Source organism: Roseovarius sp. D0-M9, assembly GCF_037083805.1.
GTDB lineage: Bacteria > Pseudomonadota > Alphaproteobacteria > Rhodobacterales > Rhodobacteraceae > Roseovarius.
Map to the genome: position 1 here is coordinate 1 of NZ_JBAPKZ010000023.1, position 56,414 is coordinate 56,414.

The 56,414-nt window shown below is 63.7% G+C and carries 58 protein-coding genes and 1 tRNA gene (1 of these 59 running past the window's edge); 24 read left to right on the forward strand and 35 right to left on the reverse strand.

Translation table 11 applies throughout. The annotated features are described in order from the left end of the window. Positions 1–325: 325 nt before the first annotated feature. The 14 genes from V8352_RS14660 to V8352_RS14725 form a co-directional block, all read right to left on the reverse strand. Complete coding sequence (locus V8352_RS14660) at positions 326–1,087, reverse strand: TIGR02186 family protein (protein ID WP_336425043.1); 762 nt, start codon at positions 1,085–1,087, stop codon at positions 326–328. Beyond that, complete coding sequence (locus V8352_RS14665; RefSeq protein WP_336425044.1) at positions 1,084–2,001, reverse strand: sulfite exporter TauE/SafE family protein; 918 nt, start codon at positions 1,999–2,001, stop codon at positions 1,084–1,086. The genes V8352_RS14660 and V8352_RS14665 overlap by 4 nt, the downstream gene beginning before the upstream one ends. A gap of 71 nt (positions 2,002–2,072) precedes the next feature. Beyond that, entirely contained in the window at positions 2,073–2,705 is a 633-nt protein-coding gene (locus V8352_RS14670) for a LysE family translocator (RefSeq protein ID WP_336425045.1), read from the reverse strand. Continuing rightward, entirely contained in the window at positions 2,702–3,130 is a 429-nt protein-coding gene (locus tag V8352_RS14675; RefSeq protein ID WP_336425046.1) for a GNAT family N-acetyltransferase, read from the reverse strand. Before V8352_RS14675 ends, V8352_RS14670 begins: the two co-directional genes overlap by 4 nt. After that, positions 3,117–3,704 carry a tRNA (adenosine(37)-N6)-threonylcarbamoyltransferase complex dimerization subunit type 1 TsaB gene (gene tsaB / locus V8352_RS14680; RefSeq protein ID WP_336425047.1) on the reverse strand — a complete coding sequence of 196 codons (588 nt, stop codon included), beginning with the start codon at positions 3,702–3,704 and terminating at the stop codon, positions 3,117–3,119. Before tsaB ends, V8352_RS14675 begins: the two co-directional genes overlap by 14 nt. Continuing rightward, positions 3,697–4,260, reverse strand: a complete 564-nt coding sequence (locus V8352_RS14685; protein ID WP_336425048.1) for a NifU family protein — start codon at positions 4,258–4,260, stop codon at positions 3,697–3,699. The genes tsaB and V8352_RS14685 overlap by 8 nt, the downstream gene beginning before the upstream one ends. A 145-nt stretch (positions 4,261–4,405) precedes the next feature. After that, positions 4,406–4,861, reverse strand: a complete 456-nt coding sequence (locus tag V8352_RS14690; protein ID WP_336425049.1) for a universal stress protein — start codon at positions 4,859–4,861, stop codon at positions 4,406–4,408. A 56-nt stretch (positions 4,862–4,917) separates the two neighbouring features. Then, the gene (locus V8352_RS14695) at positions 4,918–6,930 is read right to left on the reverse strand and encodes a M3 family metallopeptidase (protein WP_336425050.1); all 2,013 of its coding nucleotides are present in this window, start codon (positions 6,928–6,930) and stop codon (positions 4,918–4,920) included. Then, a complete protein-coding gene (locus tag V8352_RS14700) occupies positions 6,927–7,982 on the reverse strand; it encodes a HesA/MoeB/ThiF family protein (RefSeq protein WP_336425051.1) in 1,056 nt (351 codons plus the stop codon). The genes V8352_RS14695 and V8352_RS14700 overlap by 4 nt, the downstream gene beginning before the upstream one ends. After that, on the reverse strand, positions 7,982–8,443 hold the full coding sequence (gene dut, locus V8352_RS14705; protein WP_336425052.1) for a dUTP diphosphatase: 462 nt from the start codon (positions 8,441–8,443) through the stop codon (positions 7,982–7,984). The genes V8352_RS14700 and dut overlap by 1 nt, the downstream gene beginning before the upstream one ends. A 91-nt stretch (positions 8,444–8,534) precedes the next feature. Next, complete coding sequence (locus tag V8352_RS14710) at positions 8,535–9,563, reverse strand: MaoC family dehydratase (RefSeq protein ID WP_336425053.1); 1,029 nt, start codon at positions 9,561–9,563, stop codon at positions 8,535–8,537. Further along, positions 9,560–9,763: a DUF1737 domain-containing protein gene (locus V8352_RS14715; RefSeq protein ID WP_336425054.1), complete on the reverse strand. Its 204-nt coding sequence runs from the start codon at positions 9,761–9,763 to the stop codon at positions 9,560–9,562. Before V8352_RS14715 ends, V8352_RS14710 begins: the two co-directional genes overlap by 4 nt. 24 nt (positions 9,764–9,787) lie before the next feature. Further along, positions 9,788–10,333, reverse strand: a complete 546-nt coding sequence (locus tag V8352_RS14720) for an NnrU family protein (RefSeq protein WP_336425102.1) — start codon at positions 10,331–10,333, stop codon at positions 9,788–9,790. Between the two features lie 6 nt (positions 10,334–10,339). After that, a complete protein-coding gene (locus tag V8352_RS14725) occupies positions 10,340–11,200 on the reverse strand; it encodes an HpcH/HpaI aldolase/citrate lyase family protein (RefSeq protein ID WP_336425055.1) in 861 nt (286 codons plus the stop codon). 220 nt (positions 11,201–11,420) lie between these two features. Here V8352_RS14725 and mdh point away from each other — a divergent pair, with 220 nt between their 5' ends. The 10 genes from mdh (at position 11,421) to lpdA (ending at position 22,473) form a co-directional block, all read left to right on the forward strand. Continuing rightward, positions 11,421–12,383 (forward strand): malate dehydrogenase, encoded by a 963-nt coding sequence (mdh, locus tag V8352_RS14730; RefSeq protein ID WP_336425056.1) that lies wholly within the window; start codon positions 11,421–11,423, stop codon positions 12,381–12,383. 256 nt (positions 12,384–12,639) lie between these two features. Next, complete coding sequence (gene sucC / locus V8352_RS14735) at positions 12,640–13,833, forward strand: ADP-forming succinate--CoA ligase subunit beta (protein ID WP_336425057.1); 1,194 nt, start codon at positions 12,640–12,642, stop codon at positions 13,831–13,833. Beyond that, positions 13,833–13,991: a hypothetical protein gene (locus V8352_RS14740; protein WP_336425058.1), complete on the forward strand. Its 159-nt coding sequence runs from the start codon at positions 13,833–13,835 to the stop codon at positions 13,989–13,991. The genes sucC and V8352_RS14740 overlap by 1 nt, the downstream gene beginning before the upstream one ends. Before the next feature lie 108 nt (positions 13,992–14,099). Beyond that, positions 14,100–14,981 carry a succinate--CoA ligase subunit alpha gene (sucD, locus tag V8352_RS14745; RefSeq protein ID WP_336425059.1) on the forward strand — a complete coding sequence of 294 codons (882 nt, stop codon included), beginning with the start codon at positions 14,100–14,102 and terminating at the stop codon, positions 14,979–14,981. Between the two features lie 40 nt (positions 14,982–15,021). Next, a complete protein-coding gene (locus V8352_RS14750; RefSeq protein ID WP_336425060.1) occupies positions 15,022–15,468 on the forward strand; it encodes a DUF805 domain-containing protein in 447 nt (148 codons plus the stop codon). Between the two features lie 79 nt (positions 15,469–15,547). After that, positions 15,548–18,508 (forward strand): 2-oxoglutarate dehydrogenase E1 component, encoded by a 2,961-nt coding sequence (locus tag V8352_RS14755; RefSeq protein ID WP_336425061.1) that lies wholly within the window; start codon positions 15,548–15,550, stop codon positions 18,506–18,508. A 3-nt stretch (positions 18,509–18,511) separates the two neighbouring features. Beyond that, a complete protein-coding gene (odhB, locus tag V8352_RS14760) occupies positions 18,512–20,107 on the forward strand; it encodes a 2-oxoglutarate dehydrogenase complex dihydrolipoyllysine-residue succinyltransferase (protein ID WP_336425062.1) in 1,596 nt (531 codons plus the stop codon). 78 nt (positions 20,108–20,185) lie between these two features. Then, positions 20,186–20,557, forward strand: coding sequence for a hypothetical protein (locus tag V8352_RS14765; RefSeq protein WP_336425063.1), 372 nt, complete (start codon positions 20,186–20,188; stop codon positions 20,555–20,557). After that, positions 20,554–20,964 carry an MAPEG family protein gene (locus tag V8352_RS14770; RefSeq protein WP_336425064.1) on the forward strand — a complete coding sequence of 137 codons (411 nt, stop codon included), beginning with the start codon at positions 20,554–20,556 and terminating at the stop codon, positions 20,962–20,964. The genes V8352_RS14765 and V8352_RS14770 overlap by 4 nt, the downstream gene beginning before the upstream one ends. 120 nt (positions 20,965–21,084) lie before the next feature. Next, positions 21,085–22,473 carry a dihydrolipoyl dehydrogenase gene (lpdA, locus tag V8352_RS14775; protein ID WP_336425065.1) on the forward strand — a complete coding sequence of 463 codons (1,389 nt, stop codon included), beginning with the start codon at positions 21,085–21,087 and terminating at the stop codon, positions 22,471–22,473. 58 nt (positions 22,474–22,531) lie between these two features. Here lpdA and V8352_RS14780 read toward each other — a convergent pair whose 3' ends face one another. From V8352_RS14780 to V8352_RS14795, 4 genes are read right to left on the reverse strand one after another with little or no spacing between them, the layout of a single operon-like run. Next, positions 22,532–23,137, reverse strand: coding sequence for an MSMEG_1061 family FMN-dependent PPOX-type flavoprotein (locus V8352_RS14780; protein ID WP_336425066.1), 606 nt, complete (start codon positions 23,135–23,137; stop codon positions 22,532–22,534). Next, positions 23,137–23,865 carry a lysophospholipid acyltransferase family protein gene (locus V8352_RS14785; RefSeq protein ID WP_336425067.1) on the reverse strand — a complete coding sequence of 243 codons (729 nt, stop codon included), beginning with the start codon at positions 23,863–23,865 and terminating at the stop codon, positions 23,137–23,139. Before V8352_RS14785 ends, V8352_RS14780 begins: the two co-directional genes overlap by 1 nt. Beyond that, positions 23,862–24,767 carry a cell division protein FtsX gene (locus V8352_RS14790; protein WP_336425068.1) on the reverse strand — a complete coding sequence of 302 codons (906 nt, stop codon included), beginning with the start codon at positions 24,765–24,767 and terminating at the stop codon, positions 23,862–23,864. The genes V8352_RS14785 and V8352_RS14790 overlap by 4 nt, the downstream gene beginning before the upstream one ends. Next, positions 24,764–25,441 carry a cell division ATP-binding protein FtsE gene (locus V8352_RS14795; protein WP_336425069.1) on the reverse strand — a complete coding sequence of 226 codons (678 nt, stop codon included), beginning with the start codon at positions 25,439–25,441 and terminating at the stop codon, positions 24,764–24,766. The genes V8352_RS14790 and V8352_RS14795 overlap by 4 nt, the downstream gene beginning before the upstream one ends. Positions 25,442–25,604: 163 nt before the next feature. On the opposite strand from V8352_RS14795, the gene V8352_RS14800 reads away from it, so the two are divergent. Together V8352_RS14800 and V8352_RS14805 are read left to right on the forward strand one after the other, a co-directional pair. Next, entirely contained in the window at positions 25,605–26,591 is a 987-nt protein-coding gene (locus V8352_RS14800; RefSeq protein ID WP_336425070.1) for a zinc-ribbon domain-containing protein, read from the forward strand. 42 nt (positions 26,592–26,633) lie between these two features. Then, on the forward strand, positions 26,634–27,506 hold the full coding sequence (locus tag V8352_RS14805) for a DMT family transporter (protein ID WP_336425071.1): 873 nt from the start codon (positions 26,634–26,636) through the stop codon (positions 27,504–27,506). Positions 27,507–27,556: 50 nt separating this feature from the next. On the opposite strand, the gene V8352_RS14810 is transcribed toward V8352_RS14805, so the two are convergent. Genes V8352_RS14810 through argH form a run of 5 tightly spaced genes read right to left on the reverse strand, consistent with a single transcriptional unit; the run spans position 27,557 to position 33,405 of the window. Further along, the gene (locus V8352_RS14810) at positions 27,557–30,187 is read right to left on the reverse strand and encodes a TIGR02302 family protein (protein WP_336425072.1); all 2,631 of its coding nucleotides are present in this window, start codon (positions 30,185–30,187) and stop codon (positions 27,557–27,559) included. A gap of 28 nt (positions 30,188–30,215) precedes the next feature. Then, positions 30,216–31,481 (reverse strand): diaminopimelate decarboxylase, encoded by a 1,266-nt coding sequence (lysA, locus tag V8352_RS14815; protein WP_336425073.1) that lies wholly within the window; start codon positions 31,479–31,481, stop codon positions 30,216–30,218. A 60-nt stretch (positions 31,482–31,541) separates the two neighbouring features. Continuing rightward, positions 31,542–31,847, reverse strand: coding sequence for a DUF2834 domain-containing protein (locus tag V8352_RS14820; RefSeq protein WP_336425074.1), 306 nt, complete (start codon positions 31,845–31,847; stop codon positions 31,542–31,544). Next, positions 31,844–32,017 (reverse strand): hypothetical protein, encoded by a 174-nt coding sequence (locus V8352_RS14825; protein ID WP_336425075.1) that lies wholly within the window; start codon positions 32,015–32,017, stop codon positions 31,844–31,846. The genes V8352_RS14820 and V8352_RS14825 overlap by 4 nt, the downstream gene beginning before the upstream one ends. Further along, a complete protein-coding gene (argH, locus tag V8352_RS14830) occupies positions 32,014–33,405 on the reverse strand; it encodes an argininosuccinate lyase (RefSeq protein WP_336425076.1) in 1,392 nt (463 codons plus the stop codon). Before argH ends, V8352_RS14825 begins: the two co-directional genes overlap by 4 nt. Before the next feature lie 21 nt (positions 33,406–33,426). Here argH and V8352_RS14835 point away from each other — a divergent pair, with 21 nt between their 5' ends. The 7 genes from V8352_RS14835 to V8352_RS14865 all read left to right on the forward strand — a co-directional run bounded on the left by V8352_RS14835 (position 33,427) and on the right by V8352_RS14865 (position 38,860). Then, positions 33,427–34,038: a TlpA family protein disulfide reductase gene (locus tag V8352_RS14835; RefSeq protein WP_336425077.1), complete on the forward strand. Its 612-nt coding sequence runs from the start codon at positions 33,427–33,429 to the stop codon at positions 34,036–34,038. A gap of 96 nt (positions 34,039–34,134) precedes the next feature. Further along, positions 34,135–35,298: an alpha-hydroxy acid oxidase gene (locus V8352_RS14840; RefSeq protein ID WP_336425078.1), complete on the forward strand. Its 1,164-nt coding sequence runs from the start codon at positions 34,135–34,137 to the stop codon at positions 35,296–35,298. Between the two features lie 90 nt (positions 35,299–35,388). Then, on the forward strand, positions 35,389–36,066 hold the full coding sequence (locus tag V8352_RS14845; protein ID WP_336425079.1) for a DUF998 domain-containing protein: 678 nt from the start codon (positions 35,389–35,391) through the stop codon (positions 36,064–36,066). A gap of 3 nt (positions 36,067–36,069) precedes the next feature. Beyond that, positions 36,070–36,582 (forward strand): DUF421 domain-containing protein, encoded by a 513-nt coding sequence (locus V8352_RS14850; RefSeq protein WP_336425080.1) that lies wholly within the window; start codon positions 36,070–36,072, stop codon positions 36,580–36,582. 150 nt (positions 36,583–36,732) lie between these two features. After that, the gene (locus V8352_RS14855) at positions 36,733–37,401 is read left to right on the forward strand and encodes a 50S ribosomal protein L25/general stress protein Ctc (RefSeq protein WP_336425081.1); all 669 of its coding nucleotides are present in this window, start codon (positions 36,733–36,735) and stop codon (positions 37,399–37,401) included. A gap of 292 nt (positions 37,402–37,693) precedes the next feature. Continuing rightward, positions 37,694–38,407, forward strand: a complete 714-nt coding sequence (gene pth / locus V8352_RS14860) for an aminoacyl-tRNA hydrolase (RefSeq protein ID WP_336425082.1) — start codon at positions 37,694–37,696, stop codon at positions 38,405–38,407. Between the two features lie 66 nt (positions 38,408–38,473). Beyond that, positions 38,474–38,860, forward strand: coding sequence for a DUF2237 family protein (locus tag V8352_RS14865; protein WP_336425083.1), 387 nt, complete (start codon positions 38,474–38,476; stop codon positions 38,858–38,860). Positions 38,861–38,930: 70 nt separating this feature from the next. Here V8352_RS14865 and V8352_RS14870 read toward each other — a convergent pair whose 3' ends face one another. The 8 genes from V8352_RS14870 to truA form a co-directional block, all read right to left on the reverse strand. Continuing rightward, on the reverse strand, positions 38,931–39,746 hold the full coding sequence (locus tag V8352_RS14870) for a phosphodiesterase (RefSeq protein ID WP_336425084.1): 816 nt from the start codon (positions 39,744–39,746) through the stop codon (positions 38,931–38,933). Continuing rightward, positions 39,747–40,895 carry an ABC transporter ATP-binding protein gene (locus V8352_RS14875; RefSeq protein ID WP_442971042.1) on the reverse strand — a complete coding sequence of 383 codons (1,149 nt, stop codon included), beginning with the start codon at positions 40,893–40,895 and terminating at the stop codon, positions 39,747–39,749. It lies immediately after the preceding gene. Continuing rightward, on the reverse strand, positions 40,859–41,647 hold the full coding sequence (locus tag V8352_RS14880; RefSeq protein WP_336425086.1) for an ABC transporter permease: 789 nt from the start codon (positions 41,645–41,647) through the stop codon (positions 40,859–40,861). Before V8352_RS14880 ends, V8352_RS14875 begins: the two co-directional genes overlap by 37 nt. Positions 41,648–41,651: 4 nt before the next feature. Further along, positions 41,652–42,455 carry an ABC transporter permease gene (locus V8352_RS14885; protein WP_336425087.1) on the reverse strand — a complete coding sequence of 268 codons (804 nt, stop codon included), beginning with the start codon at positions 42,453–42,455 and terminating at the stop codon, positions 41,652–41,654. Between the two features lie 90 nt (positions 42,456–42,545). Continuing rightward, positions 42,546–43,541, reverse strand: a complete 996-nt coding sequence (locus tag V8352_RS14890; protein ID WP_336425088.1) for an ABC transporter substrate-binding protein — start codon at positions 43,539–43,541, stop codon at positions 42,546–42,548. A gap of 4 nt (positions 43,542–43,545) precedes the next feature. Beyond that, positions 43,546–44,622, reverse strand: coding sequence for a LacI family DNA-binding transcriptional regulator (locus tag V8352_RS14895; RefSeq protein WP_336425089.1), 1,077 nt, complete (start codon positions 44,620–44,622; stop codon positions 43,546–43,548). A 292-nt stretch (positions 44,623–44,914) separates the two neighbouring features. Beyond that, positions 44,915–44,991 (reverse strand) — tRNA-Arg (locus V8352_RS14900). 42 nt (positions 44,992–45,033) lie between these two features. Further along, on the reverse strand, positions 45,034–45,807 hold the full coding sequence (gene truA, locus V8352_RS14905) for a tRNA pseudouridine(38-40) synthase TruA (protein WP_336425090.1): 774 nt from the start codon (positions 45,805–45,807) through the stop codon (positions 45,034–45,036). 171 nt (positions 45,808–45,978) lie between these two features. Between truA and V8352_RS14910 the strand changes: the two genes are divergently transcribed. The 3 genes from V8352_RS14910 to V8352_RS14920 are packed head-to-tail and all read left to right on the forward strand — an operon-like array spanning position 45,979 to position 48,880. Further along, positions 45,979–47,409, forward strand: a complete 1,431-nt coding sequence (locus V8352_RS14910; protein WP_336425091.1) for a YcjX family protein — start codon at positions 45,979–45,981, stop codon at positions 47,407–47,409. Beyond that, the gene (locus V8352_RS14915; protein WP_336425092.1) at positions 47,406–47,882 is read left to right on the forward strand and encodes a GNAT family N-acetyltransferase; all 477 of its coding nucleotides are present in this window, start codon (positions 47,406–47,408) and stop codon (positions 47,880–47,882) included. The genes V8352_RS14910 and V8352_RS14915 overlap by 4 nt, the downstream gene beginning before the upstream one ends. Then, the gene (locus V8352_RS14920; protein WP_336425093.1) at positions 47,879–48,880 is read left to right on the forward strand and encodes a YcjF family protein; all 1,002 of its coding nucleotides are present in this window, start codon (positions 47,879–47,881) and stop codon (positions 48,878–48,880) included. Before V8352_RS14915 ends, V8352_RS14920 begins: the two co-directional genes overlap by 4 nt. Positions 48,881–48,964: 84 nt before the next feature. Here V8352_RS14920 and V8352_RS14925 read toward each other — a convergent pair whose 3' ends face one another. Beyond that, a complete protein-coding gene (locus V8352_RS14925; protein ID WP_336425094.1) occupies positions 48,965–49,375 on the reverse strand; it encodes a group III truncated hemoglobin in 411 nt (136 codons plus the stop codon). Positions 49,376–49,569: 194 nt separating this feature from the next. Here V8352_RS14925 and ileS point away from each other — a divergent pair, with 194 nt between their 5' ends. Further along, entirely contained in the window at positions 49,570–52,539 is a 2,970-nt protein-coding gene (gene ileS, locus V8352_RS14930; protein ID WP_336425095.1) for an isoleucine--tRNA ligase, read from the forward strand. Between the two features lie 111 nt (positions 52,540–52,650). Then, positions 52,651–52,758 carry an AAA family ATPase gene (locus V8352_RS14935; RefSeq protein ID WP_336425096.1) on the forward strand — a complete coding sequence of 36 codons (108 nt, stop codon included), beginning with the start codon at positions 52,651–52,653 and terminating at the stop codon, positions 52,756–52,758. 104 nt (positions 52,759–52,862) lie between these two features. On the opposite strand, the gene V8352_RS14940 is transcribed toward V8352_RS14935, so the two are convergent. The 3 genes in view from V8352_RS14940 to V8352_RS14950 are tightly spaced (at most 25 nt apart) and all read right to left on the reverse strand, a layout consistent with a single transcriptional unit that may run on beyond the window. After that, positions 52,863–54,188, reverse strand: a complete 1,326-nt coding sequence (locus tag V8352_RS14940) for an HlyD family type I secretion periplasmic adaptor subunit (protein WP_336425097.1) — start codon at positions 54,186–54,188, stop codon at positions 52,863–52,865. 25 nt (positions 54,189–54,213) lie between these two features. Continuing rightward, positions 54,214–56,337, reverse strand: a complete 2,124-nt coding sequence (locus tag V8352_RS14945) for a calcium-binding protein (RefSeq protein WP_336425098.1) — start codon at positions 56,335–56,337, stop codon at positions 54,214–54,216. Beyond that, a protein-coding gene (locus tag V8352_RS14950; RefSeq protein WP_336425099.1) for a type I secretion system permease/ATPase crosses the window boundary here: on the reverse strand, positions 56,334–56,414 show its 3' end. The gene runs 1,734 nt beyond the window's last position; the window shows 81 of its 1,815 coding nt (coding positions 1,735–1,815); its start codon lies off the right edge, out of view — the gene reads right to left on this strand; its stop codon occupies positions 56,334–56,336. The genes V8352_RS14945 and V8352_RS14950 overlap by 4 nt, the downstream gene beginning before the upstream one ends.

The following is a 56,414-nucleotide window of genomic DNA, read 5'->3' on the forward strand; positions in this document are numbered from 1 at the left end:
GGCCTCCAAGGCACCGCCTCGTCGTCCCGCCAACTCCCCAACCGCGCCTCAGCGCCGCCGGTGAAGGGGGTTCTACGGCCACTTCCCAATACCCGCAACCCTTTTTTTCCAGACTTGGCGATTTTTTGGAAAAACCAAGAAATGTATAATATTTTCAAAATGTTACAGAAATGCATTTATCGTACTAAGCTACGCTGCACTGCACTGCATAAGGGAATCGGAGCTGCAAAGCTGCCATTGGGGCCGATTTTACCGCCTCTGACCTCCCGAATCCGCCCGCCGCCACCCTGATTCAAGGCCGGCACAGGCCGCCGCCGGTGCCCCACTACCCCTGCCGGAGCATCCGAAAGAAAGCAGACGCGCCCCAACCGGCGCCAATCGCGATGGCCAGTGACATCAACCCGTAGAGAATCGCATTCTCACGCGAGAGCGCGAACAGCCAACGCTCCAGCCCGACTTTGCGCACGTCAATGATCGTCTCATACTTCGAGACGACAGTGCCGTCGCGCGTCAGGAAGATTCGCGTGACGTAATCCCCCTCGGTCAGATTGGCCGGCAAGTCGATGGATGTTTGAAAGAGTGTCTGTTCGCTCAACTCGACCGCGCCCTCATGGACCTGATAGGCACCACTGCGCTCGCGGATACGGATCACCGCATCGACAAAGCTCTGCGCATTGGTCACCCCGCCCGAGGCACCAACCGAACGAATGGCGCGCGGGATGGAGATCTTGTGGCGCAAATCCTCGACCTGGCTCAGCACTTGAGACCAGGGGCCGGACGTTGCCACTGCATAGAAGCTGGGCGCCGCGTCGACCTCGACCGCATCCACATTGACCCAGATGCCAAAGCGCCGCTCCTTGCGGCGGACATCGAGGGTCTGACTGGGCCCGGCAATGGCGACCACAACCCCCAACGCGTCCGCCGGGATCGCAACCTCCCGCTTGATCGCGCCAAATAGCAGGATCTCGGAACCGTCGAACGTGGTATCGATCGAGATGCTGTTGCGGCTAAGCCCCAGCACCACTTCTTCGGCGCTCAAGGGCAGCGCCGACAAGGCCAACAACAGGACTGCGATCACACGCCTCATGACTGCCCCGCCTCACCGATCGAATAGACATCCGTTGGCGTCAGGAGCAGATCCAGCCCCAGCTTGAAACAGACCGCCAACACAAGAATCGCCAAGAGTATGCGGAGTTGCTCGGCCTTCATCCGCGCGCCGATCTGCGTGCCGATCTGCGCGCCCACCACCCCGCCGACCAGAAGGAAAAGTGCCAGAACGATATCCACGATATGACTGGTCGTTGCGTGCAGCATCGTGGTGAAGGCCGCCACGAAGATGATCTGAAAGAGCGACGTGCCAACAACCACCTTGGTCGGCATACCCAGCAGATAGATCATTGCGGGCACCATGATAAAGCCGCCCCCGACCCCCATGATCGCGGCCAGCACCCCGACGGACATGCCGACCAGCACCGGGGGAATCACACTGATGTAGAGACCCGATGTACGAAACCGCATCTTGAGTGGCAGTTTCTGAATCCAGGTGTGCTTCTTGCGCGGCGCCAGTGGCCCGCCGCGCCGGCTTCGCCGGATCGCACGCAGGCTCTCAAAGAACATCAACCCGCCGATTATCCCCAGAAAGACCACGTAAAACAGCGTGACCAGCAGATCGACCTGCCCCTGCGCCTTGAGATAGTTAAACAGCATGACGCCAAAGGCTGCGCCGATCAGGCCACCGATCAGCAGGACCGTTCCCATGCGCAAATCCACGGCCCGCCGCCTGAAGTGCGCAAGCACGGCGGAAAACGATGCTGCGACGATCTGGTTGGCCCCGGTCGCGACCGCCACGGCCGGCGGAATGCCGATAAAGAAAAGGAGCGGCGTCATCAAAAAGCCGCCACCAACGCCGAACATGCCCGAGAGCACACCGACCAAGCCTCCTAGACCCAGCAACAGGAAGATGTTGACCGAAATCTCAGCGATGGGAAGGTAGATTTGCATAACCTGTCCTAGCGCCCGTCACTGCCTCTTGGCAAGCGTCCGGCGAAGGAAGCAGAGCGTTTTCGCAGCGCCTAGCGCGCGCTTGCCAGTTTCCACGCGGCAAAGACGAAAAATGCGCCAAGCCCGGCCTCTATCCAGCGCCGCCCGCGCGCGTAGGCACGCCGGATCGGACCTGCCGACAGCAGCAGCGCCCAGGCGACATGTGCACCAAGCGATATCGCAAACGCACCCGCCACGAAAGCCACCGCCACCGTCACACCGCCGCCCTGCGCCGCGCCGACAGACGCGATGGCCAGCCAGAAGATCAGCGCCTTGGGGTTGGTGACCTGAAGCAGATACCCCGCCATGAAACGGCTGGGCAGGCTGCGTTTGCGCACCGCGCGCGCGGCGATGGCAGGTGGAAATGCCGCCTTGCGAAACGCGCCGTAGGCCAACCACAGCAGGTATCCCGCCCCGACAAGCCGCAAGGCGCCCATCGCCCAGGCCGCTTCCCGCAAGATCAGGCCAACGCCCAGCAGCGTGGCGATATTGATTGTCGCACTCCCCGCGGCGATGCCCGTTGCGGCCACCAGCGCATCACGTCGCCCCTCGCTCTGCGCGACACCCAGCAGCATGGCAACCGCCGGTCCGGGCGATGCCGCAGCAACAGCCAGGATGGAATAGGCCGCGACAAAGCCGGGCAGAAATGGGGCGAGCTCCGTCATGACACCGGCTCCAACGCCTTGCTCAAGACCAACGCGTCGATGGGCGTCGTGCCGGAGCGGGCGTAATATCCGGCACGCCGCCCAACCTGCGCATAGCCCGCCTTTGTATAAAGCGACTGCGCCGCCGGGTTATCCGCCGCCACCTCCAGAAACTGCCGCGATGCACCTTGCAGCGCCGCCGCCCTTTCGACCTCGGCCAAAAGGCGTGCGGCAATACCCTTGCGGCGGTGGTCCGGATCGGTCGCCAACATCAGAAGCTCAGCCTCATCCGCGATCACCCGGCTCAGCGCAAAACCGTGATCCTCGCGGCAAAGGCAGCAATGGGGCGCATCAATCAGATACGCGAATTCCGCCGCGCTCCAGCCGCGCGCCGTCGGCGCAAAGGCGCGCGCATGCAGCCGCGCGAGCGTCTCAGGCACGCTCATCGAGGATCACCGGAGGCACGTCACGCGCCGGCGCTGCATCCGCCGCCTTGATGTATAGCGGTGCGGGCGGCGCCCCGGGGGCGGCCTTGGCCGCGACCTCGGCAATACGGCGCGCCAGCGCATCCGCCTCAGGTGGCAGCGCCAGTCCCTGGCCCTGTTCTGCCTCGGCAACGGGCATCAAGCGCTGCGTCCCATCGGGCGCCTCGACGTACACGTGATCGCGCGGTGCCGGGACGGCAGGCAGGCGCCCCGCAGCACCCTGCGCGCGGATGGCCTGAAATGTCGTGACACCAATCGCAGGAATATCGAGCGCCAGCGCAAGACCCCGCGCCGCCGACACACCGATGCGAATGCCCGTGAAATTGCCCGGTCCCACGCCGACGCCTATGCGCGCAAGATCGGACCAGCGGGCGCCGCCCTCGGCCAGAACCTCCTCCAGCAGCGGCATCAGACGCTCCGCCTGCCCGCGCGTCATGGGTTCGGCCCGGCTTGCGATCACGCGCCCCCCGCACAGCAAAGCGGCCGCGCAATGCGCGGCCGATGTATCAAAGCCAAGGATCAGCGCGTCAGACACCGACGGGGCGCACCTCTGTCACCTCGGGGATGTAATGACGCAAGAGGTTCTCGATCCCCATCTTCAGCGTGATGGTCGAGGAGGGGCAACCCGCGCAAGCGCCCTGCATGTGCAGGTAGACGACGCCACGCTCGAACCCGTGGAACGTGATGTCACCACCGTCCTGCGCCACCGCAGGCCGCACGCGCGTATCCAGCAGTTCCTTGATCTGGCCCACGATCTCGCCATCCTCGCCCGTGTGCTCTGAATGGCCCGAGGCAGCAGTGCCCCCGTCCTTCATCACGGGCACGCCCGACTGGAAGTGCTCCATGATCGCGCCCAGGATACCGGGCTTGATATGATCCCATTCAACATCATCGCCCTTGGTCACGGTGATGAAGTCATTCCCGAAAAATACGGCAGTCACCCCGTCGACGGCAAAGACCCGCGTCGCCAGCGGCGATGCGCCTGCGTTTTCCGGTGATGGGAAATCCGCCGTGCCCGCAGGCAGGACGGTCTGTCCTGGCAGGAATTTCAAAGTCGCCGGGTTCGGCGTGGATTCGGTTTGAATGAACATGGGTAGCCCCCTGAATTGTCTAACCTTGCATATGCGCCCCGCCGGGCCCCGAGTCAAGGTTTGGAACGATTCTAAACTAAGGATTCACATTCATCTTGGCGAAAATACTCGCGCCGCAGGCGTCCCGCCCTTGGCAAAAAGGCCATCAGGTGATCGCCTCCAGCCGCTCCTTGCTCAGGTCGCCGGGCACGATGGTAATCGGAATGGGCAGGCTCCCCGCGCTCCGGCTCAGCTGGCTGACAAGCGGCCCGGGCCCCTTGCCATCTGCCGACGCGCCCAGCACCAGAACCCCCACTTCGGAGTCCTCGGATATCTGCGCGATGATCTCGGTCACCGGCTCGCCCTCGCGGATCACAAGCTCGGGATTCACCCCCTGCTTGTCGCGCATCCATTTGGCAAAAACCTCGAAATGCGCCTCGATGCGCTCGCGCTGCTCTTCGCGCATGATGTCGCCCACGCCGATCCAGTGATTGAACTCCTCCGGCGGGATGACCGACAGCACCTTGACACCGCCTTGGGTGTTGGCGGCGCGCATCGCGGCAAACCGCATCGCATTCAGGCACTCACGGCTTTCATCGAGGACGACCATGAACTTGCGCATCTAACTCTCCAGAAATTGCCCGGCGATCATGACACCGGGCACCCCCGCGCGCAAGATCAGGTGGTCAGTCCGCGCCCCTTGAGCAGCGCCTCTGGCCCCGGCATCTTGCCGCGAAACGCCAGATAAAGCGTCTCGGCATCGGCCGATCCGCCGCGCGACAGGATGTTCCGCTCCAGCGACCGCGCGCGTTCGACGTCGAATGCGCCGCTGGCCTCGGTGAAGGACTGAAACGCATCCGCATCCATCACCTCGGACCACATGTAGCTGTAATACCCCGAGCTGTATCCATCCCCGGCAAACACATGTGCGAACTGCGGCGACGCATGGCGCATCACGATCGCCTCCGGCATGCCCAGATCCGCCAGCACCTCGGCCTGCCGCGCCATCACGTCGCCGGGCACCTCACCTTCGTGAAACGCCAGATCGACAAGCGCCGAGGACAAATATTCGACCGTTTGGAAGCCCATGTCGAACGTCGCGGCATTCAGCACCTTTTGCAGCAGATCCTCGGGCATCGGCTCGCCCGTGTCCGCATGGGTGGCAAACTCGGCCAACACCTCGGGCACCTCCAGCCAATGTTCATAAAGCTGGCTGGGCAATTCGACGAAATCGCGGGCAACGGATGTGCCGCTAACGCTCTCATAGGTCACATCCGACAGCATCTGATGCAGCGCATGACCGAACTCGTGAAACAGCGTGCGCGCATCATCGTAACTCAGCAGCGCCGGATCACCCTTGGCAAAGTTGCACACATTGATGACGACCGGCCCCTGCCGTTCGGGAAATTTCGCCTGCCCGCGCATCGCACTGCACCACGCGCCCGACCTTTTGGAGGCACGGGCAAAGTAATCGCCGATGAACACCGCCACATGCTCGCCACCGCGCGTCACCTCCCAGGCCCGGCAGTCAGGATGATACAGCGGCACGTCCACCGCCTTGAATTCCAGCCCGAAGAGACGGTTGGCACAGGCGAACGCCGCCTCGATCATCCGGTCCAGTTGCAGGTATGGCTTCAGCTCTGTCTCATCCAGATCATGCTCGGACTGCCTGCGCCGCTCCGCGTAGTAGCGCCAGTCCCAAGGCGCCAGATCGCCGTTGACGCCATCGTCGTGCATCATGGCGGTCAGTACCTCGGCATCGCGCAGCGCCTGCGCGCGGGCAGGCTCCCAGACCTGCATCAGAAGATCGCGCACCGCCTGCGGCGTGCCCGCCATCTCAGTCTCCAGTTTGAAATCGGCAAAGCTGTCATACCCCAGCAGCGCGGCGCGCTCGGCCCGCAACCCAAGCGTCTCTGCCGCGATTTCGCGATTGTCCGTCTCGCCGCCATTGGCCCCCCGCGCCGTCCACGCCGCAAACGCCCGCTCGCGCAGATCCCTGCGCAGCGAGAACTGGAGGAACGGCACGATCAGCGACCGCGATAGCGTCATCACCGGGCCGTCCAGCCCCTTGTCCTTGCCCGCCTGCCGCGCACCGCGCACCAGAAAATCGGGCAGCCCCTCGAGGTCGGCCTCGCTCAGCTCCATCTGCCAGCCCGCCTCATCGGCCAGCAGGTTCTGGGTAAAGCGCGTGCCCAGTTCCGCGAGCCGCGCCATGATCTCCTGCATCCGCGCCTCCTCGGCACCGACAAGGGCCGCCCCACGCCTGCGAAATCCGCGATGCGTCAGCATCAGCACCCGTGCCTGCTCCTCCGTCAGATCCAGCGCGTCGCGCTGCTCCCACAGCGCCTCGATCCTCCGAAAGAGGGGCTTTTGGGCATAGATCCACGATGAATAGGCCGCCAGCTTGGGCGCAAAATCCCGTTGCAAGGCTTGGCGCGTCGGTGTGCTATCGGCCCCTGCCACGGTATAGAATACGCTCAGAACCTGATCCAACGCCTTGCCCGAAGCCTCCAGCGCCTCAATGGTGTTGGCAAAGCTCGGCGCCTCGGGATTCTCGGCAATCGCCAGGATCTCGGCCCGTGCCAGCGTCAGCGCTGTCTCCAGCGCGAGGGCGAAATCGGCATCTTCGATCTTGTCGAAAGGGGCAATGGCAAAGGGGGTGTCCCATGTGCCCAGCAGTGGATTGGTCATCTATCCTCCTTGGCGCAGCAAACCGCGCAATCGCGGCGGCGCTCTATCTTGATGCGGCGCGCGTCCGAAAAAAGCGCGTCATAAATCAGGAGCGTTCCGCGCAGTGGCGCGCCCGCCCCGGTGATCAGCTTGATCGCCTCGCCCGCCATCATGGCGCCGATGACGCCCGGCAATGGCCCGATGACCCCGGCCTCTGCACAAGAGGGTGCAAGGCCCTCGGCAGGAACTTCGGGAAAGACGCAGGCGTAGCAGGGCGCACCCTGCGCGGGGTCAAACACGCTCAACTGCCCCTCCCACTGCGTCAGCGCCCCCGAAATAAGGGGGAGCCGGGTTGCAACGGCGGCGTAATTGACCAGATGGCGCGTCTCGAAGTTATCGCAACCGTCAAGAACGATATCGTAATCGGCAAAGAGATCCGCCGCGATGTCCTCGGTCAGGCGGCGCTCATATGGGCGCACCGTGACATGCGGATTGAGCGCGCGCAGCGCCTCGGCGGCGGAATGCACCTTGGGCCGGCCGATATCCCGGTCACGGTGGATCACCTGGCGCTGCAAGTTGGACAGGTCCACGACATCGTCGTCGATCACCCCGATCGTGCCGACCCCGGCAGCGGCCATATAGGTCAGCGCCGGCGCGCCCAGCCCGCCTGCCCCGATCACCAGCACGCGTGCGTCCTTCAGGGCGCGCTGTCCCGGCCCGCCCACTTCGCGCAGCACGATGTGGCGGGCATAGCGCTCCAGCTCGACCTCGGAGAAGGCGCCCTCGCGCGGCTTGGGGGCGTTCTTCGCCTCGGCGGCCTCGGCGCGCACACGCACCCGGCGCAAAGCGCTGCGATAGACCAGAACGAGGGCTGCCAAACCACCCAATAGCAGCCAGGGCGCGGCACTGCCCCCTGTCGCCATGCGCAGGGGGCTGCCGACCGGCAAGACCAGATGCAGCAGCACGACACCGACCCACAGCATCCCAATCATGGTCCAGCGCATCCGCCGGGGGGTGCCCAGCAGCGCCCCGATCCCCCAAAGACCGGCGGCCAGTATCAGGACAAACGCCATCAGCTGCGCCCCGTGGAGCCAAAGCCGCCCGCGCCGCGGTCTGTGCCCTTCAGTGTTTCAGCCAAGTCAAAAGCGGCGACGGTGACCAGCGCGACCACCATCTGCGCAATGCGCGCACCATGCTCGACGTGATAATCCTCCTGCCCGAGATTGATCAGGATCACGCCCACGGGCCCACGATAATCACTGTCGATCGTGCCGGGACTGTTGGCCAGCGTCACCCCATGCCTCAGCGCCAGCCCCGACCGCGGGCGCAACTGCACCTCAAAGCCTTCGGGAATGGCCATCCTAAGCCCGGTCGGCACCAGCGCCCGCGCACCCGGCGCCAGCGTCACGCCGCCGCGCGTATCCGCGCCAAAGTTGGCCCGCAGATCCGCGCCCGCCGCCCCTGCCGTCGCATAGGCGGGCAGGCCCAGCGCCCGGTCCGCGCCCGCATCCCAGCTCAGCGTCACCGTCACCATTGCCCAGACCTTTCATTGTTCTAAAAATACTCAATTTCCCGGCGCGCTCACCTGCACCCGGCACCTGAGCTTAGCGCCCCACCGCCCGATGTCACATCGGCATCAGCGCCCAATAGTCCAGGTCCAGTAAAACCTCGGGCAGATAGCGCCCATCCTCGCCCTTCAGCGCAGGCGCCGCGCCGCCTTTGGTCGCCACCAGCCGCAGGCGCAGCGCACCGACGCCGGGCGCCGTTGTCTCGGCACGGTCCAGAACCTCGCTCCAGGCGCGCAGGGTGGCGCCTGCGTGGCAGGGGTTCGCATGTGCGCCGCCGTTCAGCCCCACGATCATCTGCGCGTTGGCCAGCCCATTGAAGCTGAGCGCGCGCGCCATAGAGATGACATGACCGCCATAAATCAGCCGCCCGCCCTCGCGCGCAGTGGCGTCGAAATGCACCTTTGCGGTGTTCTGCCAAAGACGGGTGGCCAGCATGTGCTCGGCCTCCTCGATGGTCACGCCATCGACATGGTCGATCACCTCGCCCACGCTGTAATCGCCCCAGCGATGCGGCTCACCCGCGAGGCCAAAATCGTAGGAACTGAAATCAAGGCCCTCGGGAATCACCAGCTGCTCGGCGCTCAGGGCGGGGGACAGATCCGGGATCACCGTCTCGGGCGCTGGCGAGGCGGCATCACGCTTGCGCACCATGACCCAGCGCACATACTCCAGCACGGGGTCCCCATGCTGGTTGGTGCCGCGTGTGCGGACCCAGACGACGCCGGATTTGCCGTTCGAGTTTTCTTTCAGCCCGATCACCTCGGAAACCGAGCGCAACGTATCGCCCGGCCAGACGGGGGCCAGCCAGCGGCCCTCGGCATAGCCCAGATTGGCGAGCGCGTTCAGCGATACATCCGGCACGGTCTTGCCGAAAACGGTATGAAACGCGATCAGATCGTCCAGCGGCGCAGCCGCCAAGCCGCAGCCCCGCGCGAATTCGTCAGATGAATAGAGCGCCTGACGCGCGGGATAGAGCGCATGGTAAAGCGCCCGCTCGCCCGCGCCCACCGTGCGCGGCACCGCATGCTCGATCACCTGCCCGACCGCGTAATCCTCAAAGAAGCGGCCCGCGTTCGTCTTGCTCATTGCGCGCCCAGTTTTGTCTCCGGCGTATAGACACCGGGCGCATCCTTGGTCACGGCCTGCCCGCAGCGCATCACGCCATTGGCCTCGTCATAGGCCTGGGTCGGTGAGCCATAAAGCTCCCAGCCCTTGTTGAGCGCATCGGTGACCTTGTGGCAGAAGGCCGATGTGTCATCGGCGCTGAGAAAACGATAGAGTTTCATGTGGTCCTCATAGGTTGAGCGGACTTATCCGAAGGTGGGATAGCCCAGCGCGTAATGCACCCCGACGATGGCGGCATAAACCACCAATGTGGCGATGACGACGATCACCTCCTTCTGCGCGGACTTCGCGGGCGGGGGTGTCCAGTTCGGCTCGGCACGGTTTATGACGATCATCTCGGCTACGGCCCAAGCCAGCAATCCCCCAAAGAGGATAAAGGACGGCACGTCGCCATTGACCAGCAGATGCGCCAGTGCCCAGACCTTGACTGCGCCCAGCATCGGATGGCGCATCTTGCGCGCCAGCGCAGTCTTGGCGCCCGAAACGGCAAAAAGATAGACCGACAGAAGCATCAGCAGATTGTTGATGCCCACCGTTGCCGGGTGCCGGCCCCAGAAGAACGCGCCGTCGGCCATGCGATAGCCGATCACCATCAGGATGACGCCCCCGAGCAGAACCAGAGTGATCGGCCCGCGCGCCTTCTTGCCCATGCGGGCGCGTGCATCCGGTGCCAGCCGCTTGAAGAAGTGACCGGAGTACCACAGCACAAGGCCCAGAATCAGAATCGCGATACCCATTTATGTCGTCTCCATTTCCGCCAGAATCTGCGCCTTGGCCAATATGCGCCGCGCAGCGACCACGTGCAAATTCTCCACGATGGTCCCGTCCACGACAGCCACACCCTCGCCCGAGGCCTGGCTGGCCTCATGCGCCGCGATCTGGCGGCGGGCAAGGTCGATCTCCGAGCTTGTCGGCGCAAACGAGCGGTTCGCGCCCTCGATCTGCGCCGGGTGGATCAGGGTCTTGCCGTCAAAGCCCAGATCGCGCCCTTGCTCGCACTCGGCCACCAGACCATCGCCGTCGCGAAATCGGTTGTAGACCCCGTCGATGGCGATGATGCGCGCCGCGCGCGCCGCCATCACGATGGTCTGTAGCGCCAGCATCAGGGGCAAGCGATCGGGCCGGGTCCGGCTGCCCAGATCCTTGAGCAGATCGTTGGTGCCTGTGACCAGCGCCGCAACGCGGCCATGCGATGCGATATCGCGCGCGTTGAACACGCTGACAGGGGTCTCCATCATCACCCAGATCGGCATCGCATCGTCCAGAAGGTCGGCCAGGTTGTCCACGTCCGAGCGGGTGTTGACCTTGGGCAAAAGGATCGCGTCCGCGCCCGCATCCTTCAGCGCCCTCACATCCTCAAGGCCCCACTCGGTGGTCAGCGCATTGATGCGCACGATCTTGGCACGGCGGCCATAGCCCCCGGCCTTGAGCGCGGCGGCCAGCGCACTGCGCGCCTCGGCCTTGGCATCGGGCGCCACGGCATCCTCAAGGTCAAAGATGATCGCATCGCAGGGCAGCTCGCGCGCCTTTTCCAGGGCACGTTCCTTCGAGCCCGGAATATAAAGAACGGATCTGTAGGGGCGTGTGGCGGCGTCCATGGGCCTCTCCTGCGCGCGTGGGACATATTGTTGCGCAGGGATGGCATTTATCGGCGCAATAGTTCAAGGCATTTATCGCCGCAGCGCAGAAGGAACAGCATGAGCACCGACCGCCGCAGCGCAGCGCGTCTGGGGCGCGGCCCACGCAGCACTCTTGCGCGCAAGGCCAAATAGGACTAACCCCACGGCGGAAATTCTTTGCCAATCGGAGGTAATACCCATGGCCAGACCCAAGATCGCATTGATCGGCGCAGGACAGATCGGCGGCACCCTCGCCCATCTTGCCGCCATCAAGGAACTCGGCGACATCACGCTGTTCGACATTGCCGAGGGCACGCCCGAGGGCAAGGCGCTCGACATCGCCGAATCCGGCCCCTCCGCGGGCTTTGACGCGACGCTCAAGGGGACGCAGTCCTACGCCGACATCGCGGGCGCAGACGTCTGCATCGTCACCGCTGGCGTCCCGCGCAAGCCGGGAATGAGCCGCGATGACCTTCTGGGCATCAACCTCAAGGTCATGAAGGCCGTGGGCGAAGGCATTGCCGCCAACGCACCCGACGCGTTCGTCATCTGCATCACCAACCCGCTCGACGCGATGGTCTGGGCGCTTCGCGAGTTCTCCGGCCTGCCGCGCGAGAAAGTCTGCGGCATGGCGGGCGTGCTCGATTCCGCGCGCTTCCGCCACTTCCTCAGCCTCGAATTCGGCGTTTCGATGCGCGATGTCAGCGCCTTCGTTCTGGGCGGGCACGGCGACACGATGGTGCCGCTGGTTCGCTATTCGACCGTGGCGGGCATCCCCCTGCCCGACCTCGTCGACATGGGCTGGACCACGCAAGAGAAGTTGGACGCCATCGTTCAGCGCACCCGTGATGGCGGCGCCGAGATTGTCGGCCTGCTGAAGACCGGCAGCGCGTTCTACGCCCCCGCCACCTCCGCTATCGAGATGGCCGAGGCCTATCTCAAGGATCAAAAGCGCGTTCTGCCGTGCGCCGCGCATGTCGACGGCGCCTATGGCCTCAACGGCTTTTATGTCGGCGTGCCGACCGTTATCGGCGCGGGCGGCATCGAGAAGGTCGTCGAGATCAAGATGTCCAAGGACGAGCAGGCGATGTTCGACAAGTCGGTCAGCGCCGTCAAAGGTCTGGTCGAAGCGTGCAAGGGCATCGACAGCTCGCTGGCCTGAGGTCTGCAATATCCGCGCTTTGAAAGGCCCCGGCACCTCGCCGGGGCCTTTTGCGTTTGAGGCGCATGTCTGCTGTGAACCGATGTGATTCCCAGTGCGCAACAGGGATGTGCATTTTGTGATCACACGATTATATCCCGTGATCACAAAAGTCGAAAATTTGAGGGATAAGCGCCAAACGGATCAGAAAACCGTTTAATACTCCGCAACGCTTCTATGTATACCAGTAACGACAGTCAAAAAACGGGACAGTTTAATGAACATCCACGAGTATCAGGCCAAGGCCCTCTTGCGCTCCTACGGCGCGCCAGTGTCCGATGGCCGCGTCGTGCTGCGCGCCGAAGAGGCCAAGTCAGCCGCCAGCGAGATGGACGGCCCCCTTTGGGTGGTCAAGGCACAGATCCACGCAGGTGGACGCGGCAAGGGCAAGTTCAAGGAGGCCGGCGCCGGTGACGCAGGTGGCGTGCGCCTCACCAAATCCGTCGAGGAAGCCGCCGAGGAGGCCAAGCGCATGCTGGGCCGCACCCTCGTGACCAAACAGACCGGCGATGTCGGCAAGCAGGTCAACCGAATCTACATCGAGGATGGCAGCGGCATCGAGACCGAGATGTATCTCGCCCTCCTCGTTGACCGCCAGACATCCCGCGTCAGCTTTGTCGCATCGACCGAGGGCGGCATGGATATCGAGGAGGTCGCCGAGAAGACCCCCGAGAAGATCCTCAGCTTCTCCATCGACCCCGCCACCGGCTATCAGGCGTTTCACGGTCGCCGCATCGCCTTCAACCTCGGGCTCGAAGGCCAGCAGATCAAGCAATGCGTCTCGCTGATGGGCACGCTCTACAAAATGTTCATCGAAAAAGACATGGAGATGCTCGAGATCAATCCCCTCATCGTCACCGACAAGGGCGATCTGAAGTGCCTCGACGCCAAGATGAGCTTTGACGGCAATGCGATGTATCGCCACCGCGATATCGCCGAGCTGCGCGACACGACCGAAGAGGACTCCAAGGAACTCGAAGCCTCCAAATACGACCTCAACTACATCGCTCTGGATGGTGAGATCGGCTGCATGGTCAACGGCGCGGGCCTTGCCATGGCGACGATGGACATCATCAAGCTCTACGGTGCCGAGCCTGCCAACTTCCTCGACGTTGGCGGCGGCGCAACCAAGGAAAAGGTCACCGAGGCGTTCAAGATCATCACCTCCGACCCGCAGGTCAAAGGCATTCTCGTCAACATCTTTGGCGGCATCATGCGCTGCGACGTGATCGCCGAGGGCGTTGTGGCCGCGGTCAAGGAAGTGGGCCTCAAGGTGCCGCTGGTCGTGCGCCTCGAAGGCACCAACGTAGAAAAGGGCAAGGAGATCATCAACAACTCCGGCCTCGACGTGATCGCCGCAGATGACCTCAAGGATGGCGCGCAGAAGATCGTCAAGGCGGTCAAGGGATAATGGCGATGATGCGTGGGACGGGGGCAAGACCTTTGGACATTCTACTGGCTCTGCTCTCGCCGGGCGGGTGCGGCTGGTTCGGCGGCGATCTGCCCGTGCGGCACGGCCCTCAGGCCGAACCGCATGTCACCTACCTCGATTTCACCGCGACATCATGATGACCCCCTATTCGATGGCAGTCTCCAGCGACCACACCGGAAACGACAGCACACCGGACCGCTCAGACGCTGACGCCATCGCCTGAAAATAAGTTCAAGGAGGCCCCAATGGCCATTCTCATAGACGAAAATACACGCGTCATCTGCCAGGGCCTCACCGGCTCGCAGGGCACGTTCCACACCGAACAGGCCATCGCGTATGGCACGAAAATGGTCGGCGGCGTGACGCCCGGCAAGGGCGGGCAGACGCATCTGGACCTGCCGGTCTTCAACTCGGTTCACGAGGCCAAGCACAAGACCGACGCCAACGCGAGTGTCATCTACGTGCCGCCCCCTTTCGCCGCCGACAGTATCCTCGAGGCGATCGATGCCGAGATGGAGCTGATCGTCTGCATCACCGAGGGTATCCCGGTGCTCGACATGATGCGCGTGCAGCGCGCGCTTGAGGGGTCGAAGTCCAAGCTGATCGGCCCCAACTGCCCAGGTGTCATCACCCCCGATGCCTGCAAGATCGGCATCATGCCCGGCCATATTCACAAGCGCGGCTCCTGCGGCGTCGTCAGCCGCTCGGGCACGCTCACCTACGAGGCGGTCAAGCAGACCTCCGATGTGGGCCTCGGCCAGTCGACCTGCGTCGGCATCGGCGGCGATCCCATCAAGGGGACCGAGCATATCGACGTGCTGGAATGGTTCTTGGCGGATGACGAGACGCAGTCGATCATCATGATCGGCGAAATCGGCGGCAGCGCCGAAGAGGAAGCCGCCCAGTTCCTCGCCGACGAAAAGAAGCGCGGCCGCTGGAAGCCGACTGCAGGTTTCATCGCGGGCCGCACCGCCCCTCCGGGCCGCCGCATGGGCCACGCGGGCGCCATCGTTGCCGGCGGCAAGGGCGGCGCGGACGACAAGATCGAGGCGATGAAATCCGCCGGGATCGTCGTCGCAGAAAGCCCGGCTGGCTTGGGTGAGGCCGTGCTGGAGGCAATCGGTTGATCACAAAACGGTTCGTGCGAAGCGACGAAAGGGAAGTGACATGAACTTTCAGACAGCGGTGAAAACCTGCTTGATCGAAAAATACGCAGGATATTCAGGCCGGGCAAGTCGGCCTGAATACTGGTGGTTCATCCTTGCGTATTTGATCGGCGGCGTCCTCGTATCGCTGACCGGCAGCACCGTTCTCTATCTGGCATACATGCTGGCCATACTCTCACCCGCTGCGGCGGCAGGATATCGTCGCTTGCAGGACACCGGGCGGCCGGGCTGGTATATCTTTGTTCCCATCGGCTTGGCGATTGTCGCGATGATATTGACGCCCGCCACGCCGACGGTGCCGGATGGCCAGATCGGCGAGATGGGCAACATGGGGCTTTTGGCCATAATCGGTGTCGTGCAGATCGTCGTGGCGCTCGTTTTCCTGTGGTGGCTCACACGGCCGTCCCAGCCCGAGACAAATCAATATGGGCCACCGCCCTCACGGTGACGGCGGCCTGAACGCCGCCGTCCTGCCATCCACGTATCCGCCCCTGGACTGACGGGCACAGCCCGCACGAGGTAATCCAATGACCGACCAATCCCCCAACGACCAGTTTCATGCCTCCAGTTTCATGCAGGGGCATAATGCGGAATATCTCGAACAGCTTTATGCGCGTTACGCCAAAGATCCAAATGCGGTTGATGAGGCGTGGCAGAAGTTCTTTGCCGAAATGGGCGACGACGATGGCGACATCACTGCCGAGGCCGCTGGCCCCTCTTGGGCACGCGCCGATTGGCCGCCCATGCCTCAGGACGAGCTGACATCGGCCCTGACCGGCGAATACCCCAAAGACCCCGAGGCGAAAGCCGTCGGCAAGAAACTGACTGAAAAAGCCCAGGAAAAAGGCGCCGAAGTCAGCGATGAGGCGATTCAGCGCGCCGTTCTGGACTCGGTGCGCGCGCTCATGCTGATCCGGGCCTACCGCATCCGCGGCCATCTGATCGCGGATCTCGATCCGCTCGGCCTGCGCGAGCAGCCCTACCGCCCTGAGCTGGACCCCGAAAGCTACGGCTTCACCACGGAGGACATGGATCGCCCCATCTTCATCGACAATGTTCTGGGCCTTCAGATCGCGTCGATCCGCGAGATTCTCAGCATCGTGCGCCGCACCTACTGCGGCACTTTCGCGCTGCAATACATGCATATCTCGGACCCCGAGCAAGCCGGCTGGCTGAAGGAGCGGATCGAGGGCTATGGCAATGAAATCAACTTTACCGAGGAAGGCCGCAAGGCGATCCTGAACAAGATGGTCGAAGCCGAGGGTCTCGAAAAATACCTGCATGTCAAATACATGGGCACCAAACGCTTTGGCCTCGATGGTGGCGAAAGCCTGATCCCCGCGATGGAACAGATCATCAAGCGTGGCGGCTCGCTGGGCGTCAAGGATATCGTGATTGGCATGCCGCACCGCGGCCGCCTGTCAGTGCTGGCCAACGTGATGGGCAAGCCCTACCGCGCCATCTTCAACGAGTTTCAGGGCGGCAGCTTCAAGCCCGAGGACGTGGACGGGTCGGGCGATGTGAAATATCACCTCGGCGCATCCAGCGACCGCGAGTTTGACGGAAACAACGTGCACCTCAGCCTCACCGCGAACCCCAGCCACCTCGAGGCGGTGAACCCGGTCGTTCTGGGCAAGGTGCGTGCCAAGCAGGACCAACTGCACGACGAGGAGCGCACACAGGTTCTGCCGATCCTGCTGCACGGGGATGCGGCCTTTGCCGGTCAGGGTGTCGTGGCCGAATGCTTTGGCCTGTCGGGCCTGCGCGGCCACCGCACCGGCGGCACCATGCATATCGTGGTGAACAACCAGATCGGTTTCACCACCGCGCCGCATTTCAGCCGCTCCAGCCCCTATCCCACGGATATCGCCCTGATGGTCGAGGCGCCGATCTTCCATGTGAACGGTGACGATCCCGAGGCGGTGGTGCATGCCGCCAAGGTGGCGACGGAATACCGCCAAAAGTTTCAAAAGGATGTTGTGATCGACATCATCTGCTACCGCCGCTTTGGTCACAACGAGGGCGACGAGCCCATGTTCACCAACCCGATCATGTACAAGAAGATCAAGCAGCAAAAGACCACGCTGACGCTCTATACCGAGCGGCTGGTCAAGGATGGCTTGATCCCCGAGGGTGAAGTCGACGACATGAAGGACGCGTTTCAGTCCTACCTTGCCGACGAATTCGAAGCGGGCACCAACTACAAGCCAAACAAGGCCGACTGGCTGGACGGCAAGTGGTCCCATCTGGACCGCAAGGAAGAGGACTACCAGCGCGGCCAGACCGCCATCAAGGAAGAGACATTCGCGCAGATCGGCACAGCGCTCAGCCGCGCGCCGAACGGATTTCCCATCCACAAGACCGTGCAGCGCATCCTGGATGCCAAGGCCAAGATGTTCGAGACCGGCGAGGGGTTTGATTGGGCCACCGGCGAGGCGCTGGCCTTCGGCTCGCTTCTGACCGAAGGCTTCCCCGTGCGCCTGTCGGGGCAGGACAGCTCGCGCGGCACATTCAGCCAGCGTCACTCCGCCCTCATCAATCAAGAGGACGAAGAGCGCTACTACCCCCTCAACAACATCCGCGAGGGGCAGGCCCGCTATGAGGTCATCGACTCGATGCTGTCCGAATACGCGGTGCTGGGTTTCGAGTATGGCTATACCCTGGCCGAGCCCAACGCGCTGACCCTGTGGGAGGCGCAGTTTGGCGATTTTGCCAACGGTGCGCAGATCATGTTCGACCAGTTCATCTCGTCCGGCGAGAGCAAATGGCTGCGCATGTCGGGCCTCGTGTGCCTCTTGCCCCACGGCTATGAGGGCCAGGGCCCCGAGCATTCGTCGGCTCGCCTCGAGCGGTTCCTGACCATGTGCGGGCAGGACAATTGGATCGTCGCGAATGTGACGACCCCGGCCAACTATTTCCACATCCTGCGCCGCCAGTTGCACCGCACCTACCGCAAGCCGCTGATATTGATGACGCCGAAATCCCTCCTGCGCCACAAGCTGGCAGTCTCGAAGGCCGAGGAATTCACCGTCGGATCCAGCTTCCACCGCGTGCTCTGGGACGATGCGCAATACGGCAACTCGGACACGCAGCTGGCCCCCGACGACAAGATCAAGCGCGTAGTGATGTGCTCTGGCAAGGTCTATTACGACCTCTTGGAGGAGCGCGACAAGCGTGGCATCGACGACGTCTACCTGATGCGCTTCGAGCAGTTCTATCCCTTCCCCGCCCAATCGGCGGTCAAGGAGCTGGAGCGTTTCAAGCACGCCGAGATGGTCTGGTGCCAGGAAGAGCCCAAGAACCAAGGCCCTTGGTCCTTCATCGAGCCCAACATCGAATGGGTGCTTGGCCGCATAGATGCCAAGCACAAGCGCCCCGACTACGCGGGCCGCGCGGCCGCCGCTTCGCCCGCCACGGGCTTGGCCAGCCAGCACAAGGCACAACAAGAAGCGCTCGTTGACGATGCGCTGACGATCAAAGGAAACTAGACCATGAGCACCGAAGTCCGCGTTCCCACCTTGGGCGAATCCGTGTCCGAGGCCACCGTCGCCACCTGGTTCAAGAAGCCGGGCGACAAAGTCGAGGCAGATGAAATGCTCTGCGAACTCGAAACCGACAAGGTCACCGTCGAAGTGCCCAGCCCCGCCGCAGGCACCATGGGCGAGATCGTCGCCCCCGAGGGCGAGACCGTCGGCGTCGATGCCCTCCTGGCCACAATCGAGGAAGGCTCCGGCAAAAGCTCGGGTGCCAAACCCAAGGACGACAAGCCAGCGAAATCCGAAGAAAAGCCCGCCAAGGAGGACAAAACAGACGCCAAGGCGGATAAGCAGACCGAACAGAAATCCGGCGGCGGTGGCGGCAGCATAAATGTGATGGTCCCCACGTTGGGCGAATCTGTCTCCGAAGCGACCGTTTCGACGTGGTTCAAGAAGGCAGGCGACACCGTCGAAGCCGATGAAATGCTCTGCGAACTCGAGACCGACAAGGTGTCGGTCGAGGTGCCCAGCCCCGGCGCGGGCACCCTTGCCGAGATCCTCGCAGACGAGGGCGACACCGTTCAGGCGGGTGGCAAGCTTGCCATCCTGTCCTCCGGCAGCGACGCGGGCGTCGAGCAGGCCACCGACGATGCCCCCGCAGATGGCGACCAGTATCAGCAGCCCAAGGCAGGCGGCGGCAAGGATGTCGAGGATGCGCCATCGGCCAAGAAAGCCATGGCCGAGGCCGGGCTGACGGCCGATCAGGTCACCGGCACCGGCAAGGACGGTCGCATCATGAAAGAGGATGTCGCCAAGGCCGCCGCCAGCGACACCAAGCACGCCAAGGCCGAGGCCGAGCCATCACCGAAGCCCGCCCCGGCCAAGCGCGCGCCCTCGCCGGCCAGCGACGCGGAGCGCGAAGAGCGCGTCAAGATGACGAGGCTGAGGCAGACCATCGCCAAGCGCCTCAAGGACAGCCAGAACACGGCCGCGATGCTGACCACCTATAACGAGGTCGACATGACTGAGGTCATGGCACTACGGAGCGAGTACAAGGATGAATTCCTCAAGAAGCACGGCGTGAAACTGGGCTTCATGTCCTTCTTCACCAAGGCGTGCGTGCATGCCCTCAAGGAAGTCCCCGAGGTCAATGCCGAGATCGACGGGACCGAGATCGTCTACAAGAACTTCGTTCACATGGGCATCGCCGCCGGCACGCCCACAGGTCTCGTCGTGCCCGTCATTCGTGACGCCGACGCGATGAGCTTTGCGACCATCGAAAAGGCCATCGCCGAAAAGGGCGCCAAGGCGCGCGACGGCAAGCTGACGATGGACGAGATGCAGGGCGGCACCTTCACCATCTCCAACGGCGGCGTCTACGGCTCGCTCCTGTCATCGCCCATCCTGAACCCACCGCAATCGGGGATCCTGGGCATGCACAAGATCCAAGACCGTCCCATGGCCATCAAGGGCGAGGTCAAAATCCGGCCCATGATGTACCTGGCCCTCAGCTACGATCACCGCATCGTCGACGGCAAGGGCGCGGTCACATTCCTCGTGCGCGTCAAGGAGGCGCTGGAGGATCCGCGCAGGCTGCTGATGGATCTTTGATCCGGGCCACCGCGCACCCAGAACGGACATCGTCAGGGGCGGACCGCACTCCGCCCCTGACACAGGGATGAGACCTAAATGAGCTACAATCCTGAACTGGACGTCGAGAAAGAATTCCCTCGCCACGCGGATTTGCGCAGAAAGTTTCATTGCTTTTGCCAAGAAACGCCCGATCGCGTTGTCATTCAGGATCTGGCTATTCGTTGCGGCCTTCTCGACCTTGATGGTATCCCTCGACGGCATGGCTGGCGCCTGCCGGTCTGCGCTACCGTTGCCGATCTGGACGGGCATGAATTGATGGGCCGCCGCCCCATCGCCCTCGGCAAGGATGCGGCCAGCGTCCTCACCCATTTCGGCATAGCGCACGCCGTCGCCCCCCACCCCTCGGCCCGCATCGGCAACTTCGATGCGCGCGCCGCCCTCATCGCAAAGGCAGTCCAATCCTCATGACCCCCGAGCTTACCGTCCTCACCCTCGCCGCCCTCCTGCAAGTCGTCCAGTTCCTGCTCATGGCCATTCCGGTCAACCTCGAGCTTGGCACCGCCAAGACCATGTCACCGCGAGACCCGGACCGGATGGGCGGCCCCATGGTCGAGCAGGTCAAACCGAAAACTGCGCGCCTCGTGCGTGCCCTCAACAACCATTTCGAAGGGCTGATCCTCTTTGGCATCGCCTGTACGGTCATCACCGTCTCGGGCCAGTCCTCCGCGCTCACTGCCACCTGCGCCTGGATCTATCTTGCCGCGCGCATCGCCTATGTGCCTGCCTATTACTTCGGGCTTGTCCCCTGGCGCTCGCTCATCTGGGCCATCGGCTTCGGCGCAACCACGCTCATGCTGGTTGCCGCGCTTATATAATCTTTCATTGTTCTAAAAATACTCACATTCCGAACCCACCAAGAATTCCCTCCGGTTGACCCTTCAGGCAATTCCCTGTCTGCTTGGCTTAACCGCATCTGATCCAAAGGAAACACACCAATGGCCACATATGATGTCATCGTGATCGGCTCCGGCCCCGGCGGCTATGTCGCCGCCATCCGCTGCGCGCAGCTGGGTCTCAAAACCGCCTGCGTCGAAGGACGCGAGACGCTGGGCGGAACCTGCCTCAATGTCGGCTGCATCCCGTCCAAGGCCCTTCTGCACGCAACGCACATGCTGCATGAGGCCGAGCATAATTTTGCCGCGATGGGCCTCAAGGGCAAATCGCCCTCGGTCGACTGGAAGCAGATGCTGACCTACAAGCAGGAGACGATCGACGCCAACACCAAGGGTATCGAGTTTCTGTTCAAGAAGAACAAGATCGACTGGATCAAGGGCTGGGCCTCCATCCCGGAAGCCGGCAAGGTCAAGGTCGGCGATGACATCCACGAGACCAAGAAGATCATCGTGGCCAGCGGCTCCGTGCCCGCCAGTCTCAAGGGCGTGGAGGTCGACGAAAAGACGGTCGTCTCCTCTACCGGCGCGCTGGAACTGGGCAAGATCCCGAAAAAAATGATCGTGATCGGCGCGGGCGTCATCGGTCTTGAAATGGGCAGCGTCTATTCCCGCCTTGGCGCCGAAGTGACGGTGATCGAGTATCTCGACGCGATCACACCCGGAATGGACGCCGAGGTGCAAAAGACCTTTCAGCGCATCCTGAAAAAACAGGGTCTGAACTTCATCATGGGTGCCGCCGTGCAATCGAGTGACGTCAAGAATGGCAAGGCCACGGTCACATACAAACTGCGCAAGGACGACAGCGAGGCGCAGATCGAGGCCGACACCGTGCTGCTCGCCACGGGCCGCAAGCCCTATACGGACGGCATCGGCCTTGAGGATCTGGGCGTCGAGATGTCCGAGCGTGGCCAGATCAAGACCGACGATCATTGGCAGACGAGCGTCGAGGGTATCTATGCCATCGGCGATGCCATCGACGGCCCGATGCTGGCGCATAAGGCCGAGGACGAGGGCATGGCCTGCGCCGAGGTGCTGGCGGGCAACCACGGCCATGTCGACTACGGCATCATTCCGGGCGTGATCTACACCCACCCCGAGGTCGCCAATGTCGGCGCCACCGAGGAGAGCCTCAAGGACGAGGGCCGGGCCTACAAGGTCGGCAAGTTCAGCTTCATGGGCAATGGCCGCGCCAAGGCGAATTTTGCGGCAGACGGCTTTGTCAAGATCCTCGCGGACAAGGACACCGATCGCATCCTCGGGTGCCACATCATCGGCCCCATGGCGGGCGATCTGATCCATGAGGTCTGCGTCGCGATGGAGTTCGGGGCGGCGGCGCAGGATCTGGCGCTGACCTGCCACGCGCATCCGACCTATTCGGAGGCCGTGCGCGAGGCGGCCCTCGCCTGCGGCGACGGCGCGATTCACGCCTGAAAAACGAGGCCCCGAATATACTTCGGGGCCTTTTTCACCTAAAAACCAAGCGGCGCTATCACGACCAGATGTCGCGGGTCGAGCGTTCGGCCCATTCGCTGTCGAAGTCCGGGCCGCTGATCGCGCCCTTGGTCGCCTCGGCCAGAAGATCGCCCATGCTGGGCAGCCCTTTCGCATCGTCCCGCGTCCACAGGCCCGAGCGTTGCTGCGCGCGCGAGCATTGGATGTAGACCTCGGCAATCTCGATCACGATGGCAGTCTTGGGCAGCCTGCCGTCCTTATCGAACCGCGCCAGCAGCGCAGCATCCGTCGTCACCCGGCCCCGGCCGTTCACGCGGATCACCGTGTCCGAGCCCGGCACGAGAAACATCAGTGACAGGCGCCCATCCGCAATGATGTTGCGCAAGCTGTCCATCCGGTTGTTGCCGCGCCAGTCGGGCATCACCAACCTACGCGCATCCATCACTGTCACGACAGGGCCCTCATCGCCGCGCGGGCTGCCGTCCGTGCCGTCGGGGCCAATGGTGCTCAGCACGCAAAACCGCGATGCCGCGATCCATTCTGCATGAAGCGGCAGCAGCCGGTCCGACACCTTGCGCTGCGCCGCAACGCTGGGCGTGCCATAAAGCGCTTCGAGCGCGTCAATATCCTCGATGTATTCCATCAGCGTGAAAACCCCGCCTCCTGTATCAGCGCGTCAGACGCGCCCTCGATTTCGGTTTCAAGCCGCGCCATGAAGGCATCGCGCGGCAGGCCCGCCGGTATCGGCGGCAAGAATTCCACCACGGCCACCCCCGGCTTGCGCAGGATCCCGTGGCGCGGCCAGAATACGCCCACATTGGTCGCAACCGGCACGCAGTCCTGGTGGATGGCGGCATAGATCGCACCCGATCCGATCTTGTAGGGAACGACAGCGCCCGGCGCGACCCGCGTGCCCTGGGGATAGATGATCAACTGCCCCGGCCGCACCGCGCCCCGCGCGACATCCTCGACCATCTTCTTGATCGCGGCGCCCCGCTTGCCACGGTTGACCGGAATGCAGCCGATGCGCAATGCGTATTGCCCAAGGATCGGCGTCCAGAGCAGCTCGCGCTTCATGATGAACTTGCCGGCAGGCACCGCGCTGAAAATCAGGATGATATCCAGAAAGGACTGATGCTTGGCCGCGATCAGCACCTCGCCCGAGGGGGGCGTGCCACGAACTTCGGTGCGCAGACCCACCATCCACGCCGCCGTCCAGCGGACCCAGCGGCAAAAGGCCTTGCACGCCACGCGCGCACCCCGCGCGCTCACCAGCGCCCAGGGAAAGAGGATGATACCGATCACCGCCATGGCCACATACATCTGCACGATGAAGACCAGCGAGCGAAGCCATTGCACCGCGCCGCTCACGGCATGTCCCTGAGCGTGCGCTGCGCGGCGGCGCGCGTGGCAAAAAACGCAACGGCACCGGACAGAAGCGGGATCGTCAGCGGCCAAAGCCAGTGCCAGCCCTGAAAGCCGAGCCCGGTCAGAAAACCGCCGCCCACCTCTGTCTGAGGCAGGAACGCGACGGCGATACAGCCCAGCGCCATGCCGACAAAGGCTCCGATCAGGCTCCGCATCGTGAAACGTCGCACAAAGGCCTGTGCGATATACCGATCGCGCGCCCCGACAAGGCGCAAGACGCCAATCACCTGCGCATTGGCCGACAGCGCCGCATTGGCCGCAAGGGTGATCATCGCCGCCACCGTGCCCCCGATCAGAACCAGCGATACCCACCCCATCAGGCGCAGGCGCGACGCCGCGCGCACCAGCGGCTCGCGCCAGCGGGTGTGATCATCCAGCACCGCGCCCGGCACCTCGGCGGCAAGACGCAGGCGCAGGCCGGCGGCATCATATCCCTCGCCGTCTTCGATGATCTCGACCAGTTGTGGGATGGGCAGCGTCTCGACCGGGAGGTCAGGACCGAACCATGGCTCCAGCAGCGCACGCTGCTCTTCGGCGGTCAGCGCGCGGGCGCTGGCAATACCCGGCGTTGTGCCCAGCACCTGCAGCGCTGCATCGGTCTGGGCGACCATCTGCCCCTCGGGGGCCGAGATCCGCAAGGTCGAGCTGCGCGCCAGCGCGTCACCCCAGCGATCGGCCAGCCGCGCCGTCGCCAGCGACAGCGCCAATGCAAAGACCGCCAGAAACGCCATCGCGCCCGCCGCAAAGAGGGTCAGCCACGCGGTAAACCCGGTGGGCGGCACGACGCGGTCGGCCCCGGCATCACCCGCCCAGAAGGCACGAATGCGATCCAGATCAAACTTCACAGATCGGCCCCCGCCAGTTGCAGGCGCCGGTTCGAGATCCGCAACACGCGGGCCTGAACCTGACTTTTCGCCGCGCGGATCAGGGCCAGATCGTGGGTCGCGATCATGACCGTCTTGCCCATGCGGTTCAGCTCGACCAGCAGCCGCATCAGGCGCTGTGACATCTCCCAATCAACGTTGCCCGTGGGCTCGTCCGCCAGAATGACATCGGGCGACATTATGATTGCCCGTGCAAGCGCGGCGCGCTGCCGCTCGCCGCCCGACAGCTCGGGGGGCAGCGCGTTCGCCCGCTGCGTCAACCCGACCCAGCCGGTCAGCTCGCGCAGGTTGGCATCCTCGGCCAGCATGTCACGGTCCGACACCATGAGGGGCAGGCCGATATTTTCCGAGACGCTCAGATGATTGAGAAACTGGCAATCCTGATGAACCACGCCGATCCGGCGCCGCGCCAATGCGATATCGTCGCGCGTCAGCTCGCGCACATCCGCATCAAAGAGGCGCACAAATCCCGCCGTCGGCATCAGCGCGCCATAGAGAAGTTTCAGCAGCGTCGTCTTGCCCGCGCCCGACGGCCCGGTCAGGAAATGGAACGAGCCGGGTTGCAGCCGCAGCGTGATATCGCTGAGCAACTCCCCGCCCCCGTAGGAATAGGCCACATTTTCCAGCTCGATCACCGGCTGCCCCTTTGCCCGCTATGGGCATTAAATGCCCCACTGCGCGCCCTGTTGCAATCACGAGGGCGCAATTCCTTTGCGCTTTTCCAACCTTACGTTACACCTTAGGGTGATAAAGATCAGGAACAGCCTGGCAAATGGACAGAGGGTGACAGGTGCAAACATGAGGCTGACATGCCCCAATTGCGGAGCGCAATACGAAGTTCCCGATGAGGTGATCCCGCAAACGGGCCGTGACGTGCAATGCTCGAATTGCGGCGACACGTGGTTCCAGCCTCACCGCGACCATGCTGCGGCCGGCTCAGAAGATGACGCCGAGGGCGTTACGCCCGCAAAAGACGACTGGGAAGAGCCAGAGGCCCCTGCCGCCTCGCCGCCGCCCCCACCTGCGGCAGAGGACTTCGCGCCCCCGCCCAGCGACACACCCCAGCCCAGTCGCCCAAAGCCCGCGCAGCCTCAGCGACCCCAGCGGCCCGAGACAGCCACCCCGGATGCCGCGCGCACCGATGGCAATCGGCCCGAGCGACGCGAGATCGACCCCTCCGTGGCCTCCGTTCTGCGAGAAGAGGCCGAGCGCGAGAAGCGTGCCCGTGCCGCCGCGCAGGGCGGTGTGGAAACCCAACCCGATCTGGGACTGAAAGACGACGAAGGCGAAAGTCGCCGTCAGCGCGAGGCACGCCAGCACATGGCGCGTATGCGCGGAACCGACAAAGGGACGGGCGCGGGCGATACAGCCGGGGACACTGCGGGAAACACGGACGACGATGATCTGAATGACATCGACCCCAAATCGCGCCGAAGCCTCTTTCCCGATATCGAGGAAATCAATTCATCGCTTGGTCCCGAACCCGCGCCCTACGCACATGCCGGATCATCCGAATACGAGCCTTATCCCGAGCCCGAGCAGCAGGCGCGCGGCGGATTCCGGGGCGGTTTCCTGTTGTCCCTTCTGGTGGCGGTTCTGGCCCTTCTGGTCTATGTCTTCGCCGCGCCAATCGCAGCCCAGGTTCCCACGCTTGAGGGCGTCCTGGCCGATTACGTCACTTGGGTCGATGGCCTGCGCGTCTGGCTGGACGGTCAGATCGCCGCGCTGATGCTCTGGCTGGATAGTGTCGTGGCGGGCACGCCCGGCGGTGGTGATGGCGGCTGATAAACATATGGCCGCCAAGTGACCCTCTTTCGCGGTAGCCATATGGCCCCCGTGACGCTGACTTTCATCTCGGCCATCATGTGGGGGCTGTGGTGGATTCCCGTGCGCTGGATCGAGGGCATGGGTCTGACCGGGGCGCAGGCCAGCTTTGTGTGCAACATGGGTGCGGTCGTCGCCATTGCAGGCTATATGCTGATCAAACGTGTCAGCCTGCGCATGACGCCAAGGGTCGTGCTGGGCGCGGGCCTGATCGCGCTGTCGTTCTCCTTCTACTCCATCGCGCTGACATTTTCCGACGTGGTGCGGGTGATCCTGCTGTTCTACCTCGCCCCCGCGTGGAGCAAGATCATCGAGTGGGCCTTTCTCAAGCAGCCTTGGCGCTACAGCTCGACCCTGATGCTGCTCCTCGCGCTCTTAGGGGCGTATCTGGTCGTGGGCGGAGACCTGTCTCTGGCGTCGCTCAACATCGGCGATGTTCTGGCCCTCATCGCTGGGGTGTCATGGGCCATTGGCGCCACGCTGATCTTTACTGGGGCATCGCCCCAAACCTCGGCGCTGACGTTGGCAACGGTGATCTGGGGGGCCCTGCAATCGCTGATCTTCGCGCTCCTCATGGGCGAGACCCTCAGCCCCGAGGCAGGCACGGCCGTCATAGGTATCTCGCTGGTGCTGGGCGCACTCTATCTTGTGCCCCTGATCGGGCTGACGATGTGGGGGGCAATGTCCCTGCCGCCCGCCCTGCTCAGTTTCCTCTTTACGCTAGAAATCGTGTCGGGCGTGGTGTCGGGCGCCCTTTTGCTGGACGAGCCCTTCGGGTTTTACAGGGCGGCAGGCGGTTTGATGATCTTTGGTGCGGCGATGTTCGAAGCGGTGATGACGCTGCGCGCCCCGGTCAGTTCGAGAACCCCCGTCTGAGCCTCCGACCCAAGACAGCCGGACGCGCCAGCCAGTTCAGAGCCAGACGCTCAGAACCGTTCCAGCAGCCGCTCCAGATAGTCGCGCTCGACTTCCGGCCGCGCGCCCTCGCCCGAGCGGCGGCGCAGCTCGTCCAACAGCTCGCGCGCGCGGCGATACACATCCTCGCCCTGAAGCAGATTGCCATCGGTGCCCGCACGATCACCCTGACCGGGCGTGCGCCCCAGCGGATCGGACTGCTGCCCGCCCGTGGCGCCGCTGGCCTGGCCCTGACCGCCCTCGCGGTTGCCCTGCTCTTCGGCCATCGCCTCGCCCAGACTGCGCATCCCTTCGCGCAGCGCATCCATCGCCTCGGACTGGCGGTCGATTGCCTCGGCAAGGTCATCTTGCCTCAGCGCCTCTTCGGCACCGTCCATCGCCTCGCCTGCCCGGTCAAGCGCACCGCGCGCGTCATCGCCCGCCTCGCCACTGCCCGGAAGGCTACCGCGCTGGCGTTCGAGTTCCTGGCGCAGCGCCTCTTGCCGCGCGGCCAGATCGCCGGGCTGGCCGCCCCCCTGCCCGCTTTGCTGGCGATCGCCTTCGGCGCCGTCTCCCTCGCCTTGATCCTCGCCGCCTTGGTTTTGGCCGCTTTGACCCTGGCCCTGGCCACTCTGCCCCTCGTGGCTCTCACCGCGGCCCTGACCGCCGCTTCGCCCCTCGTTGCCCTGGCTTTCGCCCGCTTGGGCGCCGGGGTTGAACTGCTCCTGCAAGTCCCGGAATGCCTGATCCGACAGCCCTTGCTGCTGGCGTAGCGTATCGGCCAGCCCCTCCATCGCCTCTTGGCCAGGGCTGCCTTCGCCCTGCCCCTGCTGGCCTTCGGTAACGCGCATGTTCTCCATCATCTCTTGAAACTGGCGCAGCGCCTCTTCGGCTTCGGCCATGCGGCCCTCGGCCATCAGGTCCTGAATGCGGTCCATCATGTCCTGCAAGTCCTGCTGGCTCAGCATCGTCATGTTCTGGTCGCCCTGATCGGGTTGGTCCGTGCCGTTCTCACGCTGCGCCTGCTGGGTCTTCTGCCTCAGGTAATCATCGGTCGCATCACGCAATTCCTGCATCAGGCGCGCGACCTCGTCCTCGCTTGCGCCATTGCGCATCGCCTCGCTTAACCGCTCCTGCGCCTCACGCATCCGCTCTAGCGCATCCTCGATATCGCCATCCTCCAGCGCTATGGCCAGATCCCACAGTGCCTCAGCCAATGCGTCGCGCGTCTCTTGGGTCACCCCGCCACCGTTAAGCGACGCCTCGAGCCGTCGCAGGATCGTGCGCAGTTTGAGAAAATCGGCAGAATCGCGAAACAGCTTTTCTTCGGGCTGATACGACACCGCCCGGATCACCTGCGCCACGCGGCGCGCGTTGTCGCGGCTCCACAGCAGGTCCCGGCGCTGCTCGATGATCGCAGCCGCCAGCGGGTCAAAGAACCGCCGCGCCGGCAGATCCATCCGGTAGGGCGCGCTGGCGCCGATCTGGCCGGCTGCATCCTCGGCCCGGATCGTCAGCGTCACCGGCAGATGCACCCAAGGGTGCTGCGACAGGTTTTCGACCAGCGCCTCGGTGAACTCCGTGCGCCCGCCGGTAACCGGCAGCGGCAGGTCAAGCGTGATTGGCTCGCGCGCCTCGGGCTCGGGCGCAAGGCCATAGCGGCGGTCCACCGCCTCCAGATCCAGCGCAAAGGTCGCCGTGCCGCCCACCACGCCATAGTCGTCACTGGCCTTGTAGGGCTGGCTCATCTGCCCATCGAACGTGGTCTTGGCGCCCTCGGGGACAACCTGCGCCGTGGGCGCCGCATCGGCGAGCGCGCGAATGTCCCAACTGCGCCCGCCCGGCCCCTCGATGGCCAGCGTGCCGTCCTGCGCGATGTCAAATCCATGCGCTGCATCCGTTGCGGCGCCCAGCCCCTCGGTGCGGCCCGAGACCGTCTCGGACAGCGCCAGCGCGCCGACCTCGCCGTAAAGGCGTATCATGACGCGGCTGCCCTCGGGCACCTCGATCTGCGTGCCCTGATCGGCCAGATAGAGTGTGGGCAACCCGGTGTAGACCGGCGGCTCGATCCACCCCTCCCAAGTGGGGCCAGCAGCCAGCGCGCCGCCGCCCGGCAGGATCTGCGCAGGGGTCGTGATGCGCCAGACCGAGCCAAACAGGAGCGCAACGACCAGCCCCAAAAGGGCGATATACCGCAGACCAAACGCATCCAGCCGCGCGATCCTCAGATCCGGCTTGGGCGCGCGCGCAGCGGCGGCGGCATGCTCCATCCGGGTGCGGTGAACCTGCCAGAGCGCCTCGGACGCGGCGTCGCCCCGCCCGACCGCCTGCGCATCGCCCAGCGACTGCAACGGTCGCCCCGGCAGCGTCGCATCGAGCCGCGACAGCGCCTCGCTCCTGCGCGGCCAGCGAAATCGCGCCAGCCCCACCACCAAAAGCGCCAGTGCGCCAAGGCCTGCGGCAATCGCCGCGCCCATTATGATTTCAAAGGAAAAATGGTCCTGCACGCCCAGCATCAACGCCGCGCACACCGTAATCACAAGCGTCCAGAGCGCCCAGAACGCACGTGCCAGGCGCTCGGCCAGCAACCCTGCCCAAGTCAGCGTGAGCGGGCCGCGCAGCCGCGCGCGCAAGGGTGTTGTCAGATCGGATGGTTGGGCCATTCACCTCTCCGGATGGGGCCGCAACGCGTTACAGCCATTCGGGGATGGTATCTCGATTTATCATCTCGTCAAAGGTCGGACGTGCCCGGATCACGGCAAAGTCATGCCCATTCACCAGAACTTCGGGAATGAGGGGCCGGGTGTTGTACTCGCTGGACATGACCGCGCCATAAGCCCCAGCACTGCGAAACGCCACCAGATCACCCGCCGCCAGCTGCGGCATCATCCGCTGCCGGGCGAAGGTATCGCCGCTTTCGCAGACCGGGCCGACGATGTCATAGGGACGCTGGTCGGCCCCTGCCTCCGGCTCGGCGACCGGTACGATATCGTGCCATGCGTCATACATCGCGGGCCGGATCAGATCGTTCATCGCGCCGTCGAGTATCAGGAAATCACGCCCCTCGCCGGATTTGACATAGATGACCTCGCTCACCATCAGCCCCGCGTTGCCCGCGATCAGCCGGCCAGGCTCGATCTCGATCTCGCAACCCAGATGCCCCAGCGTTTCGCGCACCAGCGCGCCATACTCCGTCGGCAGCGGAGGCGCCTCATTCCCGCGCGCATATGGAATGCCAAGCCCCCCGCCAAGGTCGAGGCGCCGGATGTCATGCCCATCGCCGCGCAGCACTTCGGTCAGCTCGGCCACCTTCTGATAGGCCATGCGAAACGGCTCAAGCTCGGTCAACTGGCTGCCGATATGCACGTCGATACCGATAGCCTCGATACCCGGCAGATCCGCCGCAAGGCGATAGACCTCGCGCGCGCGCCCGATGGGAATGCCGAACTTGTTCTCACTCTTGCCGGTGGCGATCTTGGCATGGGTCTTGGCGTCCACATCGGGATTGACCCGCACCGTGATCGGCGCGACCACCCCCAGATCGACGGCAACGGCGCTCAGCGCCTCCATCTCGGGCTCGCTCTCGACATTGAACTGCCGGATCCCGCCCTCGAGGGCGAGGCGCATCTCGGCCCGCGTCTTGCCCACGCCCGAGAAAACGATGCGCTCGCCGGGCACGCCTGCGGCGCGGGCGCGCAGGTATTCGCCCCCCGATACCACGTCCATGCCCGCCCCGAGCCGCGCGAGCGTCTTGAGGATGGCCACGTTGCTGGCCGCCTTCATCGCATAGCATACCAGGTGGTCCATCCCGGCCAGCGCTTCGTCGAACAGTCGAAAATGCCGCTCCAAGGTAGCGGTCGAATAGACGTAAAAGGGTGTGCCCACCGCGGCCGCGATCTCGGCCACAGGCACATCCTCGGCATGCAGCGCACCGCCCTTGTAGAGAAAATGATCCACGCTTATCGGTCCTTGCCGCCCTCAGGGCTTCATCTTGGAAAAAATACTCAGAATCCGCCGTCAGCCCTTACGCAAACGCAGATATAGATAAAGCGGCAATCCGCAACTCACCCCGATGCCGAAGGTCGCCGGAATGGCGATCAGGCGTGCCCAGTCGCGGCTGCGCCACGTCTCGACCAACACCAGCAGGGTCAGTGTAACGGCGGCGATCGTCAAATCCCAGACCAGCCCGCTGGTGGCCGCATTGGCGTGCCACGCCTCGACCATACCGCCCAGATCGAAACCATTCTCCGCAAACCAGCGCAGGAAATAGGTCATCGGATGGATCGTGCCCCAGACCGCCAGAGCGAGAAAGACATATCTCACAGCACAACCCCCGCATGCGCCGAGACCGTCCCGCCGATCGGCCCGCTGGTGACGGGCCTTTGGTTCTTGGCCGGGGCCAACTCGTCCTGACTGCCGGGCCGAATGGGCGCGCCATCGACGCCGCAAGCGGAAACCGCGGTCAGCGCCATCAAAATCACGACAATTCTCATCCCAAGATCTCCTGCCAGCGCGCGACCTGCGCGCGCACATTGTCGGGTGCCGTGCCGCCATAGCTGGTGCGGCTTGCCACCGAATTATGCACGCCCAGAACGCCGAATACATCCCCCGTGATCGCCGCATGCACGCCCTGCATGTCCTCGAGCGTCAGATCCGGCAGATCGCAACCCTTGCCCTCGGCCAGCGCCACCAGCGATCCGGTGACGTGATGCGCCTCGCGGAATGGCATGCCGAGCACCCGCACCAGCCAGTCGGCAAGGTCGGTCGCGGTCGAAAACCCGGTCGCGGCGGCGGCCTCCAGCACATCCTGCTGCGCGCTCATGTCGCGCACCATCCCCTCCATCGCGGCCAGCGCCAGCATGAGGTTGTCGGCGGCGTCGAACACCTGCTCCTTGTCCTCCTGCATGTCCTTGGAGTAGGCCAGCGGCAGACCCTTCATTACCAGCGTCAGCGCGACATTGGCGCCGAATATGCGCCCGATCTTGGCGCGGATCAGCTCGGCGGCATCGGGGTTCTTCTTTTGCGGCATGATGGACGAGCCGGTCGAGAAGCGGTCCGACAGTGCCACGAAACGGAATTGCGCCGAGGACCAGATCACCAGCTCTTCGGCCATTCGGCTAAGGTGCATGGCGCAGATGCTGGCCGCGCCCAGAAACTCCAGCGCGAAATCACGGTCGCTCACCGCATCGAGCGAGTTGGCCGAAGGCCGGTCAAAGCCCAGCGCCTGCGCCGTCATGTCGCGGTCGATGGGAAAGCTGGTGCCAGCCAGCGCAGCCGCGCCAAGGGGGCATTCATTCATGCGCGCCCGCGCATCGCGCACCCGGCCCAGATCGCGGGCGAACATCTCGACATAGGCCAGCATGTGATGGCCCCATGTCACCGGCTGCGCGACCTGCAAATGGGTGAAGCCGGGCATGACCCAATCGGCCCCCGCCTCTGCCTGCGCCACCAGCGCACGCATCAGCGCCTCCAGCGCGGTCTCGCTCGCGTCCAGCTGATCGCGCACCCACAGGCGGAAATCGGTCGCCACCTGATCGTTGCGCGAGCGGCCCGTGTGCAGGCGGCCCGCAGGCTCTCCGATCACCTCTTTCAGGCGCGCTTCGACATTCATGTGAATATCCTCAAGCGCGGCGGAAAACGCGAAATCCCCGGCCTCGATCTCGGACAGCACTGCATCCAGCCCTTCCGTCATGGCGCGCGCGTCACTATCTGTGACGATACCCGTAGCCGCCAGCATCGCGGCATGGGCCTTCGATCCGGCGACATCCTGGGTCGCCATTCGCTTGTCGAACCCGATCGAGGCGTTAATTGCCTCCATGATCGCATCGGGTCCGGCGGCGAAACGGCCGCCCCACATCTGGTTCGAAGTCTTGTCTGCCATGCCTGATCCTTCGGAGGAATTATGAGCCTGTCACGTTCCAAACTGCTTTATCCCGCCCTTGCCTTGGGCGCAATCGCGGCAGGTCTCTTCATCTTTCTGGGCGGCGCACCGGAGGCTGCGCGAGAGACCCCGAGCCGGGACTATGCGGCGCTGGCCGCAGGTCTCGAGGGTGACATGAAAAAACTGAACTTCCATGCAGAGCCCAAGACCATCTCTGCCAGCACTTTCGTCACCGAGGCGGGCAACGAAACGACGCTGGCACAATATGAGGGCAAGCATATCCTGCTGAACTTCTGGGCCACATGGTGCGCGCCCTGCCGCAAGGAAATGCCCATGCTGTCCGAATTACAGACCGAATTCGGCGGCGAGAGCTTCGAGGTGGTCACACTGGCCACGGGCCGCAACGCGGTGCCTGCGATCGAAGAGTTCTTTGACGAGATCGGCGTGACCAATCTGCCGATGCACCGAGACCCCAATCAGCGCGTCGCGCGCGACATGGGCGTTCTGGGCCTGCCGATTACCGTGATCATCGACCCGTCGGGCCGCGAGATCGCCCGCCTGCAAGGCGATGCGCATTGGAGCAGCGAGAGCGCCAAGGCGCTGATCGCCGAGCTGAGTGCCGCGCCGGAGTGACGCACCCCGGATTTTTGCTTAACGATCCGGCCCCATTGCGGGCCGGCGTCCTCTGCCGCTAAGAGTGCGCTCAGCTGCACTGCCGGAGGTCCGTCCATGCCCGTCATCACCAACATCGAGGATCTGCACCGGATCTATCGCCGCCGTGTGCCGCGCATGTTTTACGATTACTGCGAATCGGGCAGTTGGACCGAACAGACGTTCCGCGCCAACAGCTCGGATTTCACCGAGATCCTCCTGCGCCAGCGCGTCGCCATCGACATGGCGGGCCGCACCACGGCGAGCAAGATGATCGGGCAGGATGTGGCGATGCCCGTCGCCCTTGCCCCCGTGGGCCTTACCGGCATGCAAAGCGCGGATGGCGAGATCAAGGCCGCGCGCGCCGCAGCAAAATTCGGCGTGCCCTACACGCTCAGCACCATGTCCATCTGCTCGATCGAGGATGTGGCCGAGAACACGGACAAGCCCTTTTGGCTTCAGGTCTACACGCTCAAGGATGACGCGTTCATGCAGCGCCTCTTTGACCGCGCCAAGGCCGCCAAATGCTCGGCCGCCGTCATCACCGTCGATCTGCAAATGCTGGGCCAGCGGCACAAGGACATCAGGAACGGCCTGTCCGCCCCGCCCAGGCTGACAGCGCGCAGTTTGGCAAATCTGGCCACCAAGGTGCCTTGGGGCCTTGAGATGCTGGGCACCAAGCGCCGTAGCTTTGGCAATATCGTCGGCCATGCCAAGGGCGTGGCGAACCCCAGTGACCTGACGTCGTGGACCAACGAGGCATTCGATGTCTCGCTGGATTGGGATCGCATCCGGCAGTTTCGCAAGATGTGGGACGGCCCGCTTATCATCAAGGGCATCATTGATGCACGCGACGCGCGCGAGGCGCTGAACGTGGGCGCCGATGCGATCATCGTCAGCAATCATGGCGGACGGCAGCTCGATGGCGCGCTCAGCTCGATCCGGGCACTGCCGCAGATCATGGACGCCGTGGGCGGCAAGATCGAGGTGCATCTCGACAGCGGCATCCGCTCGGGTCAGGACGTGCTCAAGGCGCTCGCGATGGGCGCGACCGGCACCTATATCGGCCGCGCCTATATCTATGGCCTCGGCGCAATGGGCGAGGCGGGCGTGACCCGCGCGCTCGAGGTGATCCACAAGGAACTGGACGTGTCGATGGCCTTTTGCGGCCATACCGACATCAAGGATGTGGGCCGCGATATCCTGATGATCCCCAAGGGCTTTTCGGACGGTTGGATTTAACCCGACAGGCGCGCCGCGCCCGAAGGGAGGAACGATACCTCAAGCGACACGTTTACCTTGGTGGGCCACCGCCAAGGGAACTGCGACAGAATGCCAAGCACCGAAGACACCAGCGCGCGGCCCAATGCCACTCCAAAGTCCGGCCAACGGGATGAGCGGCCATGGCTTCTGATCTTGCTGGGGGCAATGGGTATTGGTGGCTGCGCCGCGCTTGTCATCGGTACGGTGGTCGCGCCGCTCTTTGTGCCCGATTACAACTGGGTGGCGGACACGATCAGTGATCTGGCCGCCGGCGAGTGGGAAATCATCATGGACGTCTCGCTCTACGGATTTGCCGCAGGCCTGATGGCCATCGCGCTCGCCGCATCCCACGTTCACTTGGGGAAAAGCGGGTGGAGCATTGGCGTCATGTCCCTTGCCGTGCTGTCAGCACTGGTCATCATAATCGGTGCGCGCAATGAATATGGCGACAACGACAACGAAGGCGTCGTGATCCACATCTATCTGGTCTATGGCCTCGGCGTGCTCTTCACGGTGACAAGTGCTGTGATGCAGGCCGGGCTGCGCGCATCCGGCCATGCGCGCGCGGGCCGGTGGCTGATCGGCTTCGGGCTGGCATGGGCCATCATGGTGCCCGTCTATCTGATGTCTCCCACCTCGATCGACGGTGTGCTGGAGCGCATCCTCGGTGTCTTTGCCTGCGGCATGGTCGTTGCCTTGTCGCTGGTCTTCCTCCGGCGCGGGCGAGACACGAGACGGGCGGAGTAGACCATGGAATATCTGGAAATCGCCGGACAGACCCTGTTAGCCGTTTTCGCCGTCATTGCTCTGGCACGGGTGAACGGCCTGCGCTCCTTTTCCAAGATGTCGAGCTTTGATTTCGCGCTGACGATCGCTGCGGGCTCGGTGCTTGCCACCATGATGACCAGCGACAAGACGCCTTGGCCCGGTTTCACCGCGCTGGTCGTCCTGTTCGCCGCTCGACACGCCATATCGGCGGCGCGCAGGCGCTGGAGATGGATACAGTGGCTGACCGACAACACGCCCTTGATACTCTATTATGAAGGGCATCTGTATGAGGAGAATCTGACGCTGTCGCGCATCACCCGAGACGAGCTGCGCGCCAAGCTACGAAAGGCGAACGCAATCAGTACAGATTGCGTGCGCGCGGTAGTGCTGGAGTCCACGGGCGACGTCAGCGTCCTGCAAGGCGAGACGCTGGACCCTGATCTTTTGCGCGGCGTGTCATGGGGCCGCGCACAGGCCCCACAGCATCTGCGATAGCACAGGCACGGAAATCGCGGCCATCGGCGCGGTCTTGGCTTCTTTGCGCCTTTGCCCCTTCCCATCGGGCCACAAATCCTCTATGCGAGCGGCTTCACGCGGGGCTACAGCCTTGGAGGAGCCCCGCCCTTATCTGATGGAGAATTACACATGGCTGGAGAAATTCCTGATCTTCACGCCCAGGAACGCACGGGGACAGGCAAGGGCGCCGCTCGTGCCGCACGCCGCGAGGGCATGGTTCCGGGTATCGTTTTTGGTGGCGACAATGATCCGCTGCCCATCAACATTCCTTTCAACGTGCTGCTCAAGCGGCTCAAGCAGGGCCGATTCAAGTCGACCCTCTTCAACCTGAAGGTCGAAGGCCACGATGACGTCCGTGTCATCTGCCGCGACGTTCAGCGCGATGTGGTCAAGGACCTGCCGACGCACCTCGACTTGATGCGTCTGAAGCGCACGACCAAGATCAACCTGTTCATCCCGATCGACTTCCAGCACGAAGACGAATGCCCGGCCATCGACAAGGGCGGCGTTCTGACCACGATTCGCGGCGAAGTGGAACTGCTGGTGACGGCAGGCGACATCCCCGAGACGCTGACCGTTGATCTGAGAAAGCTCGAGAACATCGGCGACACGATCACGATTTCCGACATCACGCTGCCCGATGGCGCAGATCTGGTGATCAAGGATCGCGATTTCATGATCTGCAACGTCTCCGCACCTTCGGCTCTGAAATCCGACTCCGAGGACGAGGGTGAGGCAGAAGCGGACGAGGTCCCGACCATCGAGCAGGATGACGACATCCCGCCGACGGACGATTGATCCCGGCCCGTTCCCGAAGGAACGCTGGAAAATGACAGGACGCGGCGCTGGGATCAGCGCCGCGTTTTTTCGTCGCGAAAGCAGCTTGTCGACCGGAGGCGTGCAGCGCCCCTGCCTCGGACCAAACCGTTTTATTGGCACTTCAGCTGCAACCGGCCAAAGACGCGGCGCAGGTCACAAGGACTCGCCGGGGTGACTTTTTGATCCACGCACCGGTCTGCACTGGGCAGCGGATTGATCGCAGGCCGCCAAACGCGTAGGACTTGGCGCGCATTCATCTGAAAGGCATCCCATGCTGATCTTTGCAGGGCTGGGCAACCCCGGCGCGAAATATGCGGGCAACCGGCACAACATCGGCTTCATGGCCCTTGACCGGATCGCCGCAGATCATGGCTTTGGGCCTTGGAAGCCGCGCTTTCAGGGCCTTGTCAGCGAGGGAAAGCTGGGCACGGAAAAGATCATCCTGATCAAGCCGAGCACCTTCATGAACCTCAGCGGTCAATCAGTGGGAGAGGCAATGCGCTTTTTCAAGCTGGAGGCGCCGGACGTGACCGTCTTTCACGACGAAATCGACCTCGCCCCCGGCAAGCTGCGCGTCAAGGATGGGGGCGGGCATGCGGGCCACAACGGCCTGCGCTCGCTGCACCAGCATATCGGCCCGCATTATACGCGCGTGCGCATGGGCGTCGGCCATCCCGGCCACAAGGATGCGGTGCCCGGCTATGTGCTGCATGACTTTGCCAAGGCCGATCAGGATTGGCTGGACGATGTGCTGCGCGGCTGTAGCGACGGCGCCGCGCATCTTGCCGCGGGCGACAACGGCAAGTTCCAGAACGCCGTCGCGCTGCGCACGGCGCCGCCGCGCTCGTCCGGTGGAACCGGGCCGGGGCGCGCCAAGCCAGAGCCAGCCGCACCTGAGCCCACGCCAAAGCCGGATCCAGCACCAGATCCTGCACCCAAAGACACCCGCACGGCGCTGCAAAAGCTGGCCGACAAGTTCCGCTGACGCCCGCTGCTTGCCGCCACGCAGCTGCGTGCTAAGCTTGCACCAGACAAAGAAAGGCACGCGATCATGCAAAAAGACGCCCCGATCAATGTTCTCGGCACGCCCCTTCAGGAATGTTCTTCCACCGATCCGGTCACCGGATTTTTCCGCGATGGTCACTGCAATACTTGCGCCGAAGATCGCGGCAGCCACACCGTCTGTGCCCAGATGACCGCCGAATTCCTCGCCTTTTCGAAATATGTTGGCAATGACCTCAGCACCCCGCGCCCCGAATTCGGCTTTGCCGGGTTAAAGCCGGGCGATCAATGGTGTCTGTGCGCGGGGCGCTTTTTCCAAGCCCACGAAGAGGGCTGCGCGCCTACGGTCGATCTTGATGCCACGCATCAGCGCGCGCTGGATATCGTGCCCCTCGATGTCTTGCGCCAACACGCAAGTCAGCCCAGCGAGGACTGATCTCTTGCGTCTCGCCTCGGGGGCGAGCGGGACGCGTCACCGCCCGGCGCGGGCGTCTTGCGTTCCCAAATCACTCGTGAAACGGCCAAGGTCCGGGAAAAGATCCGATCGGCAGGATGTTGGATGTCAGATATCCCTCGTCCATACCCTGCCATAGGTGAACCGTGACGGCACCCGGCTCCAACACCATCTGTGCGTCCTGACCTGCCCGGTGGTCCAGCGCCACGGCGTGGCAGGGCGCGGGGGCAATCTGGCAGTGCACCCGGCCGATCTGGCACGTCATTGCCCTGTGGGCATGGCCTGAAATCATCTGGACCGGGCCGGGGTGGGCTTGCAGCCGCTCAAGCAACCGCGCGCCACCCTGAAGCATGTCGGCATCCATCGCCGCAATGCCGGTGCGCATCCAGGGATGATGGGTTGCGACGATGGCGCATTGATTTCCCATCGCGGTCAGGGCCTTGTCTAGAAAGGCAAATCCTTCGTCCGATAGCGCGCCGTAGTGGGCCCCTTCAAGAAGGGTATCGAGGCCGATGACGCAAAAGGGTCCGACGTCATGCGTCCATTGGATCGGCCCGTTACCCGGCATCCAGGGCGCATCCGAAAATGCCGACCGCATGACATCACGCCGGTCATGATTTCCCGGCACCGCCCGCCAAGGCAGGTCGAGCGCATCCATCAGCGCCGAGAAATGCGCGTATTCCTCGGGCGTGCCATGATCAGTCAGATCGCCCGTGACGATGGCGCAATCAACATCACCCAGTTGGGGAAGCTTTGCATTGATGGTGGCGACAGCCTGTTGCAGCGCAGTCGCCGTGTCGGACTGGCCGCAGACCAACGCGCCCGGCGCGACGATATGGGTGTCGGTGATCTGGATAAAGCTGGTCATTCAGGCATCTACCTCTTCTGGGGGCAGGGTCAGGATGGCCCCTGGTGCAATGGACAGGCGCACAGTCTCGCCCGGTTTTGGCGCGCTCAGCCCGCCATGGAGCGCAAAGAGCATGCCGGGCACGGCACCCGACAGGGCAATGCGGTAATGCGTGCCCAGAAAGGTGACAGTCTCGACGCGGGCCGAAATCGGCCCGTCATCGTCGATCCGCACATCCTCGGCGCGAACAAAGGCACGTTTTCCATCGGCCGTCTCCGGCAGGGCAAGGACGCCGCCGTCGACATGCAGCCGATTTGCGGCGATGCGCCCCGATAGCGGCATCGCGTCACCGACAAAGCGAGCCACGAACCCCGTGGCAGGATTGCGGTATAGCGCCTCTGGCGTTCCGATCTGGGCCACCCTGCCCTGGCTCATGACAGCCACACGGTCGGCGATGGCCATGGCCTCGTTCTGATCATGTGTGACAAAGATCACGGTGATGCCGAACTGCCGCAACAGCAGGGCCAGCTCATCGCGCAACTGGTTGCGCAGAGACGCATCCAGCGCCGAAAGCGGCTCGTCCAGAAGCAGGACGCGCGGGCGCGGTGCAATGGCGCGGGCAAGCGCCACGCGCTGTCGCTGCCCCCCGGAGAGCGCCCCGATCGATCGTTCGGCATAGGGTTGCAACTGGCACAGCGCGATGACCTCATCCACCCGCGCGGCGATATCGGCCTTGGGCAGCTTCTGCATTTTCAGCCCATAGCCGATATTGCCGCGCACCGACATGTTGGGAAACAGGGCGTAGGATTGAAACACCATGCCGATCTTGCGGCGCTCGACCGACAGGGCCGTCACATCCTCGCCGTCGAACNGAAACAGGGCGTAGGATTGAAACACCATGCCGATCTTGCGGCGCTCGACCGACAGGGCCGTCACATCCTCGCCGTCGAACAGGACGCGCCCGCCCGCATCGGCCGCCTCCAGCCCTGCGACAATCCTCAGCAGGGTGGTCTTGCCACAGCCCGATGGCCCCAAAAGAGAGACGATCTCGCCCTGTTCGATTTCGAGATCGGTGGACAAGAGCGCCTTGGTCCCACCGGGAAAGGTCTTGGCGACATTCGTCAGGGTCAGAGTCATTGCATAATCCTCTGGGCGCGTGCGCTGGCCCATTGCATGGCCATCAAAAGCGGCACGATCATCAGGAAAAAGACCAGCGTATAGGCCGAGGCAACTTCGAGCCGCATGGAGGCATAGCTGTCGGCCAGCCCAACGGGCAGGGTCTTCATGAGCGGCGTGTGCAGCATCCAGGTCAAATTGAATTCCCCGATCGAGAGCGTGACGACGGTCAGCGCACCGGCGAGGATCCCCGGCATCGCATTGGGCACCACGACATCGACAAAGCGCTGCGCCGGCCCCGCCCCCAGCGATGCAGCCCCTTCCTCAAGCGTTTTCAGGTCTATGGCGGCCAGCACCGAAAGGACCGACCGCACCATGAACGGAAGCGTGTAGAGAACATGCCCGACAAGGATGAAGCTCCAATGGGTGCGGAACCCATGATAGGTGCCGTAGAGTTGCAGAAGCGCCAGCGCGATGGCGAGACCGGGGATGGCCAGCGGCAGGGAGATGAACTCTTCCAGGATGCGCGACGACCGGCCCGGATTGCGCGCCAGGGCATAGGCCGCCGGCACCCCAAGCACGAGCGTCACCACAAGACAGGCCAGCGCCAGCCAGATCGACAAAAAGATACTGCGGGAGTAGAGTTCCCACACCTGGCCAACCCACTTTAGGGTCAGACCCGAAGAGAGGCCCTGAAAATAGTTTACTGTCACGCCCGCCAGCACCGACAACACGATGGGCACGAACAGGAACGCACAAGCCAGCAGAGTGACGACAAGCGGGATGACTTTGGTGAGGGATTTCATCGTCTCAGCCCCCCGCCGCCACGGCATCACCCGAAAAGCTTCGCGCGATCAACAGCATCGCCCATGTCACGAGACCGAGGATCACCGACAGGGCCGAGGCCATGGCGATGTTCGCCGACAGGGTGAACTCGGTGTAGATCACCATCGGAAGCACGTCGATATCGGTCGCCAGCGTGAAGGCGGTTCCAAAGGCCCCCATCGCCGTGGCGAAGGCGATGGCCCCGGCCGCAATCAGCGCGGGGGACAGCGCCGGGAGAAGCACATCTAGCAAGATCCGGTGCGGCGGCGCACCCAGCGTCCGGGCGGCCTCCTCCAGCGCAGGGTCGATCTTTTCCGCCGCGGCCATGACCGTCAGCAGGACACGCGGGATCGAAAAGTAGAGATACCCCAGAAACAGGCCGAACACGGAATAGGCAAAGACCCAATGCCCCGGAAGCATCTGGTTGACGAGGCCCTGTCGCCCGCCCAGGAGGATGATCATGAAGCCCACCACCACGCCGGGAAAGGCCAGCGGCAGCGTGAGCACCGACAAGACCACGCTGCGCCCTGCAAAACGGTTGCGCACCAGAAACAGCCCCGCCGTGGTCGAAATCACAAGGGCCGCCGCCGTGACAGCGAGGGACACGACGACTGTCTGGATCAAGGTCGACAGGTAGCGCGGCGTTTGAAGAATGGTCAGATAGATCCCCCACCCGTCATCGCCTTCGCCAGATGCGAGGACGAGACGCGCAAGAGGGATGGCCAGAAAGGCCAATGTGAAAATCGCCAGCGGCAATAGGCACAGTAGGACGAATTGGCGTGTTGTCACGGCACCGATACCCTCGAAGTTTGGGGGATGGAAACGGAGGGGCGAGACGGGCGGCGCGGATGTCGCGCCGCCCTGATGGCAAACCGGCTATCAGTTCACCTCGTTCAGATAGCGCTCCCCGAAGGCGGCCTGCACACGCTCCATTTCGGCGTAATCCACCGCCACCGCGCGCTCGTAGTCAGAGGCCGGCAGGAACTTCTCGGCAACCTCGGCGGGCAATTCCACCGGGCGCGCGGGCTGAAGATAGGCATTGGTCCAGATCGCCTGACCCTCGTCCGACAGGATGAAGTCGAGAACGCGCTTTCCCGCATCCTCGTTCGGTGCATCCGCCACGAGGCTCATCACATAGGGGACACGGACCGAGCCTTCGCAGGGCAGGACAAACTCGAAGTTTCCATCCTCTTCGTATTTGCCGCGATACGCGTTGAAATCGTAGTCAAAGAGGATCGGGATCTCGCCCGATACGACCCGCGCATAAGAGGTCTGCTTGGGCACGATCGGATCATTCTCGGCCAACCCGTTGAAGAACTCGATCGCAGGGTCGAAGTTGCCCAGATCGCCTCCGAATGCCATGTTCACCGCCACCGCACCGGCATAGCCGACAAAGGCCGAGGACGGATCGAGGTAGCCGACCATGCCGCGATACTCGGGCTTGCTCAGATCAGCAAAGCACTGCGGCACGGGCGCCCCGCCAAGCGCATCGACATTCACGAAAAAGCCCAGCGTGCCGTAGTGAATCGCGAACCAGTTGCCGTCAGCATCCTTCAGGCCATCTGGAATTTCGTCAAAACCTTCGGGCTTGTAGGGCGTCACGACGCCTTCGTTGCCAGCCTTGATGCCAGTTGTCACGCCGTAATAGGCCACGTCCGCCACCGGCGCGCCGCGCTCGGCCAGAAGCTGGCTCAGGGTCTGGCCGGAGTTCTTGTTGTCGTGGGGCATCTGGATGTCGAGCTTCTCGTCAATCGCCGCCAGCATCGACGCCCAATCGGCCCATTGCGGCGGGCAGTTGTAGCAGATGGCATCCTCGGCCAGTGCGGGCGTGGCGATCGCGGTTGCGAAAAGCGCTGAAAGAACAGTATGTTTCATGGGTTCATCCTTGTTTGAGATCGTAATCGAGCGAGTGAACGGACGGCGGCCAGGGGGCAACCTGGTCGTCGTCACGGCCTTCCGTGCGGGGGTGCGCAAGGGTGGCACCCACACGAAAAGTGAATGGCAGGGGCGGCCGCTGAACAGGCATTCCCCTCTGCATGAGGTCAAAAAGGGTTCGGGCGGCCTGCTGGCCCAGCGCCTCCGGCGCGGTTTCGATGGTGGCCAGTGGCACATCCAGAAGCCGGCCGATGCCAATCCCGTCGAACCCGACCACCGACAAGTCATCCGGCACGCGCCACCCGCCAAGGCGCGCGGCCCTCTGAACTGCGATGGCCAGGAAATCATTCGACGCAAAGACGGCCGTCAGGCCGCTGAGCGAAGCGAGTATATCGAAGAGAAGTTCGGGTGTGTTGGCTTCGGTCTCGCTCAGCTCGATCAGCGCGGGCGTCGGTAATCCGCGCGCGCGGCATTCGGCATGAAACCCCGCATAGCGGTTGCGCGAGCGGTCCGACGTCGCGAACCGCAGCGCCAGAAAGGCCGTGCGCCTATGCCCCAGATCGCCAAAGCGCCGAGCCACCTCGCGCGCCGCTTCGAAGTTATCGACGTGAGCGGTTGCAAAGCCATCGATCGGATCGTGAAACATCAACGACACCGGAATACCGCGCCGGCGCGCCATTTTCAGGGCGGCGCTCCGCTCGGGTGCAACCATGGTCACGATCAGACCGTCGATTTCCTTGGCCATCAGCATCGCAATCGCGTCATTGTCGGCCGTGCCGTCATAGTTCGAGCAGGAGATGAGCAACTGGTACCCAGTGCCGGCAAGCGCCTCCTGAACGCCTTGCACCGCTTCGGCAAAGACAGGGTTCGCAAGGGACGGCACCAGGCAGCCCACCGTCATGCTGCGGCTGCTTTGCAGCGCCCGGCCAATCGCACTGAAGGAAAAGCCAAGATCACGCACGGCTTTCTCGACGCGACCTCGAACTTCGGCGCTCGCGGGCCCTGACTTGTTCAGAACGCGGCTCGCCGTCGCGACGCCGCAGCCCGCTTCGCGCGCGACATCCTTGATGGTGATTTTCATCTTTGGGTCATGCGCTACGCCATGGTGGAAACGTTTCCAAACCTACGTACACGCGATTCCCTACAGTAATGTGACACGCGCCCCCTGATTTACCGGCGCATGACCCGCGCTCAGCCAGCGCGCCGTTGAACTGGCATCTGCGGATATTCCCAAAAGTCTGAGGGTGGTGCGTTTCGCCGGGTATTCTGCAACCGGCTCCGAAGCGGCGCGATATGCGCATCTGAGCAAACTGGCCAAACGATCACGTTGGGACGAAAGCGCCAACCCGGCGCAGCTTCCTTCCCTAAAATACTGGCGATCCCTGAAGGACTCGAACCCTCAACCTGCTGATTAGAAGTCAGCTGCTCTATCCTGTTGAGCTAAGGGACCGCGCGGCTCTTCTCTAGCGGCCGAGCGCGTCCAGCGCAAAGGCTAATCCGCGCCAAAGGGCGCATCAGGGTAGCCAACTTCGGCCAGATACAGCCCTTGCGGCGGGCACACAGGCCCGCAAGCCGCGCGATCCGCCGCCTCGAGCGCCGCGCGCATATCCACAGGCGCCCAGGCACCGCGCCCGACCCGCTCCAGCGTGCCGACGATACTGCGCACCTGGTTATGCAAAAATGACCGGGCGCGCAGGCGAAACTGCACCTCCGCGCCGCCCGGACCATCGACGCGTGCGATCTCGATTGCATCCAATGTCTTGACCGGGCTCGCAGATTGGCACATCGCAGAGCGGAAAGTGGTGAAATCATGCAGTCCCACCAGATACGCCGCACCCGCGCGCATCGCGTCCACGTCCAGATCATGCGGCACCTGCCACACCAGCCCCTTGTCGTGCGTCACCGGCGCGCGCCGCATGGCAAGGCGAAAGAAATAGCGCCGCTCGGTGGCCGAGAATCGCGCGTGCCAATCCTCGACCACCTCGGCGCAGTCGACGATCGCCACCGGATCCGGCTTCAGATGATAGTTGAGCGCCTCCATCAGGCGAAACGGCGCCCAGGGCTTGACCAGATCACAATGCGCCACCTGCCCCAGCGCATGCACGCCTGCATCGGTGCGCCCGGCGGCGGCGATGGTATGCGGGCCCGGCTCGAGCCGGGCGAGCGCCGCCTCGATGGCGCCTTGCACCGATGGCTGGTCGCGCTGGCGCTGCCAGCCCGCGAAGGGTCCCCCATGGTATTCGACTTTCAGCGCAAATCTCGGCATGGCGCCCCGCTTACTCCAAATGCCACCCTCGTAAAAGCATCCTCTTGGGCGGCCCCGCACTTTCATTGTTCCACAAATACTCTCGCCGAAGGCGATCCCGCCCCGCGCCACTGGAAACCGCACGTTCCTGTCGTTATCTATGGATCAAGGCATCACGGAAAGGGCCGCGCATTGGGCATATCGAACCTGGCTGACGGCCTCACCCGCGGGGCCGAGCGCATTACGGGCAGCGTGTCCGAGGCTTTTTTCGAGCCTGTGATCCGCATCGGTGTGACCGGCCTTGCCCGCGCCGGCAAGACGGTGTTCATCACCTCCCTTGTCGCCAACCTGCTGGCGCGCGGGCGGATGCCCGGCCTCAATGCAGCAGCCGAGGGGCGTATCGAGGCAGCCTTTCTTCAGCCGCAGCCCGACGACACCGTTCCGCGCTTCGATTTTGAGCAGCATCTGAATGCGCTGACCGCGCCGGTGCCCCATTGGCCCGCCAGCACCCGCACCATATCCGAGTTGCGCCTGTCCATGCGCGTGCGCCCCACGGGCCTTCTTGCCGGGTTGTCCGGGCCGCGCACGGTGCATGTCGATATCGTGGATTACCCCGGTGAATGGCTGCTGGATCTGGCCCTGATGGACAAATCCTACGCCGAATGGAGTGCGGCAACACTCGACATGATGCAGCGCCGCGACATTGCCGCGCCCTACCTTGCAGAAGTGGCCGAGAGTGACCCCGAGGCCGCATGGCAAGAACCGCAGATAAAGGCCCTCGCCGAGAGCTTCACCCTCTACCTCAACGCCGCGCGGAAAAAGGGCCTCAGCGGCATTGCACCGGGCCGGTTCCTGCTGCCCGGCGACATGGCCGGCTCGCCCGCGCTGACCTTTGCGCCGATGGCAAAGCCCGGCAGCCCCGCCCGCCGCAGCCTCTGGCGCGAGATGGAGCGGCGCTATGACGCCTACAAATCCCAGATCGTCGCACCGTTCTTCCGCGATCACTTCTCGCGCATTGATCGACAGATCGTGCTGGTGGACGCGCTGGAGGCGATCCATGCAGGGCCGCCCGCCGTGGCCGACCTGCAAGACACGATGGCCGATATCCTCAGCGCCTTTCGCCCCGGGCGCAACGCATTCCTCAGCCGCATCTTCTTTGGCCGCCGGGTCGAGAAGATCCTCTTTGCCGCGACCAAGGCAGACCACCTGCATCATTCCCAGCACGCGCGCCTGACCGCCTTCATGGAGGCCCTGACGGGCGAGGCGCGCGCCCGCGCCGATTTTCAGGGCGCACAGACCGCCTCCATCGCGCTGGCCTCGCTGCGCGCGACGGTCGAGGAGACGCGCGAGCATGAGGGCGGCACGCTGGATTGCGTGCGCGGCACCCTCCAGAACCCCGAGGATGGCTCGCGCGGCAGGCAGGCGGCCTTCTATCCCGGCGAGCTGCCCGAAAGCCCGGCGGCCCTGATCTCTGCGGCCCGGCAGGGGCATGAGGCATGGCTCGACCGGGACTACCAGATCATGAAGTTCGCCCCCGCCACGCTTCAGCTCAAACCGGGCATGGGCCCGCCGCATATCCGCCTCGACCGCGCGGCGCAATTTCTGATCGGGGATCGGCTGTGACCGCACAAGGCCCTGCCCGCGCGCGTCTGTGGCACGTCCCGCAGATGGCCGCGATCCTCTGGGGTTTCGCACGAAGCGCGCCGTGGCTACCACGGGTGCGCCCGTACCGCACTGACTTGCGCGTGATGGCACAGATCACGCGGCGCGGCTGGGTCAGGGTGGTGCGGGACGCGCGCGGGCCTGCTGCCTTCATCGCGCGGGACGGCACGCGGGTGCATGCGCTTTATGTTCACCCCCGTGCACAGGGCCGCGGGCTGGGCCGGGCGCTGCTGGATGACGCCAAGCGCGCCGCACCCCGGCTGGAGCTTTGGGTTGCCGAAGCCAATGAGACCGCGCGCGCCTTCTATGCGGCCCAAGGCTTTGCCGAGGCGCGGCGCAGCGACGGCACCGGCAATGACGAGAGGTTGCCCGATATTCATATGCTCTGGCTCAGTGAAAGCTGCCTCCAGCATGACGAGAGGTGCGCGCAATGACCCGCCCCAAAGGCCCTGTTCTGTTTGATCTCGATGACAGCGCCCCGCGCGCCGCCCCCTCCGAGGCGCCGCCCGTGCCCGAGCCCGAATTTCCCGACGCGCCCCAGGGCGCCGCGATGCAAACCGCCGCCGTGCTGGCCTCGCGGCGTCCCTCGCGGCTGGCGCGCATCTTCTGGGGTCTTGTCGGCGCGCTTCTGACTGTTGCGATTTCGCTGGCGGCCTGGGATTTCGCCACCGGTCTTGTCGCGCGCGTGCCGATCCTTGGCTATGTCGTCACGGCCCTCATCGGGGCGCTGCTGATCGTCCTTGTCATCATCGCCATTCGCGAGATGGCCGCCTTTGCGCGCCTTGGCCGCATAGACGAGTTGCATCGCCGCGCGGATGCCGCGCTCAGCGCCGAGGATCTGCCCGCCGCACGCATCCTCACCAATGATCTGGCCGCCCTCTACAAGGGCCGGGAGGATACGCGCTGGGGCCGAACGCGGCTGGCCGAGCGGCGCGGTGATGCCTTTGATGCCGGTGCACTTCTGTCGCTGGCCGAGGCCGAATTGCTGACCCCGCTGGACGCCGCGGCGCTGCGTCAAGTCGAGGGCGCGGCGCGGCAAGTGGCCGCCGTGACCGCGCTGGTGCCACTGGCGCTGGCCGATGTGATTACCGCGCTGACCGCCAACATCCGCATGATCCGCCGCATCGCCGAAATCTACGGTGGCCGGTCGGGCACCTTGGGCAGCCTGCGCCTGACCCGCGCCGTGATGACGCACCTCGTGGCCACCGGCGCTGTCGCCGTGGGCGATGACGTCATCAGCTCGGTCGCGGGCGGCAGTCTGCTGAGCAAGGTATCGCGCCGCTTTGGCGAGGGGGTCGTCAATGGCGCGCTGACCGCACGCGTCGGCGTCGCCGCCATGGAGGTCTGCCGGCCCCTGCCCTTTTCGCCGGGCAGGCGGCCCCGGGTGCGCCGGATCGTCACAACGGCGCTCAGCGGCCTTTTTCCCAGCTAAAGCGTTTCGCCTTTAACCTGAGGCATCAGCAAAAGGCGAAACGCGTGCAAGGCCTATATGTGGCTCTGCGTTTCGCGAAACGCTTTAGCGCAGGTTCGGCACTGCCCCCGGCGCCGCGCGCATCTCCAGCCCTACCTTGAAGCCGCGCCCGATCCTGTGCGCCAGGGCAGACCAGCGGCGCGCGGTCTGCTCGTCCAGTTCCTCTTGCAGAACCTGATCGAAAAGGCCCAGCCAGACGGCAAAATGGGCGGCCTTCACATCGCTCGCCGCCTTGTGGACCTGCATCGGATTGCCCTCATAGACCCGCTCGCGCAGGATCGCGTTGGCCCAAAAGTGATTGATCTTCTCTTCATGCGCGGGCCAGCCGCCCGGCGCGATATGCGCGCCAAAAACCGGCCCCAGCACCGGATCGCGCCGCACCTTGGCATAGAACCGCGCAACGACGCGGGCGATCTCATCGCGGCTGATTTCGAACTGGGCCACCGGATTGGTCATTGGCCTGTCTCCTTTCGCCCTCTGGACGCGGGGCGCCGTGGCCCCTATAACGCGGCCATGGTGTATCTTTTCGCGATCATCACACGAATTACATGCCCGGCGCTCTGAAACCTGAGCCGCCGGGACAAGGCGTTCGAGCCACTCGCGCCGCCCCCTCATACCCAAGCCGAGACCCGAGATAAAGGACGCCCGAAATGTGCGCCGACACCGTTGATACCCGCCAGAATGCTCCCAAGGAGCAGCCTGAATACAAAGACACACTGAACCTGCCCAAGACCGACTTTCCGATGCGCGCGGGCCTGCCCAAGCGCGAGCCGGAATGGCTGGCGCGCTGGGAAGAGATCGGCATCTATGAGCGCCTGCGCGAAAAGGCCGAAGGGCGCCAGCCCTTCACCCTGCACGACGGCCCCCCCTATGCCAACGGGCACCTGCACATCGGCCACGCGCTGAACAAGATCCTCAAGGACATGGTCGTGCGCTCGCAGCAGATGATGGGCCGCGACGCGCGCTACATCCCCGGCTGGGATTGCCACGGCCTGCCCATCGAGTGGAAGATCGAAGAGCAATACCGCGCCAAGGGCCAGAACAAGGACGAGGTCGACATCGTCGATTTCCGCCAGGAATGTCGCAAGTTCGCCGATGGCTGGATCGACATCCAGCGCGGCGAGTTCAAGCGCCTCGGCGTGACCGGCAACTGGGAAAAGCCCTATCTGACGATGGATTTCCGCGCCGAGCGGATCATCGCGGAGGAATTTCAGAAGTTCCTGATGACCGGCACGCTCTATCAGGGCTCCAAGCCCGTCATGTGGTCGCCCGTCGAGAAAACCGCACTGGCCGAGGCCGAGGTGGAGTATCACGACAAGGAGAGCTTTACGGTCTGGGTGAAGTTCGAGGTGATCGACCCAGTTGTCGGAGATGGGGCAAAGCTGGACACCCGCGACCTCGTGGGCGCCCATGTCGTCATCTGGACAACGACCCCATGGACGATCCCGTCGAACAAGGCCGTCGTCTACGGCGCGGATATTGACTATGGCCTCTACGAGGTCACCAATACCCCCGATGAATGCTGGGCGACTGTTGGCGACACGTTCCTGCTTGCCGACAAGCTGGCAGGCGAGGTGTTCAAGCGCGCGCGCCTTGAAGAGGGCATGTGGAAACGCGTGCGCGGGGTCACGTCGGACGAGTTGGCAGGTCTGTCGCTCAACCACCCCCTCGCCGGCGCGCCCGGCTCGGAGGGCGAATGGGACCAGCCGCGCGATTTCCGCGCCGCCGATTTCGTTACCGACGAGGAAGGCACCGGCTTTGTCCATTGCGCGCCATCGCACGGCATGGAGGAGTTCGAGCTTTACCGCGATCTGGGCATGCTGGCCGATGTCATCACCTACAACGTCATGGATGATGGCACCTTCCGCACGGATTTGCCGTTCTTCGGCGGTAAGGCGATCCTGACCGCCAAGGGCAAGGAGGGCGACGCCAACAAGGCCGTCATCGACAAGCTGACCGAGGTCGGCGGCCTTCTGGCGCGCGGCAAGATCAAGCACAGCTATCCGCACAGCTGGCGCTCCAAGGCGCCGATCATCTACCGCAACACGCCGCAATGGTTCGCCGCCATCGACCGCCCCGTGGGCGACGATCAGGACACCTACGGCAAGACGATCCGCGAACGCGCGCTGACCTCCATCGACGAGCTGGTGACATGGACCCCGCAAAAGGGCCGCAACCGCCTCTATTCGATGATCGAGGCGCGGCCCGATTGGGTGCTGTCGCGCCAGCGCGCCTGGGGCGTGCCGCTCACCTGCTTTACCCGGCGCGGGGCCAAGCCGACGGACGAGGGTTTCCTGCTGCAAAATGCCGAAGTCAACGCCCGTATCCTGGAGGCATTCGAGGCCGAGGGCGCGGATGCCTGGTACAAGGAGGGCGCCAAGGAACGCTTCCTGTCGGGTATCGTAAACCCCGATGACTGGGACAAGGTGGATGACATCCTCGACGTCTGGTTCGACAGCGGCTCCACCCACGCCTTCGTCCTGCGCGACCGCGAAGACGGCTCCGCAGACGGGCTGGCCGATCTCTACCTCGAAGGCACCGACCAGCATCGCGGCTGGTTCCATTCGTCAATGCTGCAAAGCTGCGGCACTCAAGGACGCGCGCCCTATCGCGGTGTGTTGACCCACGGCTTCACGCTGGACGAGAAGGGCAACAAGATGTCCAAATCGGTCGGCAATACCGTCGCCCCCGAGGACGTGACCAAGCAGTATGGCGCCGATATCCTGCGCCTCTGGGTCGCCCAATCGGACTACACCGGCGATCTGCGCATTGGGCAGGAAATCCTCAAGGGCGTGTCGGACAGCTATCGCCGGATGCGCAACACGATGCGCTACCTGCTCGGCGCGCTCGCCCATTTCGAGGAGTCGGACCGCATCGAGCCCGCCGAGATGCCCGAACTCGAGCAGTGGGTGCTTCACCGCCTGGCCGAGCTCGACACCCGCGTGCGCGAGGGATATGCCGCTTATGACTTTCAGGGCGTGACGCAAACGCTGCTGAACTTCTGCACGCTCGATCTTTCGGCCTTCTACTTCGACGTGCGCAAGGACGTGCTTTATTGCGACGGCGATACCACCCGCCGCCGCGCGGCGCGCACGGTGCTTGACCTGCTGTTCCACCGCCTCACGACCTGGCTTGCTCCCGCCCTCGTCTTCACGATGGAGGAGGTCTGGCTCGAGCGTTTCCCCGGCGCTGACTCCTCCCTGCACCTGCAGGACATGCCCGAGACGCCCCAGTCGTGGCGCAACCCCGCGTTGGCCGCGAAATGGTCCGGCGTCCGGCAGGCCCGGCGCGCCGTCACTGCCGCGCTCGAAACGCAGCGCACAAACAAGGTCATCGGCTCCTCGCTCGAGGCCGCGCCGCAGGTCTTCGTCGCAGACGCGGCCCTGCACGAGGCCCTGCAATCAGTGCCCTTCGAGGATGTCTGCATCACCTCCGGGATCGACATCCGGCAGGGCGATGCCCCTACAGAGGCCGAGCGTCTGCCAGAGGCCGAGGGCATCGCGGTGCTCTTCCAGAAGGCACCGGGCGCAAAATGCCTGCGCTGCTGGAAAATCCTTCCCGATGTCGGCACGCACGCACACCCCGGCACGTGCAAACGCTGCTCGGACGCGCTCAGCTGAAGTCACACCGGGCGCGGCGCTCATCCCGCCGCGCCCGAACTTTGCGTCAGCAGACCTCCCGATAGCGTCACCTCGTTCTCTGACTGTCAGAAACACGGTCACCAGAGCGATATGCTTGCCGCCCTCGAAAAGGCCTTTGCCGAGACCAGAGAGGCTGCGCCACCGGTGCTTTTCATCGATGAGCTGGACAGCTTTGCGCAACGAGGCACGCAAGACTAAAACGGCATCCAGTGTCGGACTGCCCCCTTCAGGTAGCCCAACACCAGAATCAGAGCATTTTGGGGCGATCAGGGTGACAGGGGTGTTGACGTCTTCCGCTTCCTTCACTCCTCCCGAAAGGCACGCTCGAACTGGTCGAGGAGCGGTCGAGCAAAATAGGCAGCGGCCGTTTGTTCCTGGGTCGAAAGGTAGATTTCGGCGGGCATGCCAGGTAACAGCACCAAGTTGTTGAGGCGCGCAAGCTCGTCTGCGGTCAGGAACACGTGACCGATATAGAATGGCTCTCCGGTGGTCGGCGAAATCGTTGTCGCGGGCGCTATATGCGAAATGGTTCCGACGATCTCGGGGGTTGTCCGGTGATTGAACGACGAGAACCTCACGCGCGCACGCTGTCCCAGATAAACTTGGTCTATTGCCGTGGTGGGCAGCTGCACTTCGACCCTCAATTCGGCTGAAGCAGGCACGATGGTCGCGAGCACTTCGGCAGGGGTGATAACGCCGCCTTCCGTAAATACAGAAAGCTCGTTGATGCGGCCGGAAATCGGCGCACGTATTTCGGTACGGGACAAACGGTCCTGCACAGCCGCGAGCCTGTCGGACAATTCCTGAATACGCGCATCGACCACGGCAAGCTCGCGCTGCGCTTCGGTTCGGGCGACCTCGTCCACAGCGAGGATACGCATGCCAATCTCGCTGATCCGTGAGCGGGATCGGGCGATATTGGCATCAAGCTCGCCCAGCTTGCCACGGAACTGCACCAGTTCGCGCTCGGCGTCCTCGACACGATTTGCCTCGACCAGCCCCTTTTCAAAGAGACCGACGATGCGCTGATAGGTCTTCTCCACAAGTACGGTCTCATCGGTCAGCGCGGATCTTTGTGACTTTAGGGCGGATATCTCTTCTTCGACCTGCGCAATACCAAGATCGAGCTGTTCGCGCTGGTTGGCCCGGTTGGCGATGTTGCCAGCGTGAAGCCGCAGCTCGCCAGACACCAGTTCAGTGTGCTTTGGATCCTCTGTCAGCAGCCGATCCGGAAACCGGAGATCCACAGCCCCTTCGCGGTCCGCGACAAGCCGGGCCCGGCGGGCCTCGGCCTCGTCAAGCTGGGCCGAGAGGATCGACAATTCAGCACGCGACTGAGCATCATCGAGCAGGAACAGCATTTGCCCCACCTCGACGTCGTCCCCCTCGCGGACGGCAATTGTCTCCACAATGCCGCCATCGCGGTGCTGAACCTGCTTAAGGTTCTGGTCGACCTTCACGGTGCCCATCGCGATGACAGCGCCCGTCAGATTGGCCGTGAAGGCCCATGCGCCGACGCCCCCCAAAAGCGCAACCACAAGGATTGCACCCAGAAAAATCCGCCCCCCAAGGCGATCATAAGCCCGTGACGAGTTCGATGCACCGGCAGGGAATAGAGCTTTGGTCATGTCCAATTTCCTTTTGTGCTGTCGCTCAGGCGGTCTCGAAGACGAGTATGTGTTCGCCATCGAGAACAACCTGGAGGTCGACAACTTTGTCGCGGTCGAAATCGACCTCGATCACCGTTCTTCGATAGGTGTCGGTCCAGTCGTAGTGGTAGCTCAGCCTGGGTTCGTCAGCACCGACGCCTTCGGCGTAGTCCTCCAGACTGTCTTCGAGCCGGTCTTCAAGCGAGTCCTGAGCTTTTCTGATGTGTCTGTGGTTCGATCCCATCTGGATCAACATCTCGTCATCTGAGTCGAAATCGGTGATCTGATACAGTGAGCGAATGATGTCCACAGTATCGCCCTGGGCGAAGGTGTAGAGGTCCGCTCCGCCGTTCCCGGTCAGTATGGCCTCACCCCCGCACGCGTAGAAAGTGTCGTCGCCCTCCGTGCCCACGAACCGCTCGAAATTCTCGAAGCTGTCTTCGCCGGTGCTTTCACCGGACGCCGTGCCTGCCTCCAAATCAAAATTCACCGGTTGGGTCGCGTCCGAGTAATCAAGCTGATCATGGCCTTCGCCACCGTCATAGTGATCCGAGGCGTCGTCATCGTCAGCTATGACCAGATCGTCTCCGGCGCCGCCCATGACTGTATCCTCGTCCGAGCCGCCTCTGAGGACATCGTCGCCAGCGCCTCCGATCAGTACATCCCGGCCCTCGTCGCCCACCAAAATGTCGTTGCCATCGCCACCGTCGAGCAAATCGTCACCGTCATCGCCAAAGATCAGATCGTCACCCTGACCGCCAAACGCCGTGTCGTTACCGACACCGCCGGAAATGACGTCGTCGCCAGCATCGCCCATGAGGAGATCATCACCTGCATCACCCGACAGGACATCGTCGTCGTCGCCGCCCCAGATCCGGTCATCCCCATCGCCGCCCGAGAGGACGTCGTTGCCTTGGTCGCCATGGATTTCGTCATCGCCGGCATCGCCATAGATCTCGTCGTCGCCAGCCCCCCCATAAAGACGGTCGTTACCGGCACCGCCGGAAATCCAGTCATCCCCGCGGCCACCGACGATCACGTCGTCACCATCGCCACCAATCAAGATATCGTCGCCGTCGCCACCCGCGATGTTGTCGTCGCCGCCGCCGCCCTCAATGGTGTCGCGGCCGCCCAATCCGGCAAGATTGTCGTCACCCTCCAGACCAACTATCCTGTCCCGGCCCCGCGTTCCGACAAGCAGGTCGTCGCCATCGGTTCCGGTGAAGATGTTCTCGATCACGGTCAAATAGGCCGATTGCGGAACTTCGAATTCTCCATCCGTCACGACGAAGTTGATTTTCACCTCTCCCAGAAAATCGGTATCGGCCAGATAGAGCCACCCTTCGCCCTTCGGGATCATTGTGCCGGACGTGCTAGCCCCCATCGATATGCTCAGCAGGTCGCCCTCCGGGTCATACGTCTGGGGAAGAAAGTAAGAGAGGGCAAAGCTGACGGCCAAGCCGCTACCGACGTCCCCAAGATAAACCGGCCCGTTATTGCGAGGGCCCTTGTTCGGATCCTGCGGCGTATCTTCATCATCGCGGTCGTCATCTGGCCCATTCGTCTCGTCAGTTTGTTCAGGCGAGACAATCGGGGACGGGTTGCTATTTGGCACTGACGAAAAAGGCGTATAGCCGCCCATGGGCGAGTCGATCATGCGGCCGACGTTCGCTTGGCCCAGCCATTTGAACGGCGGCAAAGCCGCATTGGCAGCGTCGCGCGGCAGTTCAGTGCCACTGGCCAAGACCGACAATGGTTCAAAGAAAAAAGGGGCAAACGGCCCCGGAAGCCCTGGAATGGGCGAGGCGACGGTTGATTCCAGCTCTGGCTCGATGTCGTTGCTGCCTTCTTCCTCGGGGGCGGGCTCTTCCCCGACCAGCCTGAGCGATACCTTGTGCGGTGCGTCAACGGCGTCTTCTGCGTCGGGCAAGGGAGTCTCCTCCGCCGGAACACTGGCCTCGGGTTCTGACCACAGGAAGGAGCGTAGGTACAATCCCACCGCGAGAAGACCACCGAACCATCCGAAAACGGTTTTCTTGTTGCCCACCTCCTCCTGCGCCCGCAGGTTCAGCGGGTCATCTGGATCGGAGTTTGCCTGATTGGAACGGATGCCCTTGACGTCGATCATTTCCGGCCCCCCTGGCTTTTTTGCCCGGCAGCCCGCGCAATCTGGGCGTCCTTCGCGACGGCAGGTGCAGGATCAGG

Coding starts and splice junctions, on each gene's coding strand:
- V8352_RS14660 (WP_336425043.1), bottom strand. CDS start 1,087: ATGAGGCGTGTGATCGCAGTCCTGTTGTTGGCCTTGTCGGCGCTGCCC.
- V8352_RS14665 (WP_336425044.1), bottom strand. CDS start 2,001: ATGCAAATCTACCTTCCCATCGCTGAGATTTCGGTCAACATCTTCCTG.
- V8352_RS14670 (WP_336425045.1), bottom strand. CDS start 2,705: ATGACGGAGCTCGCCCCATTTCTGCCCGGCTTTGTCGCGGCCTATTCC.
- V8352_RS14675 (WP_336425046.1), bottom strand. CDS start 3,130: ATGAGCGTGCCTGAGACGCTCGCGCGGCTGCATGCGCGCGCCTTTGCG.
- V8352_RS14685 (WP_336425048.1), bottom strand. CDS start 4,260: ATGTTCATTCAAACCGAATCCACGCCGAACCCGGCGACTTTGAAATTC.
- V8352_RS14690 (WP_336425049.1), bottom strand. CDS start 4,861: ATGCGCAAGTTCATGGTCGTCCTCGATGAAAGCCGTGAGTGCCTGAAT.
- V8352_RS14695 (WP_336425050.1), bottom strand. CDS start 6,930: ATGACCAATCCACTGCTGGGCACATGGGACACCCCCTTTGCCATTGCC.
- V8352_RS14700 (WP_336425051.1), bottom strand. CDS start 7,982: ATGGCGTTTGTCCTGATACTGGCCGCCGGTCTTTGGGGGATCGGGGCG.
- dut (WP_336425052.1), bottom strand. CDS start 8,443: ATGGTGACGGTGACGCTGAGCTGGGATGCGGGCGCGGACCGGGCGCTG.
- V8352_RS14710 (WP_336425053.1), bottom strand. CDS start 9,563: ATGAGCAAGACGAACGCGGGCCGCTTCTTTGAGGATTACGCGGTCGGG.
- V8352_RS14715 (WP_336425054.1), bottom strand. CDS start 9,763: ATGAAACTCTATCGTTTTCTCAGCGCCGATGACACATCGGCCTTCTGC.
- V8352_RS14725 (WP_336425055.1), bottom strand. CDS start 11,200: ATGGACGCCGCCACACGCCCCTACAGATCCGTTCTTTATATTCCGGGC.
- mdh (WP_336425056.1), top strand. CDS start 11,421: ATGGCCAGACCCAAGATCGCATTGATCGGCGCAGGACAGATCGGCGGC.
- sucC (WP_336425057.1), top strand. CDS start 12,640: ATGAACATCCACGAGTATCAGGCCAAGGCCCTCTTGCGCTCCTACGGC.
- V8352_RS14740 (WP_336425058.1), top strand. CDS start 13,833: ATGGCGATGATGCGTGGGACGGGGGCAAGACCTTTGGACATTCTACTG.
- sucD (WP_336425059.1), top strand. CDS start 14,100: ATGGCCATTCTCATAGACGAAAATACACGCGTCATCTGCCAGGGCCTC.
- V8352_RS14750 (WP_336425060.1), top strand. CDS start 15,022: ATGAACTTTCAGACAGCGGTGAAAACCTGCTTGATCGAAAAATACGCA.
- V8352_RS14755 (WP_336425061.1), top strand. CDS start 15,548: ATGACCGACCAATCCCCCAACGACCAGTTTCATGCCTCCAGTTTCATG.
- odhB (WP_336425062.1), top strand. CDS start 18,512: ATGAGCACCGAAGTCCGCGTTCCCACCTTGGGCGAATCCGTGTCCGAG.
- V8352_RS14765 (WP_336425063.1), top strand. CDS start 20,186: ATGAGCTACAATCCTGAACTGGACGTCGAGAAAGAATTCCCTCGCCAC.
- V8352_RS14770 (WP_336425064.1), top strand. CDS start 20,554: ATGACCCCCGAGCTTACCGTCCTCACCCTCGCCGCCCTCCTGCAAGTC.
- lpdA (WP_336425065.1), top strand. CDS start 21,085: ATGGCCACATATGATGTCATCGTGATCGGCTCCGGCCCCGGCGGCTAT.
- V8352_RS14780 (WP_336425066.1), bottom strand. CDS start 23,137: ATGGAATACATCGAGGATATTGACGCGCTCGAAGCGCTTTATGGCACG.
- V8352_RS14800 (WP_336425070.1), top strand. CDS start 25,605: ATGAGGCTGACATGCCCCAATTGCGGAGCGCAATACGAAGTTCCCGAT.
- V8352_RS14805 (WP_336425071.1), top strand. CDS start 26,634: ATGGCCCCCGTGACGCTGACTTTCATCTCGGCCATCATGTGGGGGCTG.
- V8352_RS14810 (WP_336425072.1), bottom strand. CDS start 30,187: ATGGCCCAACCATCCGATCTGACAACACCCTTGCGCGCGCGGCTGCGC.
- V8352_RS14825 (WP_336425075.1), bottom strand. CDS start 32,017: ATGAGAATTGTCGTGATTTTGATGGCGCTGACCGCGGTTTCCGCTTGC.
- argH (WP_336425076.1), bottom strand. CDS start 33,405: ATGGCAGACAAGACTTCGAACCAGATGTGGGGCGGCCGTTTCGCCGCC.
- V8352_RS14835 (WP_336425077.1), top strand. CDS start 33,427: ATGAGCCTGTCACGTTCCAAACTGCTTTATCCCGCCCTTGCCTTGGGC.
- V8352_RS14840 (WP_336425078.1), top strand. CDS start 34,135: ATGCCCGTCATCACCAACATCGAGGATCTGCACCGGATCTATCGCCGC.
- V8352_RS14845 (WP_336425079.1), top strand. CDS start 35,389: ATGCCAAGCACCGAAGACACCAGCGCGCGGCCCAATGCCACTCCAAAG.
- V8352_RS14850 (WP_336425080.1), top strand. CDS start 36,070: ATGGAATATCTGGAAATCGCCGGACAGACCCTGTTAGCCGTTTTCGCC.
- V8352_RS14855 (WP_336425081.1), top strand. CDS start 36,733: ATGGCTGGAGAAATTCCTGATCTTCACGCCCAGGAACGCACGGGGACA.
- pth (WP_336425082.1), top strand. CDS start 37,694: ATGCTGATCTTTGCAGGGCTGGGCAACCCCGGCGCGAAATATGCGGGC.
- V8352_RS14865 (WP_336425083.1), top strand. CDS start 38,474: ATGCAAAAAGACGCCCCGATCAATGTTCTCGGCACGCCCCTTCAGGAA.
- V8352_RS14870 (WP_336425084.1), bottom strand. CDS start 39,746: ATGACCAGCTTTATCCAGATCACCGACACCCATATCGTCGCGCCGGGC.
- V8352_RS14880 (WP_336425086.1), bottom strand. CDS start 41,647: ATGAAATCCCTCACCAAAGTCATCCCGCTTGTCGTCACTCTGCTGGCT.
- V8352_RS14890 (WP_336425088.1), bottom strand. CDS start 43,541: ATGAAACATACTGTTCTTTCAGCGCTTTTCGCAACCGCGATCGCCACG.
- V8352_RS14895 (WP_336425089.1), bottom strand. CDS start 44,622: ATGAAAATCACCATCAAGGATGTCGCGCGCGAAGCGGGCTGCGGCGTC.
- truA (WP_336425090.1), bottom strand. CDS start 45,807: ATGCCGAGATTTGCGCTGAAAGTCGAATACCATGGGGGACCCTTCGCG.
- V8352_RS14920 (WP_336425093.1), top strand. CDS start 47,879: ATGACCCGCCCCAAAGGCCCTGTTCTGTTTGATCTCGATGACAGCGCC.
- V8352_RS14925 (WP_336425094.1), bottom strand. CDS start 49,375: ATGACCAATCCGGTGGCCCAGTTCGAAATCAGCCGCGATGAGATCGCC.
- ileS (WP_336425095.1), top strand. CDS start 49,570: ATGTGCGCCGACACCGTTGATACCCGCCAGAATGCTCCCAAGGAGCAG.
- V8352_RS14935 (WP_336425096.1), top strand. CDS start 52,651: ATGCTTGCCGCCCTCGAAAAGGCCTTTGCCGAGACCAGAGAGGCTGCG.
- V8352_RS14940 (WP_336425097.1), bottom strand. CDS start 54,188: ATGACCAAAGCTCTATTCCCTGCCGGTGCATCGAACTCGTCACGGGCT.
- V8352_RS14945 (WP_336425098.1), bottom strand. CDS start 56,337: ATGATCGACGTCAAGGGCATCCGTTCCAATCAGGCAAACTCCGATCCA.